The following is a 42417-nucleotide window of genomic DNA, read 5'->3' as shown; positions in this document are numbered from 1 at the left end:
AAGTGGTTTGGTATGTACTCCTGTAGATTTAAATGATAGTGCTTTAGTAAGACCTAAAAGACCTAAAGAAAAAAGATTTATTGATGCTTATAAAGAAGGGGTAAAAGATTATGAAGAAGCTAGTAGATTAGATTATAAAGGATATGATCTTTTTCAAAAAGCTATTAAGAATTTAAGTTATGCTTATGAACAAGGTAAAGATTATAAGGCAGGACTTGTTTTAGCAGAACTTGGATATTCAAAAGATTATTTTAGAGCTATTATAGGTAAATTAGATCAAGATGAAAAAAATGAAGCTTTATTGGATAAATTGATTGATGAATTTTTAAAGGCTAATTATAGAAGTATAAGAATCTATAATGAGCTTATAGACAAGTATGACTTAGGAGATGCTTATTGGGGTTTATATGTTTATTCACGTAAAATAGAAGATACAGTATTTGATGATAGATTTTATTTTGCTCAGCTTAAAGACAGTAGTAAAAAACTTTATGAAGATGCTTTTAAGCATGGAGCTTATGGAGCTTTTAGTGCTAAGGCAAATGCTATATATTCTAATCTAATTGCAGGAGAGTATCAACTTTGTTTAGGTATATTAGGTAATAAACAAGCTTTTTATGATGCAGCCATACAGCTTAGTGATTCTGGATTAAAATCAAGAGGCTTTCAAGCTCTTTGGCTTGGAGCACAATTAGGAGATGAAAAGTGTTTAGAAAGATTGTATCGTCCTTTATATGGAATACACGAAAACCCTTTAAAACAACAAATTATCAAAAACTTTGCCAAACATCCTCCCTATGATAAATATGGTATGCTTCCTTTTTTAGATGAGTTAATCTCTACAGAATGGATTATAGATCCAAACGAGTATAATTTTATTTATGATATTGATAATGATGTAGTAACAGCAATGTTAAGAGGAATCGATAAGGGTAAATACAAGGATCCAAGAGATGTGGATTCTACTCCTGAAAGCAGATGGGAATTTGATCAAGAAATAGATGCTTATAAAGAAGGTTCTGCAATAAGTTATAGTTATGATATACCTAATCACTGGAGTGAAACAGATGTAGAAACTTATCTAGAAGAGCTTTATTTGCAAGCCAAACTCGCAGCCTTAACCCCTCCTCAAGGTTATCCTAATGCACCTCGTTATTATTCTCCTGAAAGATTGGAATTTATTTACAAAAAACATAAATTAGATGCTAAGCTTGATCCTAGAATCCCTGCTATATATAGGGCTAACTTCCCCGAAGAACTTAGAGCTAAGATAAGAGCTTATGCTAAAGAACATGGGATTAAAGAGTAAAAAATTACTCAAAATCTTTAATATATTTTTCTAATGCTTTTATGGTAAGATTTTCAAAAAGAATCTTATCTTCTTTAATATTGTTTTGTATGGCAGCTTCAAGATATTTAATAAACATATTTTCCTCCATTTCTTCAAAGATTGGAGTATATAATTCTTTCGCAATCATGCTTAGTGCTAAAATATTGATTAATCTTGTAGATTTAAGTAAAGGTATATTATCAATAATACTTTCAAAATCCTTAATATTGATAGAGGGATAATCTTTTTCCAATTTAGAATTTTGTTGTTTTGTTTTAATATCTTTGAAATTTTTTATTAGGCTTTTCAAGATATTTTCATACTCTAATAAATTTGGATTCTTTTGAGTGATTTCTTTTAAAAAGCTTTTATCTGTTTTTTCTTGTTCGATAAATTTATAATCATTATTTTTTAAAATTTCTTTTAATTCTTCATTTTTATCAAAATTTATACTTGTTTTTCCTCTAGGTTTAATTTCAATTTCATCAAAGTGATTACGTTTTTCAATATTTTCTAAATATTTTTTATTTTCCTTAATATTTTCTTCAATGCTATTTGCATCTACAAATTTAAATTCTAAATTACCGATTCTAAAAATATCACCTATGGTAATTATTATTTCATAGCCATTCGGTATTTTAGAAAAAGATCTATTGTAATAAATATCAGCGTCTTCAAAAGGTGCAATTGTAAAAGACCCCTCTTCATAAGATATTATCGCATGTGTATTTTTGACTTGTTCTAGTTTGTCTTGAACGCGAAAAGCACAATCATCACCGCTTCCTATGGTTCCACCTTTTGATTGAAATATAAATGTTTTAGTACCATTGATGCATTCGTCGTAATTTTCAATAGTAATTCCTAATTCTTCTTTATCTATCATTTTTTATTTACTCCTGTAATATTTTCTACTATTTTAAGATTATTTAAAATATAAACTATGTTATTTACATCATTAGCACCATTAGTCATTGCAAAGTCAAAATATAAGTTTTTATTATTGTTAAATGTAATACTATAGGTGGAATTATTTTTGTTGTCTTTTATAAATTTATACCAAGCCCACTCCCCTTTATATGATTTTGTATAATTTAAATTAGGATTAGAATAGCTATAAGCTGTAAAATCTAAGCTTGTTCCGTTATTAAATTCTTCGGCTATAATTTGCAAAGATTGATTAAGAGTGTGATCATATCGGATATTTTTATCATTATAGCCAAGTTTTATAAAAGAAAAATCCGCACTTAGATCAAGACTTTGAATGGTAAAATTAACTTTTATATTGTCATTGGCATTCAATATAAGGCTTGAGAGATTACCAGCATTGGTAATAAAATCTAAAAATTCTTTAGAAAAATTTATTTTTGAAGCAAATTGAGAATTAATAAAGTAATTATTTTTTCTTTTCACTAAAACATTGTTTAGATATTTTTTGTAGAAACTATTTAATGTTCCATTTTTACCAAAAAATGTTTTAAAATTATCCATGCTAAGATCAGTTGTACTTTCTTCATTAAAGGGATAAAATGGTGCAATATTATTTATAAATGGGTTATAAACCTCATTGATCCAAGCACTATTAAATAATGAAATGCCGTAGTTTTCAATTAATTTCCAAGAATTATCGCAAAGTTGGCTATAATAGCTTTCTAACTCATTAGGTAATTTTTTTGTATTCATTTGAAGTATAATAAAAGGATCATTAGAATCTTTATTATTTCCAAGGGCATATGAAATTTTTTCTTCAGCACTTTGATTATTATTAGAGTTAAAATCTGTAATTTTATTTGCTACATTTGCTACATTTGCATTAATAATATCTAGTATTTTTTCATTATCAGAGCTTTTGCCAACTTCTATATTGCCAACACTTAAAAGTGAATTATTATCTACAAGCTTATGATATTGCATAAAAGAATTACTTATACTGATAAAATTGGATTTAATTTCCCCGGCATTTAAGCCTAAATTATAAGCTTGTGTTAATAAAGCTGCATCATTTAGATTTGTATTAGAACTAACGATTTTTAGTAAAGAATATAAAGGATTTTCTTTTTTTGATAAAATGTCAAGCTCATTAAGCATTGATTCTTTGGTATTGTATTTTACAGGTTTTAATGAAGCAAGCAAATTTTGCCAAGCGTTTTTATATTCGTTTAAATATAATTTTAAAATGCCTATGGTTAAAGTATTTTTATTTTCTTTGAAACTATTATCTAGCATCCAAGATTCTATGTTAATGGCAGTGTCAACTTGTCGATTTAAGTTCTTTAAAAAATCCATCATACCTGATTTTGTATATACTTTATCTATAGAAGTGATTTGGGAATCACTTGAAAATATACTATTTGCAGTAAAACCCAAATCTTCTTTTATAAGATATTTTTCTTTAGGTTTATCACTATTTAAAAAATTAAGAAGAATATAAATTCTTTGAATTCTACTTATGGTTTCAAGTTTTCTCTTTGCTGTATCTATGCTGTTTTCATCTTCTTTAAAAGATTTAAGGTCAAATTGTTTAAGCTCATCTACTCCATCTAGAAAATCATCTTTAGAGATAGAATATTTACTTAAAGTATTCCAATTTTCATTAATCCAAATTTTTAACATTTCTTTATTAAAATATTTTTGCTCAAATAAAGATTTGTACATATATAAAGTTTTGATTAAATTTTCCTTATTTGTATCGGTGAGTAAAATATATTCCATTTCTTTTAATAAAGTATTTTTTAGCACATCCTCATTAAGTTTATAATAAAGTTGTCTAGCTGCAGTGAATCCTTTATATGAAAGATTGAGGTTTAAATATTGCAATATGCTGCCATCTTTCCAAAGTTCAGGATAAGTGTTTAAAATATTTCTTAATTCAATTAAAAAATCAGCTTTTTGTTTAATATCTAAATTTTGGTAATCTTGATTTTTAAAAAGTGATTCTAAAGATTTTAAGGTATTTTGACTTTTTCTAAATTCATCATTATTTTTGTTTATAAAATAGGAAGATATGGTGAAAGTTCCAAAACTTACAATTAAAATTATGACTAAAAAAGATAATTTTTTAGAATAAGATTTTATAGAACTTAAAGAATAATCTGTGAAAATCAAATCTTCAAGCAAAGATTTAACAAAATAGCTTTGTTTATTGTATATAATACTAGATCTTGATAATACTTTTTTACAATTGTATTTATCGCATATTGCATCAAGTAAGAAATTTCTAGGAATATTTTCTTGATAAGCACTGACAAAATAAACCCCTCTAAGATAAGAATTATTTTTAAGTTTATTTTCTTCTTGCATATTTAAAATAAATGTCTTTACTAATGCAAATAGATTATCAAGTTGTTTTAAAAATAAGTAACTTTTATTTTTATTTTCTATATTATGAATGTAGGAATTTTTGCTCATTAAAGAACACAATAATGAATCACTTAATTCCTTAAATTCATCATTTAAATATTCTTCATTTAAAATTTGCCCAAAAGATAATCCTAAAATTTTATTTGAAATTTTTTTATCAAAAATATCAAAATATTCTTTCATGCCTTCAATTAAATCGAGTTTTGAAAAGACTATATAAATAGGTAATTTTAAATTTAAAGTTTTTTCACACTCATTGACTCTTCTTGTTAAATATCTAATGAGATTTTTGGAATATTCTTTAGAATTATTTAAAAAAAGAACAGTGTCAATGACTAAAATAATACCGTTTAGTTTGCTATGAAAAAAGTTTTTATTAAGAAAAACAAGAAATTTTTTCCATATATTTTTTTTAATTAAAAAATCTCTATTTTTATCTATGTCATCTTCAGGAATTTCATCGCTACTTGTAGGCTTAAAAAATTCTTCTTGAGAAAAATAGTTTCCTTCTGTATCTAGCAAAGCACCTTTTTTTGATATATAGAGTGCAAAATTTCTAGTAGATTTGTGAAATTTTTTATAAGATTCTAAACTATCACTAAGTGGATATTCGATATCAGAATAATTAATAAAAGTGCTTTTTCCAGCCCCTTCATTTCCTATAATGATAATTAAGGGTAAATTTTTTGTTTTTAGATCATTTTTCCAAGTTTCTTTGGCGTCTTTAAGTGATAAAAAAAAATTTCTTTTAGCTTTGTAAATAAATTCATCCGCTTCTTTTTTTAGATTTTTAATTTTTAATCTTTTTTCACTTTTTAAAGAGGAGAAAAAGTCCATTATGGGTTTTAATAGAAAAAAAAGAAAGATGATAAACCAAATTATAGAGATGATACCAAATCTTAAAAATGGACTACTAAAAACGTATATATCATTAAAAGCTACCAAAGATCCCCAAAACCAAAATAAAATACTAAATAGAAAAATACAACAAAGCAGAAATACAGTTATAAACAATTTTGATTTTAAAAAATTACATATTTTTTTAAACATCATTTCTTCCTTAAAAAATAAAAACAGATAATTAATATCAATGCTATAAAATATTTTACAATAAAATTTAAATAGATTAACATTAAAATGATACAATTTTAAGTGTTAAAAAAAATTAAAGGAGGTTTTTATGGCTGAACCGGCGTTTATAAAAATTGAAGGCTCTACACAAGGTTTAATTTCAAGTGGTGCATCTACTGAGGCTAGTATTGGAAATAGATATAAATCAGGTCATGAAGATGAAATTATGGCTCAAGAAGTATCTCATATTGTAACCGTACCCGTTGATCAACAAAGCGGACAGCCTTCAGGACAAAGAGTTCATAAACCTTTTTCTTTTACTTGTTCTTTAAATAAGTCTGTACCTTTGTTGTATAATGCGCTTACCAAAGGAGAAAGACTTCCAACAGTGGAAGTTCATTGGTTTAGAACTGCAACAAGTGGTGGATCTGAGCACTTCTTTACTACAAAATTAGAAGATGCAATTATTACAAATATTGAATTGATAATGCCAAATGCACAAGATGCGAGCAATCATGATAAAACAGAACTCTTAAAAGTTTCAATGAGTTATAGAAAAGTAGTTTGGGAACATACTGCTGCTGGAACTAGTGGAAGTGATGACTGGAGAGAAAGCAAAGCTTGATCATAGATATCCTAATCTTAGCTTTATGTAATTTTCTAGATTAGAATAGATTTAAATTTTTACACTCATTTAATTCTAAATGAGTGTAAAATATTAAAAACTCACTTGAATTTACTTTAGAATTATTTAAAAAACAACAAAAATAATCAAACTTTTAAAATATAATCTTGAATATAAATAATATATAGATTTTTAAATGAGATAATGAGGATTCTTAGCAAAAAATAAGTAAATTCTAATGATTTTTTAAAACTTAAATACAAAGAAATTACCATTTTTATGGCATAAATTTTTGTAAAATACATGGTTATTCAGAAGAATAAAAATCAATTTTCAAATTATAAAAAGTCTTTAATTTTAATAGAAATTTATATAAAAAGTCTCAATAAATAAAATTAAGATCTATCTTATTAATGTTAAATTTTCTAATTTTTAAAATTGATTTTCTGTAAAATGTGGGTGTTTATTGAAAAATAAATATTGATATTTCATTATAAAACAGTCAATTTTTTATTTTTATGTATTAAAATATTGATTGTGATGTTTTAATTTGTATTTTTTCTGTTTTAAATTATCACAAGATTATACAATTTCATACTTAAAAAGTATAACATAATATATACTTGTATCATTTTTTTATTCTTCAAAATAGTTAAATTGGTAAAAATATTCAAAAGTATATACCACATCCAAAGCTTTATATATAGCAAGGTAAAAAAATCAAAAGAAATAAAAAACAGAATAAATGGTGCGGTTAGCGAGATTTGAACTCGCACACGCTGAGCGCACCACCCCCTCAAGATGGCGTGTCTACCAGTTCCACCATAACCGCATAGAAGCCCAAATAGGGCTTAATCTTTTAAGATGCAGCAGGAATAAATTTTATAAAAGGGTTTGCATAAAGTGCTATAAGAGCGATAACAAGTGCATAAATTACTTGCGCTTCAATCATAGCTAAAGCAATAAACATTGTAGTCATTAGTTTTCCTGCAAGTCCAGGGTTTCTAGCTGTTCCTGCTATAGTTGCCGCAGCTGTACTTCCCATACCAATAGCACCACCAAGAGCCGCAACACCCAATCCTAAACCGGCAGCTAAAACAGAAAAAGCTTTAATCCATGTATTCATAGCTTCTTGTTCTACCAAATTATTTGTTTCAGCTGCAAAAGCTACCGCTGCAAAAGCTAAAAGTAGAAAAAATATTTTTTTCATAATAAAATACCTTTATCCTAAATAAAAATTTATTTCAAATCTTTAAGATTAAATACTTTCGGCTTGCGTATCCCTACTTGATACCTATGTTAAAGATTTAAAATTAATTCCGAAATGCTATCATGTTTTATCTTTATTTTTATTGAAATAATTATTAATTTTTATATTCTTTCATAAAAGATTAAAACTTTTTTTGCTTTAATAAGCGTTTTAAAATATATTTTAAGGTTGTATTTTGAGTTCTAAATTTTCAAAAATAGGTTTTATTTTAGCCGTTGCAGGTTCGGCTGTAGGTTTGGGAAATGCATGGAAATTTCCAACTCTTGTAGGACAAAGCGGAGGATCTGCATTTATTTTGCTTTATATTATTTTAACTTTAGGGGTTGGTTTTGTTATTTTTTTAGCTGAATTGAGTATTGGTAAAATCAGCGAAAAAGATCCTGTTAATGCTTATAAGAAATTAGCACCTAAATATAAAAAAGCTTGGTCTTTTGTAGGTTTTACTATGATAGGATCGATTTTAATTGTCTCTTTTTATGCTTTAGTGATCGGATGGGTGGTAAAATATGCATATTTAAGTGTGATTGGACAATTACCAAATAGTTTAGAGCTAAGCAAAATTGAATTCGAAAATCTTACAGCGCATGATTTTTTAAGTCAATTTGTTTGTTTTACTTTAGTATTTTTTGTTATTTTTTATATTGTTTCCAAAGGGATTAAAAACGGCATTGAAAGATTAAATGTATGGATGATGCCTTCTTTGTTTATTTTATTAATTTTAATGCTTATTTATGCGATGAGTAAAGATGGGTTTGTATTGGCTTTAAAATTCCTTTTTATTCCTGATTTTCATAAAATCAATATTTCAAATACTCTTGAAGCTTTAGGACTTGCCTTTTTTAGCTTATCTTTAGGAGTTGGAACTATCATCACTTATTCTGCAAGTTTGCCAGATCGGACTAATTTTATTACAAGCACTTTAAATATTATTTTTATCAATCTTTTAGCAGGTCTTTTAATGGGTCTTGTTGTTTTTACCTTTATTTTTGAATTTGGATATGATCCAAATCAACAAGGTCCAGGTTTTGTTTTCGTTTCCTTAGCTACCTTGTTTGAAAAACTTGGTTTGGTTGGCCATATTTTTGGAGCAGCCTTTTTTATTTCTTTGGTGTTTGCAGGTATTACTTCAGCAGTTTCTATGATAGAACCTTCAGCTTTTTATCTGATCAATACCTTTAAAATGAGTCGCAAAAAAGCTTTGGTTTTAATAGGTATTTTTGTATATATTTTAGGTATTTTATGTATTTTATCTTCTTTGGATACTACGCAGTTTAAAATTTTAGGAATGAGCTTTTTTGAGTTATTAGATAGCTTTTCTAGTAAGATTATTATGCCATTGGGTGGAATTTTAATTGCAATTTTCGTTGGCTTTGTGATCAAAAGAGAAACTTTAGAAATTTTATTTAAACCTTATATGCGGGGTATATTTTTTAAAATTTGGTATATTTTTGTAAGATTTATATCTCCTTTAGCAGTTTTTGTAGTTTTAATAACAAAACTTATAGGATTTTATATAAAATTTTAATCCAAATTGGGCAAATTTTGCCCAATTAAAAATTTTTTCTCCAGTTTCTTTTGCTTGATTTTTATATTAAATAATTTTTTATTTGATTATTGTTTATTATGCATGAAATGTTATTATTTTCTTTGTATAATACTTTGATATTAATGCTAAGGAAAGAGCATGGCCAAAAAATTTATAGATGTGATGGATACGAGTTTTAGAGACGGCTTTCAATCGGTTTATGGGGCCAGAATTTCAACAAAGGATTTTTTACCTGCCTTAGAGGCCGCAAAAGAGGCAGGAATTAATCATTTTGAATTTGGCGGAGGAGCTAGATTTCAAAGTTTATATTTTTATCTTAATGAAAATGCCTTTGATATGATGGATAAATTTCGTTCAGTTGTTGGCGAAAGTGCTAATTTGCAAACCTTAGCAAGAGGAGTTAATACTGTTGCTTTAGATACTGGAAGTAGGGAACTTGTGGAATTGCATGCAAAGCTTTTTGCAAAACACGGAACAACAACTATTCGAAATTTTGATGCTTTAAATGATGTTAACAATCTTAAATTTAGCGCAGAATGCATTGTTAAATATGGATTAAAACATGAAATTTGCATTACTTTAATGGATTTACCTCCGCAATGTCACGGAGCTCATGATGTGCTTTTTTATGAGAAGATTTTAAAAGAAATTTTACTTTCAGAAATACCTTTTCATAGCATTTGCTTTAAAGACGCAAGCGGAACTTCAAATCCTAATAAAATCTATGAAACCATTAAGATGGCAAAAAGAATTTTACCTTCAAATACCCATGTAAGACTTCATACTCATGAAACAGCCGGAGTGAGTGTGGCTTGTTATTTGGCAGCTTTAGAAGCAGGTGCTGATGGTATTGATTTAGCTGCAGCTCCTGTTAGCGGAGGCACTTCACAACCTGATATCTTAACTATGATACATGCACTTAAAGGAAAAGATTATGATTTGGGTGGTTTAGATGAGGAGAAAATTTTAAAATATGAAGAAATTTTAAAAGATTGTCTTAAAGATTATTTTTTACCTCCTGAGGCAGGTAAAGTTAGTCCTTTAATTCCTTTTTCGCCTATGCCGGGTGGGGCGTTAACTGCTAATACGCAAATGATGAGAGATAATAATATCTTAGATCGTTTTCCAGAGGTGATTAAAGCAATGCGTGAAGTTGTTGAAAAAGGTGGATTTGGAACATCGGTTACTCCGGTCTCGCAATTTTATTTTCAACAAGCTTTTAATAATGTCATGTTTGGTCCTTGGAAAAAAATTGCCAAAGGATACGGTAAAATGGTTCTTGGTTATTTTGGAAAAACACCGGTTAAACCTGATGATGAAATTGTAAAACTTGCAGCAGAACAACTTAAACTAGAGCCAACAAAAGAATTAGCAATTGATTTAGCAGACAAAGATGAAACAAAAAGAATATTTTATATTAAAAACTTACTAGAAAAAGAAAATATTGAAGTAAATGATGAAAATATTTTTATCGTAGCAACATGCAAAGAAAAAGGGATAAGCTTTTTAAAAGGAGAGGCTAAAATCAATATACGCAAAAATGATTCAGCAACGCTTAAACAAAATGTAGATGAAAATCATTTTACAGTAAAGGTTAATGGAAATAAATACTTTGTTGAAGTGAGCTCTGGGTTTGATGACAAAGTTAAAATTAAAAGCATGGAAAAGGTACAAAATAATATTGAAAACATTAATCCCTCTGAAGGAATTCAAGCTCCAATTTCAGGTGCGCTTTTTAAGATTTATATTGATGAGAATTCAGAGGTTAAGAGTGGTCAGGTTGTGGCTATTTTAGAAGCTATGAAAATGGAAATAGAAGTTAGTGCGCCAAAAGACGGAGTGATTGAAAAGGTAAATATCAAAGTAGGCGATAGTGTTAGCGAAAGTCAAATCATCGCGACTTATAAAAACAATTAAAGGATAAAAAATGAACAAAATAGAAAATTTGGGTTTGAAAAATACGGGAAAAATTTATCATAATTTAAGTTATGAAGAATTGTTTGAACATGAAAATATCAATCAAGAGGGGCAATGTACTCAAAGTGGTGCTTTTAGTGTTGATACGGGTATTTTTACTGGCAGAAGTCCAAAAGATAAATATTTTGTTAAACAAGAGCCTTCAAGTAAATATATAGCTTGGGGTAAGGTAAATCAAGCAATAACTAAAGATTTGTTTGACAAACTTTTAAATAAGGCTAAAAATCAACTCAATGGAAAAGATATTTATGTGCAGGATGTTTTTTGCGGAGCTTCTTTAAAAAGCCGTAAAGCTGTAAGATTTGTAACCGAAGTGGCTTGGCAAGCCCATTTTGTAAAAAATATGTTTATTGAGCCTAATCAAGAGGAATTAGAAAATTTTAATCCCGAATTTATTGTTTATAATGCTTGTAAATGTAGTAATGATGAGTTTAAAAAAGATGGGTTAAATTCTGAAGTTTTTGTTTTATTTAATATAGAGGAAAATATCGCTGTTATTGGCGGAACTTGGTATGGTGGAGAAATGAAAAAAGGTATTTTTTCCATGATGAATTATTGGCTACCTCTTGAAAATAAACTTTCAATGCATTGTAGTGCTAATGTTGGAGAAAAAGGAGATGTAGCTTTATTTTTTGGATTAAGTGGAACTGGAAAAACAACTTTATCAACCGATCCTCATAGAAAATTAATCGGAGATGATGAGCATGGATGGGATGATGAGGGTGTGTTTAATTTTGAAGGAGGTTGTTATGCTAAAACTATTAATCTTGACCCTAAAAATGAACCAGAAATCTATGCAGCTATTAAAAGAAATGCACTTTTAGAAAATGTGGTTTTAAAGGAAGATAAGAGTGTTGATTATAGTGATGCAACTAAGACTGAAAATACAAGAGTGTCTTACCCAATAAATCATATTAAAAATCATGAACCAACTTTAAAAGCAGGACATCCTAAAAATATCATTTTTCTAAGTGCGGATGCTTTTGGAGTTTTACCTCCTATTAGTAAATTAAGCAAAGAGCAAGCAATGTATTATTTCTTAAGCGGATATACTGCAAAGGTGGCTGGAACAGAGCGTGGAGTTACGGAACCTCAGGCTACATTTTCAGCTTGTTTTGGTGAGCCTTTTATGCCGCTTCATCCTACTGTCTATGCGAGATTATTAGGAGAAAAAATTGATCAACATGGAGCGAATGTTTTTCTAGTCAATACTGGTTGGACTGGCGGAAGTTATGGGGTAGGGCAAAGAATGAGTATTAAAGCTACTCGATCTTGTATTAATGCGATTTTAGATGGAAGTATTAATGATTGTGAATTTGAAAATTTTGAAGTATTTAATTTGGCTATCCCTAAAAAAATCACAGGAGTTGAAAGTTTGCTTTTAAATCCTATTAATACTTGGAAAGATAAAGAAGAATACTGTTTAAAAAGAAACGAACTTGCAAAAATGTTTATAGAAAATTTTAAACGTTATGAAGATGCAAAAGAAGGTTTGGAATTTAGCAAATTTGGTCCAAAAATTTAATGTTTAGATGAAAATCTAAACATTAAACCTAAAATGCATCACATCTCCATCATTTACAATATAATCTTTTCCTTCAAGTCTTAATTTACCAGCTTCTTTTGCTTTTGTTTCTCCGCCGTATTCTATATAATCTTGATAAGAAATTACTTCAGCTTTTATAAAGCCTTTTTCAAAATCATTATGGATAACACTTGCCGCTTTTGGAGCCTTCCATCCTTTTTTTATAGTCCAAGAACGTACTTCTACAACTCCGGCTGTAAAATAGCTAATGAGTCCAAGTTTAGAAAAAGCTGTGCGTATAATTTGATCAAGTCCGCTTTCACTAACACCTAAAGAATTTAAGAATTCATGACTTTCTTCATCGTTTAAGCTAACTAATTCTTCTTCGATTTTTGCACAAAGCTTTATAACTTCATGATTATTTTTTTTTGCGTATTCTTTTAAAGCCTTTACATATTGATTATCTTCACTAATTCCTTCTTCATCAACATTGGCTCCATAAATGACTTCTTTTGCAGAAAGCAATCTTAATTCTTTGATTAAATTTTTATAGGATTCATTTTCTCTATCTGGATAGGAACTAGCTGGTAAGCCTTTATCAAGATGTTCCAGTAATAAAGTGGCAAATTCTAAATTTTCTTTAGCACCTTTTTGATTTGATTTAGCTTCTTTGGTAAGTTTTTCTATTTTTTTATTGAGTTGTTCAATATCTGCTAAAATAAGCTCGGTATTGATAATTTCTATGTCCCTTATAGGATCTACTTTGCCTTCAACATGGGTTATATTTTCTTCATCAAAACAACGCACTATATGTAAAATCATTTCGGTTTCGCGTATATTAGAAAGAAATTTATTTCCTAAGCCCTCTCCTTTACTAGCTCCTTTTACAAGTCCTGCTATATCTACAAATTCAATTAAAGAATGCATAATTCTTTCAGGATTTACAATTTTTGCAAGTTCATTAAGCCTAGCATCTGGAACTTCTACCATTGCTTTATTAGGTTCTATTGTACAAAAAGGATAATTAGCACTTTGGGCATTTTGTGCTTTGGTTAAAGCATTGAAAGTTGTTGATTTTCCAACATTTGGAAGTCCTACTATCCCAACTGAAAGACTCATTTATTTTTCCTTAAAAGATGAATTAAAAAATTAACACACATTCTAACACCAGCACCGCTAGCACCAAAATTTGAATATCCCCAATTTTTTTCCACATAAGCAGGTCCTGCTATATCAAGATGGAGCCATTTATCTTTGTATTCTTGTCGTATAAATTTATCCAAGAAAAGTCCTGCCGTTATCGCACCGCCATAACGGCTTGATGCAACATTGCAAACATCAGCGATGTTGGATTTAATCAGATCTTTAAGATAGGGATTAAAATGTAAAATTGTTGCGTATTCTCCGCTTTTTTTAGAGCTTTGATAAAATTCATTTTGTAAATCTTCATTATTACCCATGATACCGCTAGTAAATTCTCCAAGACCCACCACACATGCACCTGTTAGGGTAGCCATGTCAATTAAAAGATCGGGTTTTAGATCTTGTGCATATGAAAGACAATCAGCTAACACCAAACGACCTTCTGCATCAGTGTTTCTTACTTCTATGCTGACTCCTTCTCGAGAAATTAACACATCATCTGGTTTATAAGCATTTCCACCTATCATGTTTTCTGTCGCACCTAGAATACAATGAATTTCCAAATCCAAATTGAGTTCTGATACAGCTTTAATAATTCCCATTGCAGCAGCAGCACCGCTTTTATCAGCTTTCATTGTTACCATATAATCAGAAGGCTTTAAGCTTAAACCACCACTATCATAAGTAAGACCTTTTCCTACAAAGACAACTCTTTTTTTAGAATTTTTAGCTTTATAGCTTAAGTGAATTAAGCGAGGAGGAAGACTTGAAGCTTTATTTACAGCTAAAAAAGCATTCATCTTTTCTTTCATAAGAAATTTTTCATCGTAAATTTTACAAGAGATATTTTTATGATCTTTGGCTAATTTTTGTGCATCTTCAGCCATTTTTAAAGGTGTATAAATTTCAGGAATTTCATTGACTATATCTTTTGCAAAATTAGTAGCGTGAGCTAAAATTTGCCCCCGTTCTAAACCTATCTTAGCTTCATTTAAATCAAATTTTTTTCCATTTAATTCTTGGCTTGAGATAATAATTTTTTCAAGCGTACTTGTTTGTTTTTCCTTTTTATATTTATTAAAATTATAAGCTCCAAACAACATGCCTTCCGCTAAAGAGCAAAAACTTCTTACGGTGCAGTCTCCAATAATACTAGGTAATTTAATACTTTTAATATTTAATTTTTCTAAATTTTTATAAATATTAAAAAAGCACAGTCTGATATCTTCATAAGATAAACCTTTTAATTCTATAAAAAGCTTATAATTTCTTGTATCCAATAGGGCACCTTCGCCTTTGAAATTATTTAATTTGAAAAATTTTTTTTCTTCGTTATATGGTTTTAAATTTTTATCTTGAATAAAAATAACTTCAAAATCTGCTTTAATAGAGTTGAGTTTTTTATCTTCAAAAATAAATTGCATTATTTTTTTCTCCTTTCTCTTAATATCGCTTTTTCTATGCGTTTGAAAATAAAAATCATTCCTGATAAAAAGGCAATGACAATAATGACAGCAAGATACCAATATTCTTTAATCCATTCTTTTGACCAGTGAAGAAAGGTTTGAATTAGGCTGCCAAAATACCATGCTAAAAGTATAGTGATACTAGCCCAAACCCACGCACTTAAGAGATTTATAAGAGCAAATTTTTTACTATTGTATCTAGTTATACCAATACTCATAGGAATAATTGTTCTAAATCCATACATATAGCGTTGTATGAAAATAATAGGCCAACCAAAACGTTGCAAAAGAAGGTGTGCTACGGCAAATTTTCTTCTTTGAGATCGAAGTTTCTTTTGAATATATTTTTTATTATATCTTCCAATATAAAAATAAATTTGATCGCCAACAAATCCTCCAAGTCCTGCTACAAAAATAGCCAAAGCCACATTCATTTTTCCATCGTGTGCTGCAATTCCAGCTAAAATAAGTCCAATTTCTCCTTCTAAAATACTCCAGCAAAAAAGTATTAGATAGCCCCAAGTTTCAACATGTTTATCCCATATTTTTATAATAAAATTTTCTAAAGAAAAATCGTTTTTAGTAAAGTTATAAATAACATAAATCGCAATAGCGATTAAAATTGCAAAAGCAAATATTTTAAGCCATTTTTTCATTTTTTTCCTTAAAAATCTAATACACTATAGGCTGCGCAATATTTTTCTAATTTTTTCATTCCGCCTAAGTCTTTTAAGTTGATTAAAAAGCAAGATTCTATACACTTGCCGCCCGCTTGTTTTATTAGCTCCAAAGAGGCAATAGCCGTACCTCCAGTAGCAATTAAATCATCCATAAGTAAAACTTTTGCATTTTTTATATCCCTAAAAGCATCTTGATGAATTTGTATTTTATCTGTACCATATTCTAATTCATACTCGCAAGTAAAAACAGATGACGGGAGTTTGTTGGGTTTTCTAATTGGCACAAAAGGTAGATTGAGTTTTGCACAAAGCATTGCTGCAAAGATAAAACCACGACTTTCAGTTCCAGCTATGAAATCTAATTCCATACTTTTATAACGTTCGCTTAAATGATCGAGTAAAAAAGATAAGACTTTTTTATTATTTAATAAAGTAGTGATATCTCTAAAAATAATTCCCTCTTTTGGAAAATTTGGAACAACTCGTATGCTTTCGGATAAAAATTTTTTTTCTTCTTTTGTAAGTTTTTTCATAATAACGCCTCAATTTTTGCTTCTAGTTCTTTGATTCTTTGTCTTAATTTATCATTTTCTAAACGATATTGAGAGTTTCTCGTCCTTAAAGAGCTTAAGTCAGTTTTGATTTTGTTTAATTCTTCTGTTAAAATATCTATATTTCCCAAGCTACGTTGAAGTTGAACCTGAAGTTTTCTAATGATAATCTCTGTATCATCGAGATTAGTTTTTATAAAATCTTTAGAATTTTTTTCTTTGCTTAATAAGGTTTTATAATAAAGTAGCATTACAACAAGATAAAGTGTTGCACATATGAGAATAGTTAAAACAAACCAATTTGCAAACATTGTTAATTTACCTCGATTTTTTGAATTCTTCTTAAATGTCTGTCTCCATCAAATGGAGTTTGAATAAAATTTTCTACTATATTAATAGCCATTTCTAATCCGATTAATCTCCCACCTAAAGCCAATACATTTGCATCATTATGTTGTCTAGATAATTTTGCACTTAAACCTTCGTGACACAAAGCACAACGAATATTTTTATGTCTATTAGCGGCTATGGAAATACCAATACCTGTTCCACAAATTAAGATTCCAAAGCAGTTTGAGTCTATTTTAGAAGCTAATAAATGTGCAAAGTCTGGATAATCACAACTTTGAGCATTATTTGTTCCTAGATCTTCAAAGCTTATATTTTTTTCTTTAAGATAGGTGCAGATTTTTTGTTTAAGATCAAAACCGGCATGATCACTAGCGATATAAATTTTTTCTTTAAGCATAACACAAACCCGAAACTTTAGTAATATTTTATAATATGTGCTAATAATATTAGCATAATAAAATATAAAAATAGCTTTTTAAAATAAATTCTTAGACTAAGTTTTTATTTTCTTTGAATATGCTAAAATTATAAAATAAATTTTTTAATCAATTTATAACATATTAAAATTTTTAAGGAAATAGATGAAGCTTATACTTATAGGATCTTCTACAGGTGGTCCTAATCAATTAAAGTTTCTTTTAAATGATGTAGATATAAAAAATACGGCTGTGGTTATAGCACAGCACATGAGTGCTAGTTTTATCCCATCGTTTGTGAATCAATTTGATAAAGAAGCTTTAAGCAAGGTGGCTCCTTTAAATGATAAGGAAGTTTTGGCAAATAAAATTTATATTTGTCAAAAAAATACTACCCTATCGGGAAATTTAAATCTTATAGCAAATTGGAAAGATGTTACTACAAGTTTTAAACCAAGTGTTGATTTATTATTTCACTCTGCAATTCCTTTGGTTAAGACAAATAAAATTCTTGCGATTATTTTAACCGGAATGGGCGATGATGGAGCTAAGGGTTTATTTGAGTTATATAAGGTTGGGGTAAAATGTTTGTGTGAAAATCAAACAGATAGCGTTGTTTATGGTATGCCTAAAAAAGCAAAAGATATGAATCCAAATTTAAGACCTATGAGCTTAAAAGAAATTAAACAAGAAATTATAAATTTTATAGAATAGGGGTGGTTTTTGACTATGGAAGAAAAAATTAATCCTACGGAATTAGAATTAAACGAGTTTATTCAAATCATCAATGAAATTAGCGGTATAGATTTGAATGAAAAAAGAAATATCTTAGCTTTAAAACTATCTAAATTTGTTTCAGGAACTCAGGCAAAAAGTTTTGCTGAATTTTTAAGCAAGCTTAAAATCAATAGGCAACTCAAGCAAGATACCTTAGATTTTGTTACCATAGGTGAAACTTATTTTTTAAGAGAGTTAGCACAACTTAGAGAAATTATTTTTTATGTAAAAAGCCTTGAAAAGCATGTTAATATTTTAAGTGCGCCTTGCTCTAGCGGAGAAGAAGTTTATTCTATGGCGATATTAGCAGCTCAAAATTTTATAAAAGATTTATCCATTACAGGAATTGATATCAATTCAAATGTTATTGAAAAAGCAAAAATGGGTCAATATCAAGGAAGAACATTACATCGTTTAAGCGAGAGTGAAAAGAGACGGTTTTTCACTAACGATAATCAAGAAATTTTTACCATCAATAAACATGAATTATGCAGATGTAATTTTGAGCTTTGTAATGTTTTTGAGGATAAATTTTTAAGATTGAATAAATTTGATATTATAGTTTCAAGAAATATGATAATTTATTTTGATTATGATTCAAAAATTAAGCTTATGGAGCGTTTTCATAGAATTTTGTCAGATAGAGGGAGATTGTATATTGGAAATGCAGATTTAGTTCCAGAAAATGTTTTTTTTAAGAAAGTTTTTTCATCGCATGGAACTTATTATGAAAAAATCTAAAATTAATTTTTAGAATTTTAAAAATAAAAATATAGTTTTTCTAGTTTATATTAGGATTTTTTAACGTTTGTTTTATTAAAATCAATTTCTTGATTATTATTAAAAATATTAAGGTTATTTTATGAGAGGTTATAAAATTTTTTCAGGTTCAGCGAATGTAGAATTTGCAAGGCAAATTTCAAAATATCTTTCCTTACCTTTAAGTGATGCGGGTATTAAGCGTTTTAGTGATGGCGAAATTAGTGTGCAAATTGATGAAAGCGTTCGAGGAAAAGATGTTTTTATAATACAAAGCACTTGCGTTCCAACAAATGACAATCTTATGGAGCTTTTGATTTTAACTGATGCGCTAAAACGCTCAAGTGCAAATTCTATTACAGCTATTGTTCCATATTTTGGTTATGCAAGACAGGATAGAAAAGCTAATCCTAGAGTTCCTATTACTGCTAAATTGGTTGCAAATTTAATTCAAACTGCAGGAATTAACCGTGTGGCAACTATAGACTTGCATGCGGGGCAAATTCAAGGTTTTTTTGACATTCCAGTGGATAATCTTTATGGAAGTATAGTCTTTAATGATTATATTAAAAGCAAAAATTTTAAAAATGCTATCATTGCAAGTCCTGATATTGGTGGTATTGCTAGAGCAAGAAGCGTGGCTAAACACTTAGGTCTTGATATTGTTATAGTGGATAAAAGAAGAGAAAGAGCCAATGAAAGCGAAGTGATGAATATCATCGGTGATGTAAAAGACAAAGAAGTTGTTTTAGTAGATGATATTATAGATACTGCTGGAACTATTGTAAAGGCAGCAGAAGTTTTAAAAGATAAAGGGGCAAAATCAGTAATGGCTTGCTGCACTCACGCGGTTTTAAGTGGCCCTGCTTATGATAGAATCGAAAATGGTGTTTTAGATGAACTTGTGGTAACCGATACTATTCCTTTAAGAAAAGAACTTCCAAATATTAAAGTTTTAAGTGTAGCTCCAATTTTTGCTGAAGTGATACGTCGAGTTTATCATAATGAGAGTGTGAATTCTTTATTTCTTTAAAAATTTTCCTATAGATTTAAATCTATAGGTTTTTCTACAAAACTACTCTCTAAATTTTATAAAAATATTTTTCATCTCCTTGATAATTTAAAAGAAATTAATATCTTATTTATTATAATTTATTTTTCATTTTAAAAAGGAGTTAGAGTGTTGAAAAAAATTTTATGGTTTTTCGTTGCCTTATTGGGTGGCGCTTGTTTTTGCTATTTGGCTTTGCAAAATGGCGAAAAAGTTTCAGCTATCTATTTGGTTGTTTCAGCCGTCTGTATTTATATGATAGGATATAGACTTTATGGACGTTTTATTGCTTTTAAGGTTGTTGGGCTTGATAAAAATCGAGCTACTCCAGCTAAAATAGAAAACGATGGACAAAATTTTGTTCCAACAAATAAAATTGTTTTATTTAGCCATCAATTTGCCGCCATTGCTGGAGCCGGACCTTTAGTAGGGCCTGTTTTAGCGGCTCAAATGGGTTATTTGCCTTCTATGATTTGGATTTTAGTTGGTGGGGTTTTAGCTGGAGCTGTGCATGATTTCTTAGTTCTTTTTATTTCTATGCGTAGAAAAGGACGCAGCCTTGGAGAAATGATCAAGGATGAAATGGGAGGATTTACTGGCGGCGTTGCTATGCTTGCTATTTTTGGAATTATGATTATTATCATTGCTATTTTGGCTATGGTGGTTGTAAAATCTTTGGCTAATTCTCCTTGGGGATTATTTACTATAGCAATGACTATTCCTATAGCAATATTTATGGGAATTTATATGCGTTTTATTCGCCCAGGAAGAGTAGGAGAAGCTTCGATTATTGGATTTATTTTATTACTTCTTTCTATCCATTACGGACATGATGTATCTCTTAATCCAACTTTAGCACATTTTTTTACTTTCGATCAACCTACATTAGCATTTATGATTATGGGTTATGGTTTTATTTCTTCATTATTGCCAGTTTGGTTTTTCTTAGCGCCAAGAGATTATCTTGCGACTTTTTTAAAAATGGGTGTTATTGTTGTAATGGCTTTGGCAATTTTATTTGTTGCACCTGATTTTTTAATGCCAAAAATTAATTATCAATACCTTGATGGAACTGGTCCTGTTTTTGCGGGTTCTATTTTTCCATTTTTATTTATAACTATAGCGTGTGGAGCTATAAGTGGTTTTCACGCTTTAATTTCAAGTGGTACAAGTCCAAAAATGCTAGAAAATGAAGAACATGCTTTATTTGTAGGATATGGTGCTATGCTTGCTGAAAGTGGCGTGGCTATCATGGCTTTAATTTGTGCTTGTATTTTGCATCCTGGAATTTATTTTGCTGTTAATTCTTCTTCTGCTTTAATTGGTACTGATTTAGCCCATGCGGCTAAGGTAATTAGTGAATGGGGATTTTTAGTGACTCCAGAAGAAATTACACAGCTAACTAAGGATATAGGTGAGCAAACTATATTATCAAGAACAGGTGGAGCTCCAACATTTGCATTAGGAGTAACTTTAATCTTACATAAAATTTTTGGTGGCGTTGAATTTATGGGATTTTGGTACCATTTTGCGATTTTATTTGAAGCTTTATTTATTTTAACAGCTGTTGATGCGGGAACTAGAACTTCTAAATTTATGATTCAAGATATATTGGGCAATGTTTATAAACCTTTAGGAAATATACATAATGTTTGGGCTGGTTTATTAGCTACTATTATCAGTGTTTCTTGCTGGGGATATTTCTTGTATCAAGGGGCTATTGATCCTAATGGAGGAATTTATACCTTATGGCCACTTTTTGGAGTAAGCAATCAAATGTTAGCTGGTATGTCCTTGCTTTTAGTGAGTGCCATTCTTGCGAAAATGGGTAAAAAGAAATTCCTTTGGGTTACTTTAGCTCCAGCAATTTTTGTATTAATTGCTACTCTTTATGGAGGTATCCAAAAGATATTGCCTTATGAAGAAGGAGCAAAAATTCAAAATACCGTTAGTCATATCGCTACAGCTCAAATGAATAAAAAAGCTATTGAAAAATTGGAAAATGAAATCGCATCAATTAAGTCTCAAAAGCAACAATCAAGTCAAGAAGATCAAATAAAATTTGAAAAACAAATACAAGAAAAAGAACAGCAAATTTCTAATTTATCTCATTCTTGGTTTGGAAATGTTTTAGATGCAGTTTTATGTATATTCTTTATGCTTACAACTTTGCTTGTTATCATTTCTTGTATAGGAATTTGTATAGGAAAAATCAAAATTCCATTAAAAGAAAGTCCTTATGTTGATCTTAACTCTCTAAATGTTAAGCAAGTTTAAAAAAATTTATGAAAAAACTGAAAGGTTTTTTCATCCTTTGGTAGGACTTTCAAGTTATGATAAATATTTGGAGCATATGGAAAAATCGCATCCAGAAAAAACTCCCAAAACAAGAGGGGAGTTTTTTAAGGATTGCTTAGAAAAAAAGTATAATAGCGGTGGTTTAAATAAATGCTGATAATCTCTAAGGATAAAGTCTTTATCTTACAAATTAGGCATTTAAAAAGCCATGAATTCTTTTTAGTTCTTCACTTATAGGTTTTTTATTTCCTCGTCTATCAACGCTTACATAAGTAACAGTAGCAGAAGTGACATTTACACATATAGTTGAGCCAAATTCATCCACTCTTTGTGCGATAACTTCAACTTCAACGCGTATTGAAGTTGTTCCAACTTTTACTACTTTTGCATAACAAGAGATTATATCTCCAACAAATACAGGTTGCTTAAAAACAACTTGCTCCATAGAAATGGTTACAACTCTTTCAGGAGAAAGTTCTCTTGCTGCTATTACACCTGCTGTATCAATTTGTGATAAGATCCAACCGCCAAAAATATTACCTGCTGAGTTTGTGTCTTTAGGCATGGCAACGATTTTAAGTTTTGGTTCGCCCATATCTTTCATTTTTTACTCCTTATTTTAAATAATAAATTATAATTCAAGAAAGTAAAGAAAGGAAACTAAAAAAAATGAATAATTTTAAAGAAGTAGCAAAACTCGTAAAAAAACGTAAGGAAAACATCAATATTTTTTATGAACTTTTGGATTCGGATTCATGGGATGGATATTTTGAACATTTGCTTAATCTTAGTGAATTAAAAAAGGAAAAAAGTACTTTTGTGGCTATTCTTAGACGATTAGTTGATTTAAAAGAAGAAAATTTAGTTCAAGAATGGAAGAAAAATTTTTTTAAAGAGGAAAAAATTACAGAATTAAAACATAAATTTTATGAAGAAATTAGAAAATTTTATGAAAAAGAACATCAAGAACTTATTGATGAAATTGTGAGTAGAAAATTATTAAGTGAATTCTATGAAATTTTAATTCAAGGAATTCATGAAATAGGAGTGATTATAAATTCTTATGAAATTTCTTGGACTAAAGAAATTATAGAAAAAAATAATAAAATTTTGGCATCGCAATTTCAAAATCTTGATGATGCTATTAATTTTTTACATAAAAATAAATTATATCAAATCACTCCTCAAGGAGAAATTTGCGAAAGAAGTTATGGGGTGCTTGTAAGAATAGGAAATTTATGGAAATTTGTTCCTTATGCAAGATTTTTTGAAAATGAAACATTAAAGCTTGAATTTGCTTTTGAAAAAATGATAGAAAGGTTAAAAAATGTTGCCAAAAAAGAGGATGAGTTAGCTTATGTGGAGTATTTTGAAAAATTAAAAAATGCTTTTTGTCAAAAAGATGAAGATAAAATTATTGGATCATGGCAAGAAGCAGAACTTGCTTGGATGAAGGTTAAGTCACCTTTGCAGGTTGGGCATCCTTTGGAGTATTATGAAGATCACTACACACATGCCGTTGCTTTGGAATGGGATATAAGATTAGAAGATGAAAGTAATTTTGATGCTTTAAAATTCAGTAATGAAATCAAGCAAAGTTTTATAAAAGTATATGAAAATATAAATATTGAAGATGAAAAATTAAAAAAAGAAGTGCTTAATAATATAGACAAAACACAGCTTTATGTTTGTATACCTATGATTTTTTATGGAGCTGAGCTTAAAGGTTTATTTTCAGCACAGGTTGTTCCTAATGATGAATTTGTAAGTAATATAGCAGGAAAGAAAATTTTTGCATTTTTAAATTTTGTCTATGAAAATACTTTGAGTAAACCTTTTATGAAAATTTCAAGTGAGGTTTTTGAGAAGGATTTTTTAGACTATGGTAGGGAAATTCTTTTTTTTAAAGAAGATATTTGGAAGCGTGTTTATGAAATTTCAACCATAGGTCATGAATTCGGTCATATCTTTTTTATTGCTAGTGATAGCGAGAAAAAGATGAATCAAAGCGGTTTTTTTAAAAATATAGAAGAATATAAAGCAACAACAGGAGGGTTGATAAATTTCTTCCTTCATGAAGATAAAGAGCTTAGATTGCCGGTTTTTCATGAGCTTATCAAAAGAGCAATTTCTCTTATCGCTTGGCAAAAAGTTGATGAGGTACAACCTTATTATACTGAAGGTTTGATACATCTTTCTTTGCTTTTTAAAAGTGGAGTTTTAAAATTTGAAGATAGATTAAAAATTAATTTTAATTTGGAATTTTATGAAAAATTTAAATTGCTTGTTTTGCAAACCTATCATGATTTGGCTAAACATTATACTTTGAAACTGGATGCAAAAGAATTTTTAAATCGTTTTTGTTTAATTGAGGATAAAGTTTTTATGCCTATAGAAGAAGAGTGTAAAGAATTTGTAAAATATTATTATAAACTTTATGAAAAAATCGGCAATGAAATTGATAATAGTGGCGAATTTGAGCTTTATAAAGCCAAAAAAAGCAAAAAAAATGAAAAAAAGTATTTTAATGCTTGATATTGTTTGTTTAATATGCTAGAATTAAGTGTTTTAATAAATAAAAAAAGGAGCTTTTATGACTAAAGCAGATTTTATTTCTCAAGTTGCTCAAACTGCTGGGCTAACAAAAAAAGATGCTACAGCTGCTACTGATGCAGTTATTGCTACAATTACTGATATATTGGCAAAAGGTGATAGCATTAGTTTTATAGGTTTTGGTACTTTTTCAACAGCTGAAAGAGCTGCTAGAGAAGCTAGAGTTCCAAGCACTGGAAAAACTATTAAAGTTCCTGCAACTAAAGTTGCTAAATTTAAAGTAGGTAAAAACCTTAAAGAAGCTGTTGCCAAAGCTAGCGGCAAAAAAAAGAAGTAAAATAAAGGCTAGATTTTCTAGCCTTTCTTAAATTTTTATTCTTTTCTATCTTTTTAAATCAAAATCAAAATGAAATATACTTTTGTTATTATCTAGCAATTCTGCTCTAAATCGCATAGTATGCATCGAGCAAGAAGAAAGTATGAATTGACTTTCATAGTCTGTTTTATTGATTTTATAAATTTTTGGCTTGATTTCCCCCATAAACATATTTAATCCATAAATTTTCAATTCTAAATTTTCATATGTTCCAAGATTTTTAATGAGTAATTTTGTATTTTGCAAAGATTTAATAGGTTTAGGATTTAAAGAAATAATTATTTGTTTATCTTTAAGCTTATAAGCACAATCATTAACATTTAAATCACAATTTAAAGATTTTAAACTATTAATATGAGGTTCTTTTTTTGAAATATTTTGATTAAGAATAAAGTAAAATACTAAAAGTATTAAGGCAAAAAATATAATAGAAAATAATTTTTTCATGAGAATGCATCCTAAAAATTAAAATAAAATATTTTTTTGAATTATAATTTAAAAAATTAAATATATTTATTATTTTTAAAAAAATATCTGGTTTGTATTTTTGACAATTATTATTTTTTAAGAAAAAAATAATATAATCTCAGTTTAAAAATTCTAAAAATAAAGATAAAATCAATTAATTTAAAATTATAAATTTTTAAGGAAGATATATTGTTTAAAAGATTTCTTGTTTTATTTTTTATTGGGGTATCTATAATTAGGGCATCTGATTTAGTTAAGATTTATTTAGATCAGGGTTTAGATGCTGTTGGGGTAGAGATTGAAAAAGAGCTAATGGATAAAAATTTTTGGTTGTCTGAAATAGCGGATAAAAATGTCTCTCTTGGATATTATAGCAGTAAAGTTGATATTGTTCTTACAAATAAAACCGATAAAATTCTCCGCGTGTATTCCTATGATGATGGAAAAATTAAAAAGGATTTTGAACAAAAATCAATTATTACGGGTCTAATGGGAGATAAAAAAGTTGAAGGGGATTTAAAAACCCCTATAGGTTTTTATGAGTTAGGACAAAGATTTAATCCAGGAGATCCTTACTACGGTCCTTTTGCTTTTGCAACAACTTATCCAAATTTATTAGATAAAGTACAGGGAAAAACTGGTGGTGGAATTTGGATACATGGCTATCCTTTAGATGGCACTAGAATTGATGAGTTTAAAACAAAGGGTTGTATAGCTTTATTTAATGAAAATCTTGAGAAATTTGCCAAAGTAGTTCAAGATAAAAAAGTATTTGTAATGACTGAAGAAAAGGATAAAGTTAGAGCAAAAAAAGAAGAGATTGCTTCTTTGTTTGCAGATCTTTTTGCTTGGAAATTCGCTTGGACAAATAATAATATTGATTCTTATTTGGGATTTTACGATCAAAATGAATTTAAACGTTTTGATAAAATGAAATTTGAGCAATTTGCTTCTATGAAAAAAATTATTTTTTCTCGCAAAGAGAATAAAAAGATAAAATTTTCAGATATTAATATTAGCCCTTATCCAAATTTAAATAATGAAGTTATATATAGAATTTCTTTTTATGAAGATTATTATACTAAAAATTATCAATTTAAAGGAAATAAAACCTTATATGTTAAATTAAACGATAAAGGAAAAATGAAAATTTTAGCAGAGCAATGATTTTATGTCTGTTATTAAACTAAATCAAAAATCATACGAGAATAATTTAAAACAAATTATTGAAAAAACTAAAGATCCTTCAAAAATAATTTGTGTTTTTAAGGATAACGCTTATGGACATGGAGCTAAAATACTAGCTCCTATACCTAAAAAATTCGGTATTAATTTTGTTGCGGTTAAAAATGAAAAAGAAGCTTACGAAATTCAAGACTTCTTTAAAAATATTTTAATACTTTCACATAGACCCAATGGAAATGAAAATTCTCAATTTATATATGCTTTAAATGAAATTTCTAAGGTTAGAGAATATAAAATCGGTACAAGAATTCATCTTAAAATAGATACAGGAATGCACAGGAATGGTATTTTTGTAGAAAATATAGAGGATGCTTTTTTTAAAATTGATGAGGCGAGATTAAATTTAGAAGGAATATTTACGCATTTTTCAAGTGCTGATGAGTTGGATGCAAGTTTTTTTATTCAAAAACAAAAGTTCTATGAAGCCAAAATGTTGGCACAAAAAAAATATGATCATTTAATTTTTCATTCTTTTAATTCAGCGGCCTTGTTTAGAGCTAAAGATATTCCTAAAGATGAGTTTTTTAGAATAGGCATTGCTCAATTTGGTTACGGAGATGAAAAATTAGAAAAAATTTTAAGTCTTTATGCTCATAAATTAAGCGAAAGAATTTTAAATTCCGGTCAAAGCGTAGGATATGGTAGATCTTTTAGTGCTGATAAAAAAATAAAAATTGCTACTTACGATTTAGGTTATGCTGATGGGTTATTTCGTTACAATGGAAAAGGCAATTTGACTTTAGCAAATCATAAAAATATTTTAGGCAAAATTTCGATGGATAGTTTTTCTTGTGAAGATTGTGGCGAGGAAATTTGCGTTTTTAATGATGCTAATATTTGGGCTGATTTTTTCAATACAATTTCATATGAAATTTTAGTTAAACTTCATCCAGATATTTCAAGGATTTTGGTGTAATGTTTAATATAGTTTTAGTTAATCCTAGAATTCCTCAGAATACAGGAAGTATAGGAAGGATGTGTTATAATGCAGGTTTTAAACTTCATATTATTAAGCCAATTGTCTTTGATATTTCGCAAAAGGCTGTTCGTAGAGCAGGACTTGATTATTGGGAAAAATTAGAGCCGATAATTTGGGAAAATTTGGAACTTTTTTTAGACCAAAACTTAAAATTTAAAGATCGTTTCTTTTTTGCTACAACAAAGAGTAAAAAACCATATTTTGATGCCAAATTTAAAGAAAATGATTTTTTATTTTTTGGAAGTGAGAGTTATGGTTTGCCTATGGAACTTATGCAAATTAATTGGCAAAATGCTATTACTATTCCGATGAAATCTTGTGGAAGAAGTTTAAATTTAGCTACTAGTGTTGGTATTGTTTCTTATGAGGCCTTAAGGCAAAATTTTAAATATTTTATTTCCTAAGGTAACAAATTTATATTTTTTTATTATATTTTTTCATAAGTAAATGTGTTTTTCATCAAAAATATGTTAAAGTAAATTGAAATTAAGATGAAAGGATACACATGGGAGAACAAAATTTAAATATTTCATTCAGTGAAAAAATTATCAATTATTTAGGATACATTACTCCTTATACAGATACAATAATGGTTATTTTGCTTATTGTTTGCGGAATTTATTACAGTTTTTTGACAGGTTTTGTGCAATTTCGTATGCTTAAATCCGTATTTTCAATTTTAACAGAAAGAAATGGTGAGGGTTCTAAAGAACATATTTCACCTTTTCAAGCTTTGATGATATCAACAGCTTCTAGAGTTGGAATAGGTAATATTGCAGGGATTTCGTATGCACTTACAACAGGGGGTGCGGGAGCTTTATTTTGGATGTGGATTATGGCGTTTTTTGGCGGAGCTTCAGCGTTTGCAGAAAGTACTTTAGCGCAAATTTACAAATCCAAAGATGAAACAGGTGGCTTTAAAGGAGGCCCTGCTTATTACATAAGAAAAGCTTTGGGTTCACATTTTTTTGGATCTTTCTTCGCTTTTATATTGATTATTACTTATGCTTATGGCTTTAATGGCTTACAAAGTCAAACGATGACATCTGCATTTAAAGTGTATTATGATATGTTTAATCCAAATTCTACAACAGGATTTGCTTCAAGCTATTGGCCTATTGTTATTGGTATTGTTTTAACAATTTTTGGTTCTTGGATGTTTTTTTCTCACCATACAAAAATTGGCAAAATAAGCTCTTTAATTGTTCCTTTTATGGCTATGGCTTATATTTTACTTGCAATTATTGCTGTTTTAATGAATTTTGATAAAATTCCTTCTGTAATTCATATGGTTTTATTGAGTGCTTTTGATTTTAAAGCAATTTTTGGCGGTTTTGCTGGTTCTGTTTTAGTTATAGGAATAAAAAGAGGACTCTTCTCAAATGAAGCAGGGATGGGATCTGCACCAAATGCAGCCGCAGCAGCTCTTACTAGTCATCCTGTTAAACAAGGTATTATTCAATCTTTTTCAGTATTAATCGATGTTGTCGTTTGTACTAGTTCTGGATTTTTAGTGCTTTTTTCTATGGCTTATTTAAATTTTCACGGAAGTAATGTTGGAGATGGTATGCCTTTAGTGCAAGAGGCTATGAGAGAATATTATGGGGGCTTTGGAATCCATTTTGTTACTATTGCTATCGTTCTTTTTGCTATTACATCATTGATTGGAAATTATTATTATGCGCAAACTAATGTAAAATATTTGACAAATTCTAAGTTTGTGATGAATTTATTTAGAGTAAGCGCAGTAGCTATGATATTTGTAGGATCGCAGATGAATTTAAAACTTGCTTGGAGTTTAGCAGATCTTACTATGGCTTTTATGGCGACAACAAATATTATTTCTTTACTGCTTTTAGGTGCTATTGTAAATAAAACATTAAAAGATTTTAACACTCAGCAAAAAGCAAAAAAGGATCCTCATTTTAGTGCGTCTAAATTAAATATAAAAAATGCAGAATGCTGGAGCTAATCAGTCTTGATTTTCAAGACTGATTAAATTTAGTGATTTAAAACTTTATTTAAAAATTCTTTTAATCTTTCATTTTTTGGATGTTCAAAGACTTCTTTAGGGGTGTCATCAACTGCTATATTTCCTTTGTCCATAAAGAAAATTCGATTGGCAACGTTTTTAGCAAAACCCATTTCATGAGTAACTACAAGCATAGTCAAGCCTTCCTTTGCAAGATCTTTCATGATGCTTAAAACTTCTCCTATCATTTCAGGATCGAGTGCTGAAGTAGGTTCATCAAATAAAATAACATCCGGATTCATCATCAAGCTTCTTGCAATAGCTATACGTTGTTTTTGCCCACCTGAAAGTTGGTGAGGCATAGCATCTTCTTTATCACAAAGTCCAACTTTTTTAAGTAAATTTCTAGCTTTTTTGATGGCTGCTTCTTGATTTAAAATTTTAGTTTTTACAGGGGCTAGGCATAAATTTTGCATAATGGTTTTATTGGCAAAAAGATTAAAATGCTGAAAAACCATACTGACTTTTTGGCGTATTTTATTTATGTCTGTTTTAGGATCTAATATATTTTCACCTTTGATAAAAATTTCCCCACTGTCGGCTAATTCTAGTCTATTAATACAACGTAAAAAAGTACTTTTTCCACCTCCACTTGGCCCTATAATAGCTATAATATCGCCTTGTGAAATTTCAGTATTGATATTTTTTAAAACTTCTAAATTGCCATATTTTTTATGTAAATTTTTTATTTTAATCATTTTTATTAATCCTAGTTTCAAGTTTTTTAGCAAAATAACTGAAAATTTTAACGCTGATATAATAAATTAACCCTGTAAATATAATAGGCTTAGGATTATAAAAAATTGCTTGTAAGCTTTGACTTTGCATGGTAATATCAATGACGCTGATAAAACCAACCACGGAGGTTTCTTTAAATAAAGAAATAAATTCATTTGCTAAGGCAGGTAAAATATTTTTTATAGCTTGCGGAAGGATAATTTCTTTCATAGAGGTTTGATAATCAAGTCCCATAGCACGAGCAGCCTCCATTTGCCCTTTGTCTATACTATTAATCCCACTTCTAACTATTTCTGCAATATAAGCAGAGCTATTTAGCCCTAAAGCGAAAATAGCTGCGTATAGATTATCAATAAAAGTTAAAATCACAAAAGAAAAAATCATAAGTTGTAAAATAACAGGGGTTCCACGAATAATATCAATATATTCATCGATAATAAAATTTAAGGCTTTAATATTAAAAAATCTTAAAATAGCTAAACCAAAGCCAACAATTATCCCAATAAAAACGGCACAAACGGTAAGTAAAAGAGTGATGCCATAGCTTTTTAAATATGCATTTGCATTAGCTGTGTAACCATAGCTTATTTCTCCATTGGAATTTTTAATTTGTAAAATTTCAATAGGAAAAGAAAAATAAGCCCATAAAATTATAATGACAAGAAATACAAAAATTCTGATATTTTTCTGATTCAAAATCAATCACCCCTTAAAATAATCTCAAAAACTTAAATTCTATAAAATTATCTTTGATTTTTCTTTAAATATTTATAAAATTATGTTAGGATTTTTAAAGGAGGCTTATATATGTCAATTTTAGATTTTATTTTTGTAGCTTTTTTTGTCTTTTTTATGATTTTTTTAATTATGGGTTTTAATCGTCAAATGAGTGAAAAAGCTAAAGAAAAAGAAAAAAGATTTCAAAAATATAAAACAAGGAGAGATGATGAGTAAAAAAATTTTAGTTCCAATGGCACAAGGTTTTGAAGAGACTGAATTGATAAGCGTAGTTGATGTTTTAAGACGTGCTAAAGAAGTGGGTGGGGATTTGGAAGTGATCACGGCTTCTTTAAATTCTGATCTTTTTGTAAAAGGATCTCACGGAGTTATCATTAAGGCTGATTATTTGCTAAAAGACATTACGCATATGGATTTTGACGCTATTGCTTTAGCGGGTGGATATGAAGGTATGAATAATCTTAAACAATCAGATGAAATTTTAAATATCATTAAAAAACTTCATGATAATAATAAAATTGTCGCTGCTATTTGTGCATCCCCTATAGTTTTAGATGCTGCAGGAGTTTTAAAGGATGAATTCACCTGCTATCCAGGTTGTGAGATTGGACTTAACGGTACTCGTCTTAATCAAGCTATAGTTGTAAATAAAAATATCATCACTTCAGCAGGCCCTGCAACAGCTATTCTTTTTGGTTTAGAATTAGCAAAACATCTATGCTCTAATGAAATTTATGATAAATTATACGAGATGATGTTGATGCCTTTGGTAAAATAATTTATTGCTTTTGTGGGGTTGTAAAACCTCCAAGCATATGAAAATGCAAATGAAACACTTCTTGTCCGCTATCTTTTCCACAATTTGTTATCAATTTATACCCGCTTTCATGGATATTTAGCAATATGGCTAATTCTTGGATAAAGCTTGTCATTTTTGCCATAAGTTCTGGATCAAATTCTTGAAAATTTTTAAAATGTTTTTTTGGAATAATAAGCACATGAATAGGAGCTTTTGGAGCGATATCGTGAAAAGCTAGAAAATCATTGTTTTCAAGTACTTTATTGCATGGAATTTTACCTTCAACTATAAGTTCAAAAACTGTTTTTTCTTGCATGTATTCTCCTTGTCATTGAATATTAATAATTTAGAATTATATCTCTAAAAGTTTAATTTTTATGCTGAATTTAAAATACTTTTTAATAAAATTAAAATCAGATTTCACTTTGATTGGGGTAAAAATTGCAAAATTTTATTAAACAAGTTGAAGAGTGTAATAATTTAAATGATTTAGAGGCACTTAGAATTTCAGTTCTTGGTAAAAAAGGCGTTTTAACAGAAAGTTTTTCAAAACTTAAAAATTTAGAAGGCGATGCTAAAAAAGAATTAGCTGCTACTTTAAATTTAGAAAAAGAAGCTTTCAATAAAGCCTATTTGGCCAAATTTAAAATTTTGGAAAATCTTGCACTTGAAGAAAAAATGAAACAAGATGTGCTTGATTTTAATTATTTTGATGAAAATGTAACAAAAGGTGCTTTACACCCTGTAATGAGCACTATGGATAAAATCATAGAATATTTTTTAAGTTTGAATTTTAGTATAGAAAAAGGTCCTTTAATCGAGGATGAATTTCATAATTTTGAAGCTTTAAATTTGCCAAAATCTCATCCAGCTAGAGATATGCAAGATACTTTTTATTTTGATGATAAAAGACTTTTGAGAACTCAAACTTCACCAGTGCAAATTAGAACGATGCTAACCCAAAAACCTCCTATTAGAATGATAGCACCTGGTGCGGTTTTTAGAAGAGATTTTGATATAACTCATACTCCAATGTTTCATCAAATAGAAGGACTAGTTGTAGAAGAAGGGCAAAAAGTAAGCTTTGCACACTTAAAAAGTATTTTAGAAGATTTTTTACATTTTATGTTTGATGACGTAAAAATTCGCTTTCGTCCTAGTTTTTTTCCTTTCACTGAACCTTCGGCTGAAGTGGATATTTCTTGCGTATTTTGCAAAGGAAGTGGTTGTAGGGTATGCAAACAAACAGGATGGTTAGAGGTTTTAGGATGTGGAATTGTTGATCCTAATGTATTTAATTTTATAGGTTATAAAAATGTAAGTGGTTATGCCTTTGGTCTTGGGGTGGAACGTTTTGCTATGCTTTTGCACCAAATTCCTGATTTGAGATCTTTATTTGAAGGCGATTTAAGATTATTGGAGCAATTTAGATGATAATTACTAAAAGTTGGTTAAGTGATTGGTTAGATCTTGAGAGTATAAGCGCTGAAGAAATTGTTTTTAAATTAAATTCTATAGGTATTGAAGTTGATAAAGTTTGCAATTTAAAAGCTCCTAGCAAAGTTGTAGTGGGTTTTGTAAAAGAGAAAATAAAACATGAAAATTCTGATAAACTCAGCATTTGTCAAGTGGATGTTGGAAATGAGATCTTGCAAATTGTATGTGGTGCTAAAAATGTAGAACAAGGACAATATGTTGCTGTGGCACTTAAAGGTGCTTGTATGCCAAATGGGATGGAAATTAAAGATGCTAAGCTAAGAGGGGTAGATTCTCATGGTATGCTTTGTTCAAGCTTAGAATTAGGTTTTGGTAAAACTAATGAAGGTATTATGGTTTTAGATGAAAGTATAGGTACTTTAGAGCTTGGAAAAGAGTTAAATTCCTATGAAATTTTTAATGATGTATTGATTGAGGTTGAATTAACTCCAAATAGGGGGGATTGCCTTAGTATATACGGCATAGCACGAGATTTAGCCGTAGCTTTTAATTTAAATTTAAAAGAGCTTAAGTCTTTCAAAGAGAATGAAAATGTGTTAGGTATAGGAAGAGTTTTGCGTCTTAATGCGCAAAAAGATTTACATAGTTTTTATAATTACAGAGCTATAGAGATTAAAGATGATTTGCAACTAGATTTGATCATTTCTTTACGTTTAGCTCAAATTGAAAATTTAGAAAATAATCCTATACAAAATTTATTAAATTATGTTATACATTCAACAGGTGTTTTGTTTAATGCTTATGATTTAAGCGATTTTACTAAAGAAAATGAGGAAATCACTTTAAATTTGAGTAAAGAAAAATTAGGAGAAACAAAAATTTCTTGCCAAAATAAAACTTTAAGTATTAGCGGCTTTTATCAAGAGCAAGAATATAAATGTAAAGAGACTTCTAAGCTAGTAATTATTGAAGCTAATTATACAGATCCTAATGTGATAGCTAATGCAAAGTCAAATTATAAAAAACAAGATGAAAAAATTTTTTATAGAAGTTTTAGGGGGAGCGAGCCTAAATTATATTTAGGAATGGATTTTTTACTTAATATTCTTAAACAAAATCCTAATTTAAGTATATATAGTTCCTCTCAGCAAGTTTTACTTGATAAAAAACTTTTAACCATACCTATAAATATTGATCATATTAATAATATCATAGGTCAAGATATCGATAAGGATGATATCTTAAATATTTTGAAAAAATTAGGTTTTAAAATAATACTTTTAGATGATAAATTAATGAATGCTGAAGTTCCAATACATAGACCAGACGTAAGTAATTTGGCAGATATTTGCGAAGAAATCGTTAGGATGATAGGGATTAATAATATAGTTTCTAAAAATTTAGAATTTTTAGGAAAAAATCGTCTTAATTTAACTTATTTTTCTTATAAAAAACTTTTAGAATTAAGAAAAAATGCTGTAAATAATGGCTATTTTGAAAGTTTGCATTATGTTTTAGATAATAGCGAAGAGCTTGAAAATTTAGGATTTGATACTGTAAAAATAAAACTTTTAAATCCGATAACTAATGAGTTAAATACCTTAAGAACGACTTTATTAAATCATCTTTTAAATGCTGTTAGCTTAAATACAAAAAATTCAAAAAAAATCATTAAACTTTTTGAATCAGGATCTATTTTTTCTAAAGACACAGAGGAAATCAATAAAATCGCTTTTGTGCATTCAGGTTATAAAGAAGAGCCTAAAATCGCAAATAAAGCCAAGCCAAGATTTGTGAATTTTTATGATTTTCTTTTAGATATTAAAAACATTATAGGTGATTTTAAACTCAAGTTTTCTCATTATAGTTTTTTAAGTCCTTATGAGCAAGCAGAAATATTTATAGGTGATAAAAATATAGGTTTTATTGGTCGTTTGCATTTGAAATTAGAAAATGAAAAAGACTTAATGAAAACATATGTTTGTGAATTAAATTTAGATCTCATCAAAGAAGAGAAAAAGGTTGCTAAAAATTATTCTAAATTTCCTGCTGTAAATAGGGATCTTAGCGTATTAGTTCCTAAAGGATATGCGTATGAGGGCATTAAAAAAGCTATAGAAGAATTAAATTTAGAAATACTTGAAAATTTTAGATTGGTGGATTTATATAGCGATGAAAACCTTAAAGATTTTTATAGTTTAACCATAGCCTTCGTTTTTAGAGATATGAATAAAACTTTAGAAGATAAACAAATTGTAGAAAGTATGGATAAGATTATACAAAAATTAAAAGAAATGGGTCTTGATTTAAGATGATTATTCATGCTTTATCTGATAGCTTTGAAATAGAAATTTCAGATATTGCAGCAGATAAAAGCATTTCTCATCGTTTTGCGATCTTTTCTCTTTTAACAAAAAAAGAAAATAAAGCTAAGAATTATCTCTTAGCTCAAGATACTTTAAACACACTCGAAATCTTAAAAAAGTTAGGTGCTGAAATTAAGATTTATGGATCAAATGTAAGTATAATTCCACCTAGAAAAATTTTATCCCCTAAGGATATATTATATTGTGGGAATTCCGGAACTCTTATGCGTTTAATGATAGGATTTTTATCAGGAATTTCTGGTTTTTTTGTCTTAAGCGGAGATACATCTTTAAATAACCGCCCTATGAAAAGAATTTGCAATCCTCTTAAAAATATCGGAGCAAAAATTTATGGCAGAGAGGACGCAAATTTAGCGCCAATTTGCATAGAGGGACAAAAATTACATTCTTTTAATCACGAGAGTCAAATTTCATCAGCTCAAGTTAAAACGGCTATGATTTTATCGGCTTTAAATGCAAATGGAAATTCTGTATTTAAAGAACCAAAATTGAGTAGAAATCATAGTGAGAATATGTTAAAAGCAATGGGTGCTCCTTTAAAAATAAGTGAAGATGGTTTAAAAATTGAAATATCAAATTTAAAAGAGTCCCTAAAAGAACAAGATATCGAAATTCCTAACGATCCATCTTCAGCCTTTTATTTTGTACTTGCAGCAATAATTATCCCCAATTCAAAAATAAAAATAAGCAATGTTTTGTTAAATCCTACTCGCATAGAAGCTTATAAAATTTTACAAAAAATGGGAGCTAAAATAGAAATAAAAATCACTCAAAATCATTTTGAGAGTATAGGAGAGATTGAAGCGAGTTTTAGCAAACTGAAAGGAATTGAGCTTAAAGAAAATATAGCGTGGCTTATAGATGAAATTCCTGCTTTAGCTATCGCTTTTGCTTTAGCCAATGGGGTTTCTATACTTAAAAATGCACAAGAGCTTAGAGTTAAAGAAAGCGATAGAATTCATGCTATAGTTTCAAATTTGAGGCTTTGCGGAGTTAAGGTTGAGGAATTTGAAGATGGTTTTAAGATAGAAGGTGGAAAAGTAAATAAAGCTAAAATAAAAAGTTATAAGGATCATCGTATTGCTATGAGTTTTGCTATTTTGGGTATGATTTGCGGAATGGAAATTGATGATTTTGAATGCATTGAAACTTCTTTTCCAAATTTTATAGAAATTTTAAAAAGATTAGGGGTAAAAATTGATTATTGAATTAGCCAAGAACTATGGTTTTTGTTTTGGGGTAAAAAGAGCAATTAAAAAAGCTGAACAAATTAAGGATGCTGCAACTATAGGCCCACTTATACATAACAATGAAGAAATTTTACGTTTGCAAAAAGATTTCAATGTGAAAACCTTAGAGGATATTAATGCATTAAGCAATGAAAAAAAAGCCATTATAAGAACTCATGGTATCACAAAGCAAGATTTGGCTGATCTAAAAAAAAGAAACATTGAAATTTTTGATGCAACGTGTCCTTTTGTAACAAAGCCTCAGCAAATTTGCGAACGCATGAGTGATGAAGGTTATGAAGTCGTTATTTTTGGTGATGAAAATCATCCAGAGGTGAAAGGCGTGAAAAGCTATGTAAGTACAAAAGCTTACGTTGTTTTAGATAAAAAAGAACTTGAAAATATTAAGTTGCCAAATAAGATTGCTGTGGTAAGCCAAACAACTAAAAAACCTGAACATTTTATGGAAATAGTTAATTTTTTAATGCTAAGGGTTAAAGAAGTTAGGGTTTTTAATACCATTTGCGATGCAACATTTAAAAATCAAGATGCCATTAAAGAACTTTCTGCAAAAAGCGATGTGGTAGTGGTTGTAGGTGGTAAGAATTCGGCCAATACTAAGCAACTTTTTTTAATAGCAAAAATGCATTGTGAAGATAGCTATCTTATTGAGACAGAAGAAGAATTAAAAAAAGAATGGTTTTTGAATAAAAAACATTGTGGAATTAGTGCAGGTGCTAGCACTCCAGATTGGATTATAGATAAGGTAATTGCTAAAATTAAAACTTTTGTTGATTAAAGCACAATATTTTATTTTTTTAAAAGCTAAATAAAACTACAATTTAAAAAATTAACAAAAGCTAAATTTTTAATATTTAGAATGAGGAAATTTAAAATTATTTTAAAGGACAGTGATGATTGAGGCGAACAATAAAGTTCAAAGTGGTTTGGATGATTTTTTCGAGGAAGAAGATTTTGGACAACTTTTAGATGCTTTTGACAAATCAAAAGAAGAGGCAATGGCAGAAGGAGTGATCGTAGAGATCAAGAATGATGAAGTTTATGTTGATATAGGTAAAAAATCCGAGGGAATTTTGCCACTTGCTGAAATTCAAAAAGACGATGGACAATTATTGTTTAAAACTGGAGATAGGATCAAAGTTGCTGTAGTAGGTTATTATGGCGGAAGATCTTTATTATCCCATAAAAAGGCTTTGAGAAAAGAAAAAGCGATTGAATTTATTAAAAATTACAAAGAAGAAGATTCTGAAAATATATTTAATGTTAAAGTAGTTGGAAAAAATAAAGGCGGGCTTATTGTTGTTGATGACAATGATATCGAATTCTTTTTACCTAGATCTCAATATGGTTTTAAGGAAAGTAATAATGTTTTAGGTAAAACCTTTAAAGTGAAGATTATTAAAATCGATCATGAGGAACAAAGCATCATTGTTTCTCGAAAGAAAACTTTAGATGATGAAAGAAAAAAACGTAAAGAACTGATCAATAATATCGCTCAAGAACAAGGAGTGATTGAAGGCATAGTTAAAAAAATTACTACTTATGGTATGTTTGTTGATGTAGGTGGGATTGATGGATTGGTTCATTATAGTGAAATTTCTTACAAGGGTCCAGTAAATCCAAGTCTTTTTTACAAAGAGGGCGATAAAGTTCCAGTTAAAGTTATAAGTTACAATAAAGAACGTAAGCACCTTTCATTATCTATTAAAGCAGCTTTGCCTGATCCTTGGAGTGAAATAAAAGATAGTCTTGAAGTAGGCGATACAATTAAAGTTATCGTTTCAAATATAGAGCCTTATGGAGCTTTTGTGGATTTAGGCAATGATATTGAAGGATTTTTACACATCAGTGAAATTTCTTGGGATAAAAATATTAAAAACCCAAAAGATTATATAAGCAAGGGACAAGAAATTGATGTAGAAGTTATTGAAATAAATTCCGATGAAAGACGTTTAAGAGTTTCTTTGAGAAATTTACTTTCAAAGCCTTTTGATGAATTTTTGAAAAAATATAAATTATCAGATGTTTTAGAAGGCGAAGTTACTTTAACAACTGCTTTTGGAGCATTTATAAATCTTGGTATGATTGAGGGATTATTGCATAATGAAGATGCCTCTTGGTCAAGAAGCGATAAGTGTAAAGATAAATTTAAAGTTGGTGACAAGGTTAAGGTAAAAATTATAAAAATAGATACAGAAAATCAAAAGATTTCTCTTAGTACAAAAGAACTTTGTGAGTCACCAGTTCAAGAATATGCTAAAAATCATAAAGTTGGAGATATCGTTAAAGGTAGAATTCGCGATATTAAAGATTTTGGTATTTTTGTAGAGCTTAGTCAAAATGTTGATGCGCTTATTCATAAAGAAGATATTAGCAATTCAACTTTAGAAAATTTGAAAATAGATGATGAAATTGAAGCAGCTATTGTTTTCATCGATGAAAAGAAAAATAGAATTCGCTTAAGTGTTAAAAATTTAGTTAAAATGAAAGAACGCGAAGTTTTAAATGAAATAAATGATAATGATAAAATCACTTTAGGTGATATCATAAAAGATCAATTAGCTTAATGATAAAAAAATATCTAACCATAGGCATTTTAAGCATATTATTGCTTAGTTTATTTGTAGTGGTTTTGGTATTAATCTCTAAATTTAAAGCAAATTCAGATTTTATTCCTGAATTTGCTCATAATGTAAGCATAGAAAAAGAAGGCCAGCAAAAAAATAATGAAGATTTTACTTGGCAAGAAGAGCTTGCTAAGTGGCCAAGCAAAAATTTCACTCCTGCAGCAGAGCAATTTAATCTTTATGTTGATGTTGATACTAGCGATTTAAAAGAAAAAAGCAAATATTATCAACTCATTGTAGATAAAAATGATATTTATTCAGTATTTTGTCTAAAGCAAACTTTAAAATCTTTTGATGTGAAATACTTTTTATTAAAATCTAGCGGTAGTCCAGAAATTTTTTTAGATACTGACAATAAAGAACTTATTGATGAAATTATTAAAGAACTCAAAAAATATAAAATTAGCACTCAAGCTAAAGAAATTTGGCTCTAATTTATTTCTTATTCATTGATTTATTTTTCTAGGAAGTATTATAATGGCACTTATTGATCTAATTGATGCGAATAAAAGATTTGATGAAAAAATAGTTTTAAATGAAGCAAATTTTAGTGCCAATGATGGCGAAAAAATAGCTATTATTGGTAAAAATGGAGAAGGAAAATCCACTTTTTTAAAGATACTCTTTGGTGTCTTAAATTTAGATAGCGGTCGCGTTATAAGACAAAATGGAAAAAGCATTGCAATGCTTTCTCAAAATGTAGATTTTCATGCAAATTTAAGTGTTAGGGATGCTATCAAACAAGAGCTTTCAGAAATTTATACCGCTTTAGAAGAATATGAAGAACTCCATTTAAAATTAGAACAAAATCCAGAAAACAAAGAATATTTAAAACAAATGGATTTGATTATGGCTTTGATAGAAAGCAAAGATGCTTGGAATATAGAAGCTAAGATAAATCGCGTTTTAAAAGAATTTGATCTATTAAAATACATTGATCGTTTAGTATGTACATTAAGTGGCGGTGAGATACGCAGGGTAGGGCTTTGCATACTCATATTAAAAAATCCTGATATTTTATTGCTTGATGAGCCAACAAATCATTTAGATGTTTATATGACGAGTTTTTTAGAGGACTTGTTAAAAGAATCTAAAATGTGTGTTATTTTTATTTCGCATGATCGTTATTTTATTGATGCTATTGCTGATAAGTGTGTGGAAATTGAAAATGGAAAATTAAGTGTTTTTAAAGGAGGATATGCAAACTATCTTGAAAAAAAGGCACAAATTTTAGAAAGTCTTACTAAGAGTCATGAGACTTTATTAAAGCAGTTAAAAAGTGAAGAAGAATGGTTAAGACGCGGTGTTAAAGCAAGGCTAAAAAGAAATGAGGGAAGAAAAGAGCGCATTTTAAGAATGCGAGAAGAGGCTAAAAAAAATCCAGGGGCTATAAAACGTTTGAGACTTGAAATTTCAAGATCTACGCTTAATTTTAATGCTGATAAGGTAATGAACCGAAAAAAAATGTTATTTGAGATTAAGAATGTGAGTAAAAGTATAGAAGATAAAATGCTTTTTAGAGATTTTTCAGCCCGTATTTTACAAGGAGAGCGTATAGCTATAGTGGGAAAAAATGGTTGTGGAAAATCTACTTTTTTAAAAATGCTTTTAGGGCAAATTAAGCAAGATAGCGGAGAGATTAAAAGAGGGGAAATTAAGATAGGGTATTTTGATCAAGCTAGAAATTTGGTAAATTCAGATAAAACCTTGCTTGAAATTTTTTGTCCTAATGGTGGAGATAGAGTTCAAGTAAGAGATAAAAATATGCATGTTTATGGATATTTGAAAAATTTTTTATTTCCTAAAGAATTTTTAGATAAAAGTGTTTCTGTATTAAGTGGAGGAGAAAAAAATCGAGTAGCTTTGGCTTTACTTTTTACTCAAACTTATGATATTTTAGTGCTTGATGAGCCAACCAATGATTTAGATATCTCAACGATTAATATTTTAGAAGAGTATTTGTTAAATTTTGAGGGAGCGATTTTATTTGTATCTCATGATAGGTATTTTGTTGATAAAATAGCGAATAAAATTTATGCTTTTGAGGGAAATTCTTCGATCAATATTTTACATACTCTTTATACGGAATATCTTGAAAATGAAAAAGAATTGCACGAATTTGATAATTTTACCTTAAGTCTTGAAAATTCAATTTCAAACAGCAATCAAAAAGAGAAAAAAAGCCAAAAATTAAGCTATAAAGAAAATGAAATTTTAAACCATCATCCAGAAAAAATAGAAATCATTGAAAAACAAATTGAGCAATTAAATAAAGATTTGTCAAATCCTAGTGTTTATCAAAATATCGGTATTAATAAACTTTATGAAGAGTTGCAAAAGGCACAAGAAGAGTTGGAAACACTTGAAATGGAGTATTTTGCAGTTTTAGAAAAAAGCGAAAATTTGCAAAAAGAAATATAAAATACACTATTTATAAAAATACATATATCCATAAAAATTTTATATAACTTATTATACAATAGACTATATTCTTAAAAACCAAGGATTATAAATGAAAATCATTTTGGCAATTTTAGCTTTAGTATTTTTAAACTCTTGTGCTTTAATAAAAAGCAAGGAAGAAAAAGAATTAGA

General features: G+C 28.8%; 39 protein-coding genes and 1 tRNA gene. 25 read left to right on the top strand and 15 right to left on the bottom strand.

Annotated features, from left to right (window positions below; genetic code table 11):
* Positions 1-1309: hypothetical protein (locus CQA75_RS07305; RefSeq protein WP_137624358.1), on the top strand; the 1309-nt coding region annotated here is incomplete at its 5' end.
* Between the two features lie 4 nt (positions 1310-1313).
* Here CQA75_RS07305 and CQA75_RS07300 read toward each other — a convergent pair.
* Together CQA75_RS07300 and tssM are read right to left on the bottom strand one after the other, a co-directional pair.
* Positions 1314-2213 carry an FHA domain-containing protein gene (locus tag CQA75_RS07300; protein WP_137624357.1) on the bottom strand — a complete coding sequence of 300 codons (900 nt, stop codon included), beginning with the start codon at positions 2211-2213 and terminating at the stop codon, positions 1314-1316.
* A complete protein-coding gene (gene tssM / locus CQA75_RS07295) occupies positions 2210-5737 on the bottom strand; it encodes a type VI secretion system membrane subunit TssM (RefSeq protein WP_137624356.1) in 3528 nt (1175 codons plus the stop codon). Before tssM ends, CQA75_RS07300 begins: the two co-directional genes overlap by 4 nt.
* Positions 5738-5867: 130 nt before the next feature.
* Here tssM and CQA75_RS07290 point away from each other — a divergent pair, with 130 nt between their 5' ends.
* Complete coding sequence (locus CQA75_RS07290) at positions 5868-6383, top strand: Hcp family type VI secretion system effector (RefSeq protein WP_137624355.1); 516 nt, start codon at positions 5868-5870, stop codon at positions 6381-6383.
* A gap of 746 nt (positions 6384-7129) precedes the next feature.
* Here CQA75_RS07290 and CQA75_RS07285 read toward each other — a convergent pair.
* Together CQA75_RS07285 and CQA75_RS07280 are read right to left on the bottom strand one after the other, a co-directional pair.
* Positions 7130-7215 (bottom strand) — tRNA-Leu (locus CQA75_RS07285).
* Positions 7216-7242: 27 nt separating this feature from the next.
* Entirely contained in the window at positions 7243-7593 is a 351-nt protein-coding gene (locus tag CQA75_RS07280) for a F0F1 ATP synthase subunit C (RefSeq protein ID WP_137624354.1), read from the bottom strand.
* A 235-nt stretch (positions 7594-7828) separates the two neighbouring features.
* On the opposite strand from CQA75_RS07280, the gene CQA75_RS07275 reads away from it, so the two are divergent.
* From CQA75_RS07275 to pckA, 3 genes are all read left to right on the top strand, one after another.
* A complete protein-coding gene (locus CQA75_RS07275; protein WP_137624353.1) occupies positions 7829-9178 on the top strand; it encodes a sodium-dependent transporter in 1350 nt (449 codons plus the stop codon).
* Positions 9179-9337: 159 nt separating this feature from the next.
* The gene (locus tag CQA75_RS07270; RefSeq protein WP_137624352.1) at positions 9338-11116 is read left to right on the top strand and encodes a biotin/lipoyl-containing protein; all 1779 of its coding nucleotides are present in this window, start codon (positions 9338-9340) and stop codon (positions 11114-11116) included.
* Between the two features lie 10 nt (positions 11117-11126).
* Complete coding sequence (gene pckA / locus CQA75_RS07265) at positions 11127-12701, top strand: phosphoenolpyruvate carboxykinase (ATP) (protein ID WP_137624351.1); 1575 nt, start codon at positions 11127-11129, stop codon at positions 12699-12701.
* A 15-nt stretch (positions 12702-12716) separates the two neighbouring features.
* Here pckA and ychF read toward each other — a convergent pair whose 3' ends face one another.
* Genes ychF through rpiB form a run of 6 tightly spaced genes read right to left on the bottom strand, consistent with a single transcriptional unit; the run spans position 12717 to position 17289 of the window.
* Positions 12717-13820: a redox-regulated ATPase YchF gene (gene ychF, locus CQA75_RS07260; protein WP_137624350.1), complete on the bottom strand. Its 1104-nt coding sequence runs from the start codon at positions 13818-13820 to the stop codon at positions 12717-12719.
* Positions 13817-15268, bottom strand: a complete 1452-nt coding sequence (locus CQA75_RS07255; RefSeq protein WP_137624349.1) for a leucyl aminopeptidase — start codon at positions 15266-15268, stop codon at positions 13817-13819. The genes ychF and CQA75_RS07255 overlap by 4 nt, the downstream gene beginning before the upstream one ends.
* A complete protein-coding gene (locus CQA75_RS07250) occupies positions 15268-15966 on the bottom strand; it encodes a DedA family protein (RefSeq protein WP_137624348.1) in 699 nt (232 codons plus the stop codon). Before CQA75_RS07250 ends, CQA75_RS07255 begins: the two co-directional genes overlap by 1 nt.
* Before the next feature lie 8 nt (positions 15967-15974).
* Positions 15975-16523, bottom strand: coding sequence for an adenine phosphoribosyltransferase (apt, locus tag CQA75_RS07245; RefSeq protein WP_137624347.1), 549 nt, complete (start codon positions 16521-16523; stop codon positions 15975-15977).
* Positions 16520-16852: a hypothetical protein gene (locus CQA75_RS07240; protein ID WP_137624346.1), complete on the bottom strand. Its 333-nt coding sequence runs from the start codon at positions 16850-16852 to the stop codon at positions 16520-16522. The genes apt and CQA75_RS07240 overlap by 4 nt, the downstream gene beginning before the upstream one ends.
* Before the next feature lie 2 nt (positions 16853-16854).
* Entirely contained in the window at positions 16855-17289 is a 435-nt protein-coding gene (rpiB, locus tag CQA75_RS07235; protein WP_137624345.1) for a ribose 5-phosphate isomerase B, read from the bottom strand.
* A 184-nt stretch (positions 17290-17473) separates the two neighbouring features.
* Here rpiB and CQA75_RS07230 point away from each other — a divergent pair, with 184 nt between their 5' ends.
* The 5 genes from CQA75_RS07230 to kcuS all read left to right on the top strand — a co-directional run bounded on the left by CQA75_RS07230 (position 17474) and on the right by kcuS (position 22350).
* The gene (locus CQA75_RS07230; protein ID WP_137624344.1) at positions 17474-18022 is read left to right on the top strand and encodes a CheB methylesterase domain-containing protein; all 549 of its coding nucleotides are present in this window, start codon (positions 17474-17476) and stop codon (positions 18020-18022) included.
* Positions 18023-18037: 15 nt separating this feature from the next.
* Entirely contained in the window at positions 18038-18826 is a 789-nt protein-coding gene (locus CQA75_RS07225) for a CheR family methyltransferase (protein ID WP_137624343.1), read from the top strand.
* 121 nt (positions 18827-18947) lie between these two features.
* Positions 18948-19877, top strand: coding sequence for a ribose-phosphate pyrophosphokinase (locus CQA75_RS07220; protein ID WP_137624342.1), 930 nt, complete (start codon positions 18948-18950; stop codon positions 19875-19877).
* Between the two features lie 147 nt (positions 19878-20024).
* Entirely contained in the window at positions 20025-22172 is a 2148-nt protein-coding gene (locus CQA75_RS07215; protein ID WP_246023786.1) for a carbon starvation CstA family protein, read from the top strand.
* Positions 22156-22350, top strand: coding sequence for a KCU-star family selenoprotein (gene kcuS, locus CQA75_RS07210; protein ID WP_137624341.1), 195 nt, complete (start codon positions 22156-22158; stop codon positions 22348-22350). Before CQA75_RS07215 ends, kcuS begins: the two co-directional genes overlap by 17 nt.
* Before the next feature lie 33 nt (positions 22351-22383).
* Here the strand turns inward: kcuS and CQA75_RS07205 are convergent, their stop codons facing one another.
* A complete protein-coding gene (locus tag CQA75_RS07205; RefSeq protein ID WP_137624340.1) occupies positions 22384-22797 on the bottom strand; it encodes an acyl-CoA thioesterase in 414 nt (137 codons plus the stop codon).
* 65 nt (positions 22798-22862) lie between these two features.
* On the opposite strand from CQA75_RS07205, the gene ciaB reads away from it, so the two are divergent.
* Both ciaB and CQA75_RS07195 read left to right on the top strand, forming a co-directional pair.
* The gene (gene ciaB, locus CQA75_RS07200) at positions 22863-24728 is read left to right on the top strand and encodes an invasion protein CiaB (protein ID WP_137624339.1); all 1866 of its coding nucleotides are present in this window, start codon (positions 22863-22865) and stop codon (positions 24726-24728) included.
* A 58-nt stretch (positions 24729-24786) separates the two neighbouring features.
* The gene (locus CQA75_RS07195) at positions 24787-25083 is read left to right on the top strand and encodes an HU family DNA-binding protein (protein ID WP_137624338.1); all 297 of its coding nucleotides are present in this window, start codon (positions 24787-24789) and stop codon (positions 25081-25083) included.
* 45 nt (positions 25084-25128) lie between these two features.
* On the opposite strand, the gene CQA75_RS07190 is transcribed toward CQA75_RS07195, so the two are convergent.
* Positions 25129-25569, bottom strand: a complete 441-nt coding sequence (locus CQA75_RS07190; protein WP_137624337.1) for a hypothetical protein — start codon at positions 25567-25569, stop codon at positions 25129-25131.
* Positions 25570-25779: 210 nt separating this feature from the next.
* Between CQA75_RS07190 and pgp2 the strand changes: the two genes are divergently transcribed.
* From pgp2 to CQA75_RS07170, 4 genes are all read left to right on the top strand, one after another.
* The gene (gene pgp2, locus CQA75_RS07185) at positions 25780-26757 is read left to right on the top strand and encodes a cell shape-determining L,D-carboxypeptidase Pgp2 (RefSeq protein WP_137624336.1); all 978 of its coding nucleotides are present in this window, start codon (positions 25780-25782) and stop codon (positions 26755-26757) included.
* A 4-nt stretch (positions 26758-26761) separates the two neighbouring features.
* A complete protein-coding gene (locus CQA75_RS07180) occupies positions 26762-27751 on the top strand; it encodes an alanine racemase (protein WP_137624335.1) in 990 nt (329 codons plus the stop codon).
* On the top strand, positions 27751-28218 hold the full coding sequence (locus CQA75_RS07175) for a tRNA (cytidine(34)-2'-O)-methyltransferase (protein ID WP_137624334.1): 468 nt from the start codon (positions 27751-27753) through the stop codon (positions 28216-28218). Before CQA75_RS07180 ends, CQA75_RS07175 begins: the two co-directional genes overlap by 1 nt.
* Before the next feature lie 101 nt (positions 28219-28319).
* Entirely contained in the window at positions 28320-29786 is a 1467-nt protein-coding gene (locus tag CQA75_RS07170; RefSeq protein WP_137624333.1) for an alanine/glycine:cation symporter family protein, read from the top strand.
* A 29-nt stretch (positions 29787-29815) separates the two neighbouring features.
* Here the strand turns inward: CQA75_RS07170 and CQA75_RS07165 are convergent, their stop codons facing one another.
* Positions 29816-30544 carry an amino acid ABC transporter ATP-binding protein gene (locus tag CQA75_RS07165; protein ID WP_137624332.1) on the bottom strand — a complete coding sequence of 243 codons (729 nt, stop codon included), beginning with the start codon at positions 30542-30544 and terminating at the stop codon, positions 29816-29818.
* The gene (locus CQA75_RS07160) at positions 30537-31280 is read right to left on the bottom strand and encodes an amino acid ABC transporter permease (protein WP_137624331.1); all 744 of its coding nucleotides are present in this window, start codon (positions 31278-31280) and stop codon (positions 30537-30539) included. The genes CQA75_RS07165 and CQA75_RS07160 overlap by 8 nt, the downstream gene beginning before the upstream one ends.
* Positions 31281-31391: 111 nt before the next feature.
* On the opposite strand from CQA75_RS07160, the gene CQA75_RS09170 reads away from it, so the two are divergent.
* Positions 31392-31538 carry a hypothetical protein gene (locus CQA75_RS09170; protein WP_171000092.1) on the top strand — a complete coding sequence of 49 codons (147 nt, stop codon included), beginning with the start codon at positions 31392-31394 and terminating at the stop codon, positions 31536-31538.
* Positions 31531-32100 carry a DJ-1 family glyoxalase III gene (locus tag CQA75_RS07155; protein ID WP_137624330.1) on the top strand — a complete coding sequence of 190 codons (570 nt, stop codon included), beginning with the start codon at positions 31531-31533 and terminating at the stop codon, positions 32098-32100. Before CQA75_RS09170 ends, CQA75_RS07155 begins: the two co-directional genes overlap by 8 nt.
* 1 nt (position 32101) lies before the next feature.
* Here CQA75_RS07155 and CQA75_RS07150 read toward each other — a convergent pair whose 3' ends face one another.
* On the bottom strand, positions 32102-32437 hold the full coding sequence (locus CQA75_RS07150; protein ID WP_137624329.1) for a histidine triad nucleotide-binding protein: 336 nt from the start codon (positions 32435-32437) through the stop codon (positions 32102-32104).
* A gap of 125 nt (positions 32438-32562) precedes the next feature.
* Between CQA75_RS07150 and pheS the strand changes: the two genes are divergently transcribed.
* From pheS to abc-f, 7 genes are all read left to right on the top strand, one after another.
* Positions 32563-33555 (top strand): phenylalanine--tRNA ligase subunit alpha, encoded by a 993-nt coding sequence (pheS, locus tag CQA75_RS07145; RefSeq protein WP_137624328.1) that lies wholly within the window; start codon positions 32563-32565, stop codon positions 33553-33555.
* A complete protein-coding gene (gene pheT / locus CQA75_RS07140; protein WP_137624327.1) occupies positions 33552-35873 on the top strand; it encodes a phenylalanine--tRNA ligase subunit beta in 2322 nt (773 codons plus the stop codon). The genes pheS and pheT overlap by 4 nt, the downstream gene beginning before the upstream one ends.
* Positions 35870-37153: a 3-phosphoshikimate 1-carboxyvinyltransferase gene (gene aroA / locus CQA75_RS07135; protein ID WP_137624326.1), complete on the top strand. Its 1284-nt coding sequence runs from the start codon at positions 35870-35872 to the stop codon at positions 37151-37153. Before pheT ends, aroA begins: the two co-directional genes overlap by 4 nt.
* A complete protein-coding gene (locus CQA75_RS07130; protein ID WP_137624325.1) occupies positions 37143-37973 on the top strand; it encodes a 4-hydroxy-3-methylbut-2-enyl diphosphate reductase in 831 nt (276 codons plus the stop codon). Before aroA ends, CQA75_RS07130 begins: the two co-directional genes overlap by 11 nt.
* A 115-nt stretch (positions 37974-38088) precedes the next feature.
* A complete protein-coding gene (locus tag CQA75_RS07125) occupies positions 38089-39762 on the top strand; it encodes a 30S ribosomal protein S1 (protein WP_137624324.1) in 1674 nt (557 codons plus the stop codon).
* Complete coding sequence (locus CQA75_RS07120) at positions 39762-40256, top strand: hypothetical protein (protein WP_246023785.1); 495 nt, start codon at positions 39762-39764, stop codon at positions 40254-40256. The genes CQA75_RS07125 and CQA75_RS07120 overlap by 1 nt, the downstream gene beginning before the upstream one ends.
* A gap of 43 nt (positions 40257-40299) precedes the next feature.
* Entirely contained in the window at positions 40300-42243 is a 1944-nt protein-coding gene (gene abc-f / locus CQA75_RS07115; RefSeq protein ID WP_137624323.1) for a ribosomal protection-like ABC-F family protein, read from the top strand.
* Positions 42244-42417: the final 174 nt, after the last annotated feature.

It is taken from the genome of Campylobacter taeniopygiae (genome assembly GCF_005406225.1).
GTDB classification, from domain to species: domain Bacteria; phylum Campylobacterota; class Campylobacteria; order Campylobacterales; family Campylobacteraceae; genus Campylobacter_D; species Campylobacter_D taeniopygiae.
Note: the sequence above shows the minus strand (reverse complement) of the source record. Positions and strands in the feature narration are given on the sequence as shown.

Excerpts from the sequence above, each read along its gene's own strand:
- CQA75_RS07300 (WP_137624357.1), bottom strand. The coding sequence starts at position 2,213 with ATGATAGATAAAGAAGAATTAGGAATTACTATTGAAAATTACGACGAA.
- tssM (WP_137624356.1), bottom strand. The coding sequence starts at position 5,737 with ATGTTTAAAAAAATATGTAATTTTTTAAAATCAAAATTGTTTATAACT.
- CQA75_RS07290 (WP_137624355.1), top strand. The coding sequence starts at position 5,868 with ATGGCTGAACCGGCGTTTATAAAAATTGAAGGCTCTACACAAGGTTTA.
- CQA75_RS07280 (WP_137624354.1), bottom strand. The coding sequence starts at position 7,593 with ATGAAAAAAATATTTTTTCTACTTTTAGCTTTTGCAGCGGTAGCTTTT.
- CQA75_RS07270 (WP_137624352.1), top strand. The coding sequence starts at position 9,338 with ATGGCCAAAAAATTTATAGATGTGATGGATACGAGTTTTAGAGACGGC.
- pckA (WP_137624351.1), top strand. The coding sequence starts at position 11,127 with ATGAACAAAATAGAAAATTTGGGTTTGAAAAATACGGGAAAAATTTAT.
- ychF (WP_137624350.1), bottom strand. The coding sequence starts at position 13,820 with ATGAGTCTTTCAGTTGGGATAGTAGGACTTCCAAATGTTGGAAAATCA.
- CQA75_RS07255 (WP_137624349.1), bottom strand. The coding sequence starts at position 15,268 with ATGCAATTTATTTTTGAAGATAAAAAACTCAACTCTATTAAAGCAGAT.
- CQA75_RS07250 (WP_137624348.1), bottom strand. The coding sequence starts at position 15,966 with ATGAAAAAATGGCTTAAAATATTTGCTTTTGCAATTTTAATCGCTATT.
- apt (WP_137624347.1), bottom strand. The coding sequence starts at position 16,523 with ATGAAAAAACTTACAAAAGAAGAAAAAAAATTTTTATCCGAAAGCATA.
- CQA75_RS07240 (WP_137624346.1), bottom strand. The coding sequence starts at position 16,852 with ATGTTTGCAAATTGGTTTGTTTTAACTATTCTCATATGTGCAACACTT.
- rpiB (WP_137624345.1), bottom strand. The coding sequence starts at position 17,289 with ATGCTTAAAGAAAAAATTTATATCGCTAGTGATCATGCCGGTTTTGAT.
- CQA75_RS07230 (WP_137624344.1), top strand. The coding sequence starts at position 17,474 with ATGAAGCTTATACTTATAGGATCTTCTACAGGTGGTCCTAATCAATTA.
- CQA75_RS07225 (WP_137624343.1), top strand. The coding sequence starts at position 18,038 with ATGGAAGAAAAAATTAATCCTACGGAATTAGAATTAAACGAGTTTATT.
- CQA75_RS07220 (WP_137624342.1), top strand. The coding sequence starts at position 18,948 with ATGAGAGGTTATAAAATTTTTTCAGGTTCAGCGAATGTAGAATTTGCA.
- kcuS (WP_137624341.1), top strand. The coding sequence starts at position 22,156 with ATGTTAAGCAAGTTTAAAAAAATTTATGAAAAAACTGAAAGGTTTTTT.
- CQA75_RS07205 (WP_137624340.1), bottom strand. The coding sequence starts at position 22,797 with ATGAAAGATATGGGCGAACCAAAACTTAAAATCGTTGCCATGCCTAAA.
- ciaB (WP_137624339.1), top strand. The coding sequence starts at position 22,863 with ATGAATAATTTTAAAGAAGTAGCAAAACTCGTAAAAAAACGTAAGGAA.
- CQA75_RS07195 (WP_137624338.1), top strand. The coding sequence starts at position 24,787 with ATGACTAAAGCAGATTTTATTTCTCAAGTTGCTCAAACTGCTGGGCTA.
- CQA75_RS07190 (WP_137624337.1), bottom strand. The coding sequence starts at position 25,569 with ATGAAAAAATTATTTTCTATTATATTTTTTGCCTTAATACTTTTAGTA.
- CQA75_RS07180 (WP_137624335.1), top strand. The coding sequence starts at position 26,762 with ATGTCTGTTATTAAACTAAATCAAAAATCATACGAGAATAATTTAAAA.
- CQA75_RS07175 (WP_137624334.1), top strand. The coding sequence starts at position 27,751 with ATGTTTAATATAGTTTTAGTTAATCCTAGAATTCCTCAGAATACAGGA.
- CQA75_RS07170 (WP_137624333.1), top strand. The coding sequence starts at position 28,320 with ATGGGAGAACAAAATTTAAATATTTCATTCAGTGAAAAAATTATCAAT.
- CQA75_RS07165 (WP_137624332.1), bottom strand. The coding sequence starts at position 30,544 with ATGATTAAAATAAAAAATTTACATAAAAAATATGGCAATTTAGAAGTT.
- CQA75_RS09170 (WP_171000092.1), top strand. The coding sequence starts at position 31,392 with ATGTCAATTTTAGATTTTATTTTTGTAGCTTTTTTTGTCTTTTTTATG.
- CQA75_RS07155 (WP_137624330.1), top strand. The coding sequence starts at position 31,531 with ATGAGTAAAAAAATTTTAGTTCCAATGGCACAAGGTTTTGAAGAGACT.
- CQA75_RS07150 (WP_137624329.1), bottom strand. The coding sequence starts at position 32,437 with ATGCAAGAAAAAACAGTTTTTGAACTTATAGTTGAAGGTAAAATTCCA.
- pheT (WP_137624327.1), top strand. The coding sequence starts at position 33,552 with ATGATAATTACTAAAAGTTGGTTAAGTGATTGGTTAGATCTTGAGAGT.
- aroA (WP_137624326.1), top strand. The coding sequence starts at position 35,870 with ATGATTATTCATGCTTTATCTGATAGCTTTGAAATAGAAATTTCAGAT.
- CQA75_RS07125 (WP_137624324.1), top strand. The coding sequence starts at position 38,089 with ATGATTGAGGCGAACAATAAAGTTCAAAGTGGTTTGGATGATTTTTTC.
- CQA75_RS07120 (WP_246023785.1), top strand. The coding sequence starts at position 39,762 with ATGATAAAAAAATATCTAACCATAGGCATTTTAAGCATATTATTGCTT.
- abc-f (WP_137624323.1), top strand. The coding sequence starts at position 40,300 with ATGGCACTTATTGATCTAATTGATGCGAATAAAAGATTTGATGAAAAA.